We start from the raw sequence: 57,671 nt of genomic DNA on the forward strand, positions 1-57,671 counted from the left end.
GGCGAGGCGCTGCCCGAACCGCTGTGGCGCGAGCTGCGCGACACCCCCGGCGTCACCGCGCACAACCTGTACGGCCCCACCGAGTGCGTGGTGGACGCGCTGTGGGCGGCGTCCGACGCGGCGGAGGACGTGGTCATCGGCCGGCCGGTCGCGCACGGCGCCGCGTACGTCCTGGACGCCCGGCTGCGGCCGGTGGAGGACGGCGAGACCGGCGAACTGTACGTGGCCGGGGCCGGATTGGCGCGCGGCTACCTGGGCCGGCCCGGGGCGACGGCGGCCCGGTTCGTGGCCGACCCGTTCGCGCCCGGCCGCATGTACCGCACGGGCGACCTCGTGCGGCGGGGCCCCGACGGCCTGGTGCGCTACGTGGGCCGGGCCGACGACCAGGTGAAGGTACGGGGCTTCCGGATCGAGCCGGGCGAGGTGGAGGCCGTCCTCCGAGAGCATCCGGCGGTGGCGGCGGCGGCCGTCCGCGCCCACCGGTTCGGGGAGGGCGACCGGCGGCTGGTGGCGTACGTCGTGCCGGTCGGCGAGCTCGACCCGTCCGACGTACGGCGGTTCGCGTCGGACCGGCTGCCGGAGCACCTCGTCCCGGCCTCGGTCACCCCGCTGGCCGCGCTGCCGCTGACCCCCAACGGCAAGCTCGACCGCGCGGCGCTCCCCGCCCCGGGGCCTCTGGTGGCCACGGGCGGCCGGGAGGCGCGTACGGACGCCGAGCGGGTGCTGTGCGCGCACTTCGCGGCGGTGCTGGGCCTGGAGCGGGTGGCGGCCGACGCCTCGTTCTTCGAGCTGGGCGGCGACTCGCTGCTGGCGATGCGGCTGGTCGGCCGGATCGGCGCCGCCCTCGGCGCGCGCCCGTCGGTCCGGGACGTCTTCGACGCCCCGACCCCGGCCGGGCTCGCCGCGCGGCTCGCGGACGCCCCGGAGCGGCCCGGCCCCCCGCTGACGGCCGGCCCCCGCCCGGAGCCCGTCCCGCTGTCGTCCGCGCAGCGGCGGCTGTGGTTCCTCGACCGCCTGGAGGGGCCCAGCCCGACGTACAACGTGCCGCTGGTCTCCCGGCTGTCCGGCCCGCTGGACGCAGGCGCCCTGCGGGCGGCGCTGCGGGACGTGGTGGCGCGCCACGAGAGCCTGCGGACGGTCTTCCCGGAGCGGGACGGGCAGCCGGTCCAGCGGATCCTGCCCCTCGACGAGGCGGTCCCGGCCCTGGAGACCGCCCGGGTGGACGCCGCCGTCCTGGACGCGCGGCTGGAGGAGGACTCCGGGCGGACGTTCGACCTCTCCCGCGACCTTCCGGTGCGGGCGTGGCTGTACGAACTCGGGTCGGATGAACATGTGTTGCTGCTGCTGGTGCACCACATCGCCACGGACGGCTGGTCGCTGGACCCGCTCGTCCGCGACCTGGGCGAGGCGTACGCCGCCCGCGTCCGGGGCGAGGCGCCGCGCCGGGCCCCGCTGCCCGTCCAGTACGCCGACTACACGCTCTGGCAGCGCGGCCTGCTGGGCGACCCCGCCGATCCCGACAGCCCGGCCGCCCGCCAGCAGGCGTTCTGGACCGAGGCGTTGGCGGGCATACCCGACGAGCTGGGCCTGCCCTTCGACCGGCCGCGCCCGGCCGTCGCCTCCTACCGGGGCGGGACGGTCGACTTCCACCTGGACGCGGAGGTGCACGGGCGGCTCACCGAGCTGGCGCGGCGGCGCGGCGTGACGACGTTCATGGTGTTCCAGGCGGGCCTGGCCCTGCTGCTGGCCAAGCTCAGCGGCGGCACGGACATCCCCGTGGGCACGCCCGTCGCCGGCCGCTCCGACGAGGCCCTCGACGACCTGGTCGGCTTCTTCGTCAACACCCTCGTCCTCCGCACCGACCTCGGCGGCGACCCCACCTTCGACGAGTTGCTGACCCGCGTCCGCGACACCGACCTCGCCGCCCTCGCCCACCAGGACATCCCCTTCGAGCAGGTCGTGGAGGCGGTCAACCCGGTGCGCTCGCTCGCCCGCAACCCGCTGTTCCAGGTGTCGCTGACGATGAACGAGCCGGACACCGCGCTGTCCCTGCCGGGGCTCGCGGTGACCGGGCGGCGGCCGGTGCTGGGCGTGGCCCGGTTCGACCTGAACGTCAACTTCCATGAGCGGGACGGCGGCGCGGGGGTCGCCGGGCAGATCGAGTACAACGCCGACCTCTTCGACGCCTCCACCGTGGAGGCGATGGCCGCCCGGCTCGTCCGCATCCTGGCGGCGGTGGCGGCGGAGCCCGGCCGCCCGTGCGGCTCGGTCGACGTCCTCTCCCCCGAGGAGCGCACGCGGATCCTCGACGAGTGGAACGCGACCGCGCTCGACGTACCCGACACCACCCTCCCCGCGCTGCTGGAGGCCCAGACGGCCCGTACGCCCGACGCGCCGGCCGTCCAGTCCTCCACCGGCACCCTGACGTACGCGGAGCTGAACGCCCGGGCCAACCGGCTCGCCCGGCACCTCGTCGGCCTCGGTGTGGGCCCGGAGGCGCTGGTCGCGCTGCGGCTGCCGCGCTCGGCGGACCTGGTGGTCGCCGTCTGGGCGGTCCTCAAGGCGGGCGGCGCCTACCTGCCGATCGACGGGGAGTACCCGGCCGAGCGGAACGCGTTCATGCTGGAGGACGCCCGCCCGACGACGGTCCTCACCGAACTGCCCGACGTGTCCCACCTGCCGTCCGGCGACCTCACGGACGCCGACCGGACCGCCCCGCTGCTGCCCGCGCACCCCTGCTACGTCATCTACACCTCCGGCTCGACCGGCGTGCCGAAGGCCGTGTCGATGCCCGGCGGCGCGCTCGTCAACCTGGTCACCTGGTGGGCGACGGTCGAACCGCCCGCCCGCATCGCCCTGTTCTCGGCGACCAGCTTCGACGTCTCGCCGATGGAACTCCTCATCGCCACCACCACCGGCGGCTGTGTCCTGGTGCCGGACGACGCGATCCGCAAGGACGCGGAGAAGCTGGTCGCCTGGCTCGCCGAACACGAGGTGAGCGACCTGACGGTGGTGCCGAACCTGGTGCTGAACTCGGTCTGCGAGGCGGCCCGCGCCGCCGGCACCCGCCTCCCGGCGCTGCGCCACGTCGGCCAGGGCGGCGAGGCCCTCGTCCTCTCGTCGGCCGTCAAGGAGCTCTTCGCCGACGCGGACGGCCGGCGGCTCGACAACTGCTACGGCCCGACCGAGACGCACATGGCGACCGGCTACCGGATGCCCGCCGACCCGGCGGACTGGCCGGCGGACCCGCCCATCGGCCGGCCCATCGGCAACACGACGGTGTACGTGCTCGACCGGTGGCTCCAGCCCGTCCCCCCGGGCGTGATCGGGGAACTGTACATCGGCGGCGCCCAGTTGGCGCGCGGCTACCTCAACCGGCCGGCGCAGACCGCCGGGCGGTTCGTGGCCGACCCGTTCGGCCCGCCCGGCTCCCGGCTCTACCGCACCGGCGACCTGGTGCGCTGGCGGGCCGACGGCGAGCTGCTGTTCACCGGCCGGGCCGACCACCAGGTGAAGATCCGCGGCTTCCGGATCGAGCTGGGCGAGATCGAGGCGCTGCTGCGGCGCCACCCGGACGTCGCCCAGGTGGCGGTCCTGGCGGTGGCGGACCGGCCGTCGGTGAAACGGCTCGTCGCGTACGTGGTGCCGAACGGCCCGGCCGCCGAGCCGGACGCGCTGCGCCGGTACGTCGCCGCGTCCCTGCCGGACTACATGGTGCCGTCGGCGTTCGTCACCCTGGACCGGATGCCGCTCAGCCCCAACGGCAAGCTGGAGCGCCGGCACCTGCCCGCGCCCGCCGCCGAGCCGTCCCGGCGGTCCCGCACCTGGGTGGAGAAGGTGCTGTGCGAGATCTGGTCCGAGGTGCTGGACGCGCCGGGGGCCGGGATCGACGACGACTTCTTCGCGCTGGGCGGGCACTCGCTGACCGCGACCAAGGTGATGAGCCGGGTACGCGGCAGGCTCCGCGCCGACCTGCCGGTCCGGGCCCTCTTCGAGCGGCCGACGCCGGCCGGGCTCGCCGAGCTCGTCGGCGCGGCCGGCACCGCGGGCCACGCCCTGACGGCGGGGCCGCGCCCGGAGCGGATCCCGCTGTCGTCCGCGCAGCAGCGGCTGTGGTTCCTCGACCGACTGGAGGGCCCCAGCCCGACGTACAACAACCCGCTGGTCTCCCGGCTCACGGGTCCGCTGGACGAGGAGGCGCTGCGGGCGGCGCTGCGGGACGTGGTGGCGCGGCACGAGAGCCTGCGGACGGTCTGCCCGGAGGTCGACGGGCAGCCCGTCCAGCACGTCCTGGCCGTCGACGAGGCGATTCCGGCGCTGGAGGCCGTACGCCTCGACGCCGCCGCCCTCGACGCGCGGCTGCGCGAGGACGCCCGGCGGACCTTCGACCTGACGCGGGAGATCCCGGTCCGGGCGTGGCTGTACGCGCTGGGCCCGGACGAGCACGTGCTGATGGTCGTGGTGCACCACATCGCCTCGGACGGCTGGTCGCTGGACCCGCTCGTCCGGGACCTGGGCGAGGCGTACACCGCGCGCCGCCGGGGCGAGGCGCCGCGCTGGACACCGCTGCCCGTCCAGTACGCCGACTACACGCTCTGGCAGCGCGACCTGCTCGGCGCCCCCGCCGACCCCGGCAGCCGGTCGGCCGCGCAACTCGCCTTTTGGAAGGGTGCGTTGGAGGGCATACCGGACGAGGTGGGCCTCCCCTTCGACCGGCCGCGCCCGGCCGCCGCCTCCTACCGCGGCGGGACCGTGGACCTGTTCGTCGAGCCCAGCGCGCACGCGGGCCTGGCGGAGCTGGCCCGCCGGCGCGGGGTGACGACGTTCATGGTGTTCCAGGCGGCCCTGGCCGTCCTGCTGGGGAAGCTGACCGGCGGTACCGACATCCCCGTCGGCACCCCGGTCGCCGGGCGCTCCGACGAGGCCCTCGACGACCTGGTCGGCTTCTTCGTCAACACCCTCGTCCTCCGCACCGACCTCGGCGGCGACCCCACCTTCGAGGAACTCCTCACCCGCGTCCGCGACACCGGCCTCGCCGCCTTCGCCCACCAGGACGTCCCCTTCGAGCAGTTGGTCAGGGAGCTCAACCCGGCGCGCTCGGCCGGGCGGCACCCGCTGTTCCAGGTGATGATGCCGTTCAACAGCAACCTGGCCGACACCGGCGTCCCGCTGCCCGGCCTGGCCGCAGAGCCCCTGGACGAGCCGCTGGAGGTCGCCAAGTTCGACCTGTCGGTGAACCTGCGCGAGGAGTTCGGTCCGGACGGCGAGCCGCTCGGGGTGCGGGGGAACATCGACTACAGCACCGACCTGTTCGACCACGGGACGGTCGTCGCCGTCGCCGGGCGCCTGCACCGGGTCCTGGCCGCCGTCCTCGCCGACCCCGGCACCCGGCTGTCGGAGATCGACGTCGTCGGGCCGGAGGAGCGGCGGCGGCTGCTGACCGAGGGGAGCGGCGCCCCGGCCCCCGAACCGGACGGTGACAGTGACCTGTTCGCATACCGGATGATCGAGGAGCGGGCCGCCGGGACCCCCGACGCGCCGGCCGTCGTGCACGCCGGCACGTCCGTCACCTACGCCGAGCTGAACCGCCGCGCCAACCGGCTGGCCCGGTACCTGATCGCCCGGGGCGCCGGCCCGGAGGACCGGGTGGCGGTGGTACTCCCCCGCTCGGCCGACCTCGTCGTGGCCCTGCTGGCGGTGGGGAAGGCCGGTGCGGCGTACGTGCCGGTGGACCCGGCGTACCCGGCCGAGCGGATCGCCTACCTGCTCGCCGACGCGGCGCCGCGCGTCGTCCTCGACGGTCCGGTGGACACCGGCGCGTACGCCGACGGGAACGTCACCGATGCCGAGCGGACCGCCGCCCTGGACCCGGCCCACCCGGCGTACGTCATCCACACCTCCGGCTCGACCGGCCGCCCGAAGGGCGTCGTCGTCGAACACCGGGCGCTGGCCGCCTACTTGCGGTACCTCCGCACGGCCTACCCGGGCCTCCCGGGGACGAGCACCGTGCACTCGTCGGTGGCCTTCGACCTGACGGTGACCGCCCTGTACGGCCAGCTCGCCAGCGGCGGTCGCGTGCACCTGGCCGAGCTGGGCGAAGACGACGCGCCGCGGCCCGACTTCCTCAAGGCCACCCCCAGCCACCTGGAGCTGCTGGCGTCGCTGCCCGAGCAGGCGTCCCCGGCCGCCTGCCTGGTGATCGGCGGCGAGGCGCTGCACGGCCGGGCACTCCAGGGGTGGCGCGAACGGCACCCGGACGCCTGGGTGGTGAACGCGTACGGGCCCACCGAGTCCACCGTCAACTGCTGCGACCACCGGCTGCCCCCGGGCGCGCCGGTGCCGGCCGGGCCGGTGCCGATCGGACGGCCGTTCCCCGGCGTCCGGGTGTACGTCCTGGACGGCCGGCTGCGTCCCGCGCCCACGGGGACGGTCGGCGAACTTTACGTCGGCGGCGCCCAGTTGGCGCGCGGCTACTTCGACCGGCCGGCGCTGACCGCCGCCCGCTTCGTGGCCGACCCGTTCGGCTCGCCCGGCTCCCGGCTCTACCGCACCGGCGACCTGGCACGGTGGCGGACCGACGGCGAGCTGGAGTTCGCCGGGCGGGCCGACGGCCAGGTGAAGGTGCGCGGGCACCGGATCGAGCTCGGCGAGATCGAGGGCGTGCTGCGCGAGCGGCCGGGCGTGGCCCGGGCCGCGGCGGCGGTGCACGGGACCGGGGACGGCGACCGGCGGCTGGTCGGCTACGTGGTGCCCGCGCCGGGTGCCGCCGTCGATCCGGAGGAGGTGCGGCGGGAGGCCGCGCGGTTCCTGCCCGGTCCGCTGGTCCCGGCCGCCGTGGTCGTCCTCGGCGCGCTGCCGCTGACGCCCAACGGCAAGCTCGACCGGGCCGCGCTCCCGGCACCCGACTTCGCCGGGGCGGCCCGGGGCGGCGTACCGCGCACCGCGCGCGAGGAGCTGCTGTGCGCGCTGTTCTCCGAGGTGCTGGACGTGGAACGGGTGGGCCCTGACGACTCGTTCTTCGACCTGGGCGGGCACTCGCTGCTCGTCGTCCGCCTCGCCGGCCGGCTGCGGGCGGCGTGCGGCGTGCACGTCACCATCCGCGACCTGCTGGACGCCCCGACACCGGCCGCGCTCGCCCGGCGGACGGCCGCGGGCGAGGCCGGCACGGCGGATCCGCTGGCGCCGCTGCTGCGGCTGCGCGGCGGTACCGGCACCCCGCTGTTCTGCGTCCACCCGGCGGCGGGCACCGGCTGGGTCTACACCGGCCTGCTGCGCTTCCTGGCCCCCGGCCGGCCGGTGTACGCCCTCCAGGCACCCGGCCTGGGCACGCCGGAGCACGCGGCGGGCACGCCGGACGACGTGGCGAAGGACTACCTGGCCCGGATCCGCGAGGTGTGCCCGGACGGGCCGTACGCCCTGCTGGGCTGGTCCGTCGGCGGTCTGATCGCGCACACGCTGGCGGTCCGGCTGCGGGAGGAGGGCGCGGAGGTCCCGCTGCTGGCCCTGCTGGACGCCTACCCCCGCGTCCCGGAGGACGCCGGCGAGGAGCACGACGCCGACGAGGCCGCGGCCCTCCGGGCGCTGGCCGCCTCGCTGGGGCGGGACCTCGCCCCGGACGGCACCCTCGCGGGCCCGGCCGACGTGGACGTGGCGGCGCTGGTCCGGGTCTACCGGGAGATGAGCCGGGTGTACGCCGATCCGGCCCTGGGCCGGTTCGACGGCGACGCGGTGCTGTTCCGGGCGGCGGCGGACAAGCCGGCAGGCTCGCCGTACGTCCCCGGGCTGTGGCGTCCGCACCTGGCCGGCCGGCTCGACGTCCACGCCGTGGACTGCGACCACGGCGGCATGACCCGGCCGGCGGCGCTCGCCGCGATCGGGCCGGAGCTCGACCGGCGACTGGCCGCCCTGGCGCCCCTGTTCAACGCGACCGACGAGAACGACCACCGCGGAGGAATCCGGTGACGACACCCACCGTGCCCACGGCACACCTGCACCACGTCGGGGTCCAGACCTTCGACCTGGACAACTCCCTCGCCTGGTACCGGGACTTCCTCGGCTGCCGGCCGACCTGGACCGCCGAGACCTTCTCCGAGCTGACGCTCAGCCGGCTGCCGGGGGTCTCCCGGATCACCGAGATCGTCGCCGGGGCCGTCCGGCTGCACCTGATCGAGCGGACCACCCGGGTGCGCGAGCGCGGGCCCGAGGACCGCGTCCAGTTCCAGCACGTCTGCCTCGCCGTGGACACGCCGGAGGAGCTGGTCCGCCGCCGGGAGCTGTGGCAGGAGCTGTACGCGTCCGGGCGGTACGACTTCCTGCTGCCCGACCCGCCGTCCGGGATCGTCACCGACGCCGAGGGCGTCCGGAGCTTCTACTGCCTCGACGTCAACGGCCTGGAGATCGAGTTCACCTACGTCCCGGGAAGCACCCGATGAGCCGCAACGCGACCGCGGTCGCCCTCTCCCTGCCCGGCGCGCGGGGCTGGGACTTCGGCGACTACCCCTACGCCCTCGAACCGCTGACCCTGCCGCACCCCGGCGACCCGTGGCCGCTCGCCCCGGCGGCGGGACCCGAACTCCGCGAGGCGTGCCGTGAGTTGCTCGCAGCCGCCGACGAGGGAGCGCTGTGCACCGAGCCGGTGACGGAGGAGGGCCTGGAACGCCTCTTCTGGTTCCGCTGGATCACCGGGCACCACATCTCGTTCGTCCTCTGGCGGCTCGTCGCCGCCGCCCTCGACCGGCTCGGCGCGGGCGAGGAGGAGGACCTGGCGACGGCCCGGGAGATCCACCACCACGTCCGGGCGTACAGCGCCATGATGCTGTACACCGGATCCAGCACCCCCGAGATCTACAACGCGGTCATCCGGCCGAGCATGTACCGGCTGCACAGCACGTTCAGCGGCACCTGGGCGGCCGACTTCCCGGCCGTGCGCAGCCTGTTCCGCGGCCGGAAGGTGCCGCCGGTGCCGGCGGGCGAGGCCGACGCCCTGGTGCGGGAGGTGGCCCTGGGCCACCGGATCCACCTCGGGACCGCCGCCAAGCTGGTCGCCGACGGCCGGTCGCTGCTCCAGCACCTGGTCGACAACCCGCCCGAGCGGCAGCCCCGGATGTGGACGAGCGTCTTCGACTGCTACTTCCTCACCCTGCGCGCCCCGGTCGCCGGCCAGGAGGTGCTGGCCCAACTGCTGCGCCGCTGCAAGGCGGTGGCGATGGACCTGACGACGAACGGCCTCTACCCGTCCGTCGCCCACTACCCGGGGCCCGCCCCCGACGAGCTGTGCACGCCGGACGTCCTGGCCTGCGAGAACGAGCTCACCGACATCGTGCTCCGCACGGCCGCGCTGGCCACCGCCACCAGCGCCGAGCCCACGGGCACCGGACCGACGAGCCCCCGAAGGAACGGCTGAGAACATGGCTGAGACGATGCGACACGGAATCATCATCCTGCCCGAGCAGCGCTGGCAGCAGGCCCGGGACCGCTGGGTGACGGCGGAGCGGCTGGGCTTCGACCACGCCTGGACCTACGACCACCTGATGTGGCGCTGGTTCCGCGAGAAGCCGTGGTTCGCGACCATGCCCACGCTGACGGCCGCCGCCACGGCGACGTCCCGGATCGGCATCGGCACCATGGTGGCCAGCCCCGGCATCCGCCACCCCGTCGCCTTCGCCAAGGAGATCATGACGCTGGACGACATCTCCGGCGGCCGGGCGATCTGCGGGGTCGGCGCGGGGGCGGGCGGGTTCGACGACGAGGCCCTCGGGCTGCGTCGGCTCAACCCGCGCGAACGGGCGGACCGCTTCGCCGAGTTCGTCGACCTCACCGACCAGCTGCTCCGCGAGCCGGAGACCACCTACCGGGGGGACTGGTTCACCACGACCGGCGCCCGGCTGCACCCCGGCTGCGTCCAGCGCCCGCGCGCGCCCCTCGCCGTGGCCGCCACCGGACCGCGGGGCATCCGGCTGGCCGCCTGCCACGCCGACATCTGGGTCACCATCGCCTGGCCCGGCCACGGCGAGCCGGTCCGCTACGACGAGGCGCTGCCCGTGCTGCGCGAGCAGTCGGCGCTGCTGGACAAGGAGTGCGAGGCGATCGGCCGCGACCCGGCCGCCGTCCGCCGGCTGGTGGTCACCGGCGCGATGATCGACGGCGTGCTGGAGTCCGTCGAGACGTACCGCGACGCGTGCGGCCTCCTCGGCGGCATCGGGATCACCGACCTCGTCGTGCACTGGCCGCGCCCCGACTTCCCGTACCAGGGCGACTTCTCCGTGCTGGAGGACGTCGCGAACGAGGTCCTGCTGCCCGGCCGCGCCGCCTGACCGGCCGCCCCCGCCCTCCCTTCCCTCCCGTCCCGAAAGGGTTCTCCTCCTGTGCTGTTCCGTCCCGAGCTCCACGGCACGCAGGGCGCCGTCTCCTCCACCCACTGGCTGGCGTCCGCCGCCGGGCACGCGATGTTCGACCGCGGCGGCAACGCCTTCGACGCCGCGGTGGCCGCCGCGTTCGTGATCCAGGTCGTCGAGCCCCACCTCAACGGCCCGGCCGGCGACGTACCGATCATGGTGCACGACGGCGCGACCGGCGAGGTGACGGTCGTCTGCGGGCAGGGGCCGATGCCCGAGGCCGCCACCGTCGACGCCGTCCGCGCCCTCGGCCTGGACGCCATCCCCGGCTCCGGCCTCGTCGCGGCCTGCGTCCCCGGCGCCTTCGGCGCGTGGATGCGCGTCCTGCGCGACCACGGCCGGCTGCGGGTCGCCGACGTCCTCGAACCGGCCATCGGCTACGCCGAGCACGGCTATCCGCTGCTGCCCCGCGCCGCCCTGATGATCGAGGCGCTGGCGCCGCTGTTCCGCGACCACTGGACCGCGTCCGGGGCCGCCTACCTCCAGGACGGCAAGGTTCCGAAGGCCGGCTCCCGGATGCGCAACCCGGACCTGGCCCGCACCTACCGCCGGCTCGTCGCCGAGGCCGAGGCCGCCGGGTCCGGCCGCGAGGCCCAGGCGGACGGCGCCGTCAAGGCGTTCTACGAGGGGTTCGTCGCCGAGGCGATCGACGCGTTCGTCACCACCACCGAGGTGATCGACTCCACCGGCGTCCCGCACAAGGGCCTGCTCACCGGCGCGGACCTGGCCCGCTGGCGGCCGGGCGTCGAGCGGGCCGCCACCCTGGACTACCGGGGCATGCTGGTACACAAGCCCGGCCCCTGGTCCCAGGGCCCGGTCTTCCTCCAGCAGCTCTCCCTGCTGGCCGGCTACGACCTGGGCGCGATGGGCTTCGGCAGCGCCGACCACCTCCACACCGTCATCGAGTCCGCCAAGCTGGCGTTCGCCGACCGCGAGGCGTGGTACGGCGACCCGGAGCACGCGGACGTCCCCCTCGCCGCGCTCCTCGACCCCGCCTACGCCGACGCCCGCCGGGCGCTCATCGGCCCCGAGGCGTCGGCCGTCCTCCGGCCCGGCTCCCCCGACGGCCGCGAGCCCTGGATCCCGCCCGTCCTCGACGCCACGGACGGCCCGGTCGAGCCCGAGTGGCGGGCCGAACTCCACAACGGCATCCCTACCGTCGTCCGCAAGACCGCCGGCAAGGGCGACACCACCTGCGTCAGCGCCACCGACAAGGACGGCAACATGGTGGTCGCCACCCCGAGCGGCGGCTGGCTGAAGAGCTCGCCCGTGGTGCCGGGGCTGGGCTTCCCGCTCGGCACGCGCGGGCAGATGGCCTGGCTCGCCGAGGGCCACATCAACCAACTGGCGCCCGGCAAGCGGCCGCGCACCACGCTCAGCCCCACCATCGTCCGCACCGACGACGGCCGTCCGCACCTCGCCTTCGGCACGCCCGGGGGCGACCAGCAGGACCAGTGGACGCTCAACTTCTTCGTCAACCACGTGGACTTCGGCATGTCGCCGCAGGAGGCCGTCGAGGCGGCCACCTTCCACACCGAGCACGTGCCCACGTCGTTCCACCCCCGCCAGGCGCGCCCGCTCGGCGTGGTCGTCGAGGAGGGCGGGTTCCCGGAGGCGACCCTCGCCGAACTCGGGCGCCGGGGGCACGAGATCAGGACCGCGCCCGCGCTGAGCCTGGGCAAGGTCTGCGCCACCGGCCCCGACGGCGACGGCGGCGTGCTCGCCGCCGCCAGCCCGCGCGGCGGCCAGGCGTACGGCGTGGTGCGGTGACCGGATGACCACCCGACACTCAGGAGGACCGGCCGTGCCGAGGATCGTGCTGCTCAACGTCGGGACCGCGGCCCCGCGCGCCGTCCACCGCCAGCTGTGGCTGCTCCGCGAGGGCGACGTCGTGGTGAGCCCGTTCGTGCCGGACGAGGACTTCGTCCGCTACGTCTGCGGCGAGACCGGCGTGGACCGGACGGCGATACGCTTCGTGTCCGCCGGGGAGAACCTGGCGGACGAGGCCCTGACCGCGCCCGCGCTGATCCGCGAGGTCCGCGCGCTGCTCGCCGGTCACGACGCCTGGGAGCTGCTGCCCGCCCACCACACCGAGGGCGTCGCCGCCTTCGCGGGCCTCTGCGGCCTGCCGGCCGAGGCCGGGCTGCGGTTCGCGGCCCAGCGCGGCCCGGTGCTGCTCAACCGCAAGTCGCACTTCCGGCAGCTCGCCGTGGGCGCGGACGTCCCGGTGCCGGACGGCACCGTCGTCACCGGGCCCGCCGCCCTGGCCGCCGCCGTCGAGCGGTACCTGCCGCGCACCGGCACGGTGGTGGTGAAGCGGGACGACGACCTGGGCGGCCAGGGGAACGTGGCCCTCACCCTCAAGGAGACCGGGCCCCTCCCCGGCACCCGCGCGACCCTCGCCGCCGACGCGCCCGAGGCCGCCGCTGACGCCCTGTGGGCGGAACTGACGGACCCCCGGAACCCCGTCCTGGCCGTCGAGTCGTACCACCGGTCCACGCACAGCTTCTACGCCGAGTACCTGATCGGCCCGGCCGGGGACGTCACGTTCCTCGACAGCGGGACGATCCGCCGGCGCCCCGACACCGACCCGACGGCGCCGGAACTCGTCTGGGTGGGCCTGGAGTTGCCCGCCGAGCTGCCGGCGGGCGCCGGTGCCCGGGCGCTGACCGCGTCGGCCCGGATGGTCGCGCTCGCGGCGGCGATCGGCTACCGCGGGCACATCAACGTCGACGGCATCGTCACCGACACCGGCGAGGTCCTCTTCAACGAGGCCAACGCCCGGTGGGGCGGCAGCCTCGCCCTGCACGCCGCCGGAGAACGGCTGCTGGGACCGGCCTACCTGGACACGCACGTGCTGTCCGGACTGCGGGACGTCCCCGCGCTGCCGCTGCCGGCCGCGCTGGACACGCTGCGCCGGCACGGGCTCGCGTTCTCGCCGGGGACCGGGGAGGGAGCGGTCGTCCTGGGCTACGACCCGTCCGGGGAGCGGCCGTTGGAGTGCCTGGTCCTCGCCCCCACGCGGGAGCGGGCGCGCGCCGTCGAGGCGGCGGTCCGCGTCGCGGTCGGGGAGGCACGGCCGTGAGCGACGCACAGGGCGTACGGCAGGAGACCGGCGACCGCCCGTACCGCCAGGGACTCGACAAGGCCCTGCTGATGAGCCTGGCCCGGTCGGACCGGCGGCGGGTCGCCGCGCGCACGGCGGTGCTCGCCGTCGTCTACGCCGCGACGGCGACCGTGGCGCTCCGGCCGGGCGTCGGCTGGTGGGGCCTGCTGGGCTCCGCGTTCCTCGGCTTCGTCCTCGCCGGCTTCATCAACGCCGCGCACGACTGCGTGCACGGCACCCACCTGGGATCCAGGAGGGCCAACCGGATCGCGGGCGCGGCCTGGTCCACGCCGATCCTCCTCAACTACACCATCTACCGCCACCAGCACCTCGTCCACCACCGCTACACCGGGGTGGAGGGCGACAGCGAGCCCGCGGAGCACTACGCGACGCTGCGCGCCTACCTCTACAACCTGTCCGGGCTGCCGTTCTGGCCGGGCTTCCCGCGCCGGATCGTGAAGACCTGGCGCGGCGACTTCCCGGCGAGCGTCCGGACGGACGACCGCCGGCGCGACGCGAAGCGGGACAACTGGGCGATCTTCGCCTGGCTCGTGGCGATGGCCGTCCTCACGGTCCTCTTCCCGTTCGCGCTGCTGATCGCCTACTGGGTGCCGCTGGCGCTCTCGCTGCCCGCGAGCGTCTTCCTCAGCCTGCCCGAGCACTACGGGCTGTGGGGCGTGCCGGAGGTGTCGCGCAACACCCGGACGGTCCGGTCCAACGGCTTCGTCCGCTACTTCATGTGGAACGCCAACTACCATGCGGAGCACCACCATTACCCGGCGGTCTCCTCGCTCAACCTGCACCGGCTGCACCGGTCCATGCCCGTTCCGCACCCGATCCAGGAGAAGTCCTACCTCCGCTTCCACGCGGGCCTGGTGGGGGCTCTGCGCAAGGGGAGGCAGGACTACGGGCGGACGGCACGCGGCTGAGCTTCCGCACCCTCTCCACGACGACCAGGAGGTCACCGATGAGCAACCCGTTCGAGGACGAGAGCGGGACGTACCGCGTCCTCGTCAACGACGAGAACCAGCACTCCCTCTGGCCGGACTTCGCCGAGGTGCCCGCCGGGTGGGCCGTGGCGCACGGCCCGGCCCCCCACGGCGAGTGCGTCGACTACGTCGAGCGCCACTGGACGGACATGCGGCCGGCGTCGCTGTCCCGGCGGGCGTCCGCCGCGTGAGCTCCGGCGGCTACGGCGCGCGGGCACACGCCGTGGGGCGGGTGTCCGCCGCGCGCCGGCGGCCGGCCGAGGCGCAGCTCCACGGGCCCGGTGCCCGCGCCGGTGCGCAGTTCCCGCTCGACCTCGCGGACACTGCGGCGCGGGTCGGCCAGCAGCCGGGCCGCCGCGGCCCGCAGCGGACCCGGCCGGTACTCGCAGGTGGAGACCAGCCGGGCGGACGGCTCGGCCTCGTGCCGCAGCCGTTCGTGGCCCACGACCGCGCCCAGCAGCTGGAGCGCGTCCGCCAGGGTGAGGCCGTCCAGGGCGGTCGCCGGCACGCCGTCGAGCGGTCGGCGGCCGACCAGCAGGACCGCGCAGCCGGGTGACACCGGGAGCAGCGGGTCCGGCCGGGCGCCGGGCACCACGTCGTCCAGGACGAGCAGCAGCCGCCTGCCGTCCGTCGTCCGCCGCCACAGAGCGGCGCGTTCCGCGGCCGGGGCGTGGAGTCCGGCGGCCGGGACGCCGAGGGCGGTCAGCAGCTCCGCCAGGACGTCCTCCGGCGGCCTCGGGGTGCCGTCGGGCGCGCCGAGGCGCGCGTAGAGCCGGCCGTCGGGGAAGTGGGACCGCAGGTCGTGGGCCGCGCGGAGGGCCAGGGCGGTCTTGCCGGTCCCGGCGGGACCGGTCAGAGACATGACAACCATGCCGTCAGGAGACGTCAGCCGCTCGGCGAGGGCGGCCAGTTCGGCGGTCCGGCCCACGAAGTCCGCGGGCGGGCGGGGAGGTTCCCCGACGTGGTCCGCCGGCGGCACGGCGGGTGCGGCCGGGGCCGGTGGTTCCAGGGCGAGGATGCCGCGGTGCAGCTCGCGCAGGCCGGGGCCGGGTTCCAGGCCGAGTTCGGTGTGCAGGAGGCGGCGGGCGTCCTGGTACGCCGCGAGGGCGTCGGCCCGGCGGCCCAGACCGGCGAGCGCCCGGATCCGCAGCTCCCACAGCTTTTCCCACAACGGCCGCCCGGCGAGGGCCGTTTCGAGCATGGCCACGGCCTCGGCGTACCGGCCGAGTCCGATCTGGACGGCGGCCAGTTCCTCGGTGGCCGCGGACCGCAGCTGCTCCCAGCGCTCCCGTTCGGCGGTGAAGTAGGGGGTGTCCGCTTCCCCGAAGGGGGTGCCGCGCCACAGCGCGAGGGCGTCCCGGAGGTATCCGAGGGCGGCGCCGCGGTCCGACCGGTCCCGGGCCTCGCGCCCCCGCGCCAGGAGGTCCCGGAAGAGTTCGGTGTCGAGCGTCGCGCCGCCGGCGGTGAGCAGATAACCGCCGCCCTGCTTCCGGATCTCCGGGGCGCCGCCGGCGAGGTCGCCGAGCAGGCGGCGCAGCCGGTATACGTAGGTGCGGACGGTGGTGTCGGCCGACCGCGGGGCGGTGTCGCCCCACAGCGCGCGGACGGCGTGCTCGCACGGGACGGGCTGGTCCCGGCGTAACAGGAGGATCGCGAGCAGGGCGCGTTGCTGCGGGGAGCCGAGGTCGATCTCGGCCGTCCCGGACCACGCGCGGACCGGGCCCAGCAGGGAGAACCGGGGTGCGGGAGCCGCGGTGGCGGCGGGCGCGTCCGGTGCCGGCCAACGTCCTGGGGAGGTGTTCTCGGGCGTCACGCGCACAGAGTCGACGGCTCCGCTTGCAGTTCGTTTGACGACTCGCTTGCGCCACCCCCTCGGCCCGGGAGCCGTGATCTGTCCGGATACCGCCGTCCCGGCGGCGCTTCCTGGTGTTCTCCGCGCTCCTCCGGCGTTTTCCGGCCACCGACGGGACCGTCCACGCCGGAATACCGGCGAAGGAAATCGGGAAATTACCGCACCGGGGCACGCTTTTGATAACCGTCTCCATTGCAGCCTTTGAAATCGCGGAAACAATGCGCTTCACTTTCCCTGCCCAGCCCGGAACGAGGGGGTTTCATGCAGCAGGCGCACCGGCACGCCGGGGACACGAAGGCGGACGGGGAGGGACACCGCCACGATTCCCACGACGGCCACGACCACGATCACGGACATGGCCATGGACACGGCCACGGGCATCACCACGGCCACGGCCACGGCGGGCACAGCCACGGGGTGGCCGCCGACGCGGACCGCCGCTGGCTGAGCATCGCGCTCGGGCTGATCCTCGCCTATATGGCGGTGGAAGTCGTCGTCGCTTTCCTGGCCCATTCCCTGGCCCTGATTTCCGATGCCGCGCACATGCTGTCGGACGCCGGTTCGATCGTGCTGGCGCTGGTCGCGATGCGGCTGGCGGCCCGCCCGGCCAAGGGCGGTTACACCTACGGGCTGAAGCGGGCGGAGATCCTCTCGGCCCAGGGCAACGGGCTGACACTGCTCCTGCTGTCCGCCTGGCTGGCGTACGAGAGCGTGGAGCGGCTGATCGACCCGCCGGAGGTCGGCGGCGGGATGGTGCTGGCCACGGCCGTGTCGGGGGTGGTGGTGAACATCGCCGCCGCGTGGTGCATGTCCAAGGCCAACCGCTCCTCGCTCAACGTGGAGGGCGCCTTCCAGCACATCATCACCGACCTGTACGGCTTCATCGCCACGGCGGTGGCCGGCGCCGTGGTCATGCTGACCGGCTTCACCCGCGCCGACTCCATCGCCACCCTGGTCGTCGTGGCCCTGATGCTGCGGTCCGGGATCTCGCTGGTCCGTGCCTCCGGGCGGATCTTCCTGGAGGCCGCGCCCCCCGGTATGGAGCCGGACGAGGTGGGCGCCCGGATGGCCCGTCAGAACGGTGTGGTGGAAGTCCACGACCTGCACATCTGGGAGATCACCTCGGGCGAGGTGGCGCTCTCGGCACACGTCCTGGTCGAGCCGGGCGGCGACTGCCACACGGTGCGGACCGCCGTCCAAGCGGACCTCCGCGCGGGGTACGGCATCACCCACGCGACGCTGGAGGTCTGTGAGGCCCCCGGCGAGTTGGTGGGCGTCGGCTCCGGCGAGGCGGGCGGGCGGCACTGCGAGGACCCGCACGGCACGGTGCACCGGCGCGCGCCGGAGGCCGGCTGAGCGCACCGGGCCCACCGGCCCACCCATGGACAGGAACCGCCCCCGCCCCCGTAGGGGGCGGTTCCTCATTTCCCGGACGGCGCCCGCGGGACGGGCCGCCGCCCGGATCCCAGCAGCCGGGTCAGCGGCCGCTCCACCCCCGCGTACACCGCCCAGGACACCGCCACCGAGACGGCGAGGAGGGCGGCGGCGCAGAGCGCCCGGAAGCCGTCGCCGCCCGTGCGGTCCTCGTCCACCAGCCGGTATCCGTAGGTGAGGACGAGCATGTGGACCATGTAGAAGGCGAACGAGATGTCGCCCAGCCACACCGCCGTCGGGTGGCGCAGCGGCGAACGGGACGCCCGGACGTCGGCGCCGGCGCCCGCGAGGACCAGCAGCGCCATCGGGATCACCAGGACGGCCGTGATCGCGTACAGGAACGGCACGTACATCGCCAGCGGGTACCCGGCCGCCAGGGCGGGCAGGGCGTGCCGGAACCGGACACGGGTGCCGCCCGCCTCCGCCAGCGCCCGGGCGAGCAGCATGCCGAGGACGAACTCCAGCAGGCGGGCCGGCGGGAAGGTGTAGACGGCCCAGTAGCGGTGGAGCGTCGTGGGCAGTCCGTAGAACGAGGGCTGCGCCGAGGTGACCGCGGTGACCAGCGCGGGCAGCAGGATCACCGCGAGGGCGGCGGCGCCGGCGCAGGCCCACAGCCGGGCGGCGGGGATCCGCCGGACGAGCGGGATGAGCAGCGGGAACGCCAGGTAGAAGAACGCCTCGCAGGACAGCGACCAGGACACGCCGTTGACGCTGTCGTAGACGTCGAAGACCGGCCACCAGGACTGGACGAGGAAGAGGTTGGGCACCGCCTGGCGGGCGGTGGTCCGGCCGCCCGCCCAGTCGATCAGCAGCAGGGCGGCGAGCCAGGTGACGACGTGCGTCGGGTAGATCTTCGCCGCGCGGCGCCGCCAGAAGGCGCCCGCCCGGTCGCCCGGCCGCGCCGACCAGGCCAGGACGAACCCGCTGAGCAGGAAGAAGAAGGCGACGCCCGAGCGGGCGAGGATCAGCGCGAAGGTGGCCGCCGAGTTGCCCTCCCAGACGCCGTCGAACCAGAAGGTGAAGTAGGTGTGCGCGGCGAACACCGCGAAGGCGGCGGTGAACCGCAGCCCGGTGAGCGTGGGGAGCCGCACGGGGAGCGGTCGGGCCGGTACGGGTGCCGCCGGGGCGGTGCCCGTCGAGGCGGGTAGGGGCTGGGCTGCCGGGGCCACGGCGTCTCCTGAGGGAGAAGGGGCGTTTGAGGGAAGAGGGGCGAAAGCGCGCCCGAACGTACCAACGCCAATGGCCGGATGTATGCCAACCGAGGATGGCATTCGGCCCCTGCAACCGGGGTTGCAGGGGCCGAATTCAGCAGGGGCCGGATTCAGCGGGGGCCGGATGAGCAGGGGGCCGGATGAGCAGGAGGCCGGGGTCACCACCCCATGCCGCGGAGCAGGGCCGCCTCCTCCACCGGGGTCAGGCCCGCCGGGGGCCGGCGGCCGGCGGCGCGGCCGAGCCGGTCCGCCAGCACCGCGCGGGCGGTGTCGGCGACCGGCCGGGCGCGCAGCCCGGCGTCGGCGGACGGGCTCGCGGCCCGGGCGAGGGCACCGTACAGCTCCCTCGGCGGCCAGAGCGGCAGCGAGTGCGGCCCGGTCCACGGCCGCACGCCGGCCTCGGCGAGGACGGGCTCGGGGACGGGGACGAGTTCGGGTTCCCGGCCCACGGCGTCGGCGACCTCCGCCAGCAGGTCCGCCAGGGCGGCCGCCGGGCCGACGGCGTCGAACGTCCCGGCCGTCCGCTCCTCCGCCGCGTCGAGGATCCACACGGCCAGGTCGCGGACGTCCAACAGCTGCGCGGGCAGCGGAAGCCCGGCCTCCCCGACGGCGGGCGGTACGGCCGTGGGGCCGCCGCGCGCCATCCGCAGCGGCCAGTAGCCGAACGGGCCGACGTCGTCCCCCGGGCCGGTGAGCAGCCCGGGGCGGACCACGAACGCCCGCTCGCCGGCCGCCTCCCGCACGGCGTCCTCGCAGGCCAGCTTGACGCCGCCGTACCGCGCCTGGGACGGCTCGGGGTCGCGGGCCGGGTCGTAGGCGGCGGTGTCGCCGGGCAGGGCGGGCCGCAGCCGGGCGGTGCGGGCGTCCTGCCCGGGGGTGTGGGTGTCGGCGTACACACTGATGGAGGAGACGAACGTCCAGTGGGCGGCGGTCACCGCGGCCAGCGCCTCCCGCACCCAGGGCAGGGCGAGGGTCGCGGTCTCGACGGCGGCGTCGAACGGGGTGCCGCGCAGGGCGTCGAGGGCGCCGGGCGCGGCCCGGTCCGCGCGCAGCAGGCGGGCCCCGGCGGGCGGTTCACCGCCGGTGCCGCGCGCCACGCAGGTGACGTCGTGGCCGCGGGCCACGGCCTCGCGGGCGATGGCGCCGGAGACGAAGCCGGTGCCGCCCAGGACCAGGAGGCGCAGCGGGGAGGTGCGGCCGGACGAAGGCATGCGGGGACTCCTGGTGCGGGGGAACGGGCTGGGGGCTCAGGCCGGTTCGGGCTCGGCCTTGTCCGGGGTCTTCTCCGGTTCGGGGGCGCCGGTGAGCAGGTCCTTCTTGCGGACGAGGGTCAGCGCGACGGCCGCGGTGCCCACGCAGATGATCGCGGCCCAGGTCATCACGTTGGACGCGCCGTCGGACACGGCCGTCTCCAGCGTGCGGCGGACCTGGCCGGTCACGGCGTCGGGGACGTGCTCCAGGGCGCGGGAGATGTCGCCCTGCGCGGCGGCGGAGACGATCTCGTCGTGGTCGGCGCCGGCGAGCACCGGTTCCCCGCCGGCGCGGTCGGAGATGCGGTCGCGGAAGAGGATGCCGAAGATCGCGGCGCCGGCGCCCGCGCCGAACATGAAGAGGCTGTTGATGGCTCCGGACGCCATGCCGGCGCGCTGCTTGGGCACCACGTTCACGGCGAGGGACATCGACGGGCTGCCGGCCAGTCCGCCGCCCACGCCCCACAGGAGCAGGCCGGGCAGGGCGGCCCAGATGGCGGTGTCGCGGTCGAAGGACCAGGCCATGGCGAGGCCGCCGATCGCGAGGATGCCGAAGCCCGCGGCGATGATGTGCGACGGCGAGTACTTGGCCTGGAGCTTGCCGGCCACCAGGCCCATGCCGAGCTGCGGGGCGAAGATGGCCATCATCAGCAGGCCGTTCTGCAGCGGGCTGAGCCCCCGGGCGCTCTGGAAGTACAGGATGTAGTACACCGAACCGCCGACCGTGGCGAAGCGGGAGAAGAAGGCGATCAGGGTGGCCGCGACGAAGGTGGGCACCCTGAACAGCGACAGGTCCAGCGTGGGCGCCTGCACCCGCCGTTCCAGCACCAGGAATCCGGCGAGCAGCACCACGCCCACCCCGAGCTGGGCGAGGGTCGCGGCGCTCCCCCAGCCCTGGTCCTCGCCGCGGGTCAGGCCGAAGTTGATGACGCCGAGAGTGAGGACGAGCAGTCCCGCGCCGGTCCAGTCGATGCCGGACAGGGAGGTGCGGGGCGGGTCGGCGGGCAGCCGGGTGCGGCAGAGGAAGAGGGCTATCGCGCCGATGGGCACGTTGATCAGGAACAGGTAGCGCCACTGGGTGAGGTCGACCAGCAGGCCGCCGATGACCGGCGCGACCGCGCCGCAGGCGCCGAGGGTGGTGCCCCAGACGGCGATCGCCATGTTGCGGGCCTGGCCCTCGTAGACCTGGGCGATCAGCGGCATCGCGTTGGCGAGGACGAAGGCGGCGCCGACGCCCTGCACCCCGCGGGCCAGGTCGAGCGTCAGCGCGTTGGGGGCGACGCCGCAGGCGAGGGACGAGAGGGTGAACAGGGCGATGCCGCTCATGAACATCGCCCGGCGGCCCAGCCGGTCGGACAGCGAGCCGGCCGCCTGCTGGAAGGCGCCGAACGTGACCGTGTAGCCGATGATGATCCACTGCAGCGCGGCCAGTGAACCGCCGAGGTCCGACTGGATCGAGGGCAGCGCCACGGAAACGATAGTGATATCGATGACCAATAGCGCCGAGGCGACGACGGTGATGATGAGCACGATGCGGGCCTGCCGGCCCACCGCGGTATCCGTGGCGCTCACTAAAGCCTCTCCGTTTGGGTTGCTGCGGCGGCCGGCGGGCCATGGGCGGTGCATTGACAATCGTTTCCGAATTCATTTCCGGCGTACCGCCGCCTCATCGAGTAAGGGTTACCTTACCGCGCATGGTGGCGGCGAGTTTAGCACTCGATTTCCGGTTATTCGGAGGGCGGCCGAGAATTTCGGCCGCCCTCCGTTCCGCAGGAATTCCCGGGCCCGACGGCGGGTCAGCCGGGCGGCACGGGGAGGGCGTTGACGTCGATTTTCCCGGTGACGGTGAGCGGCAGGGAGGCCATCGGGACGAAGACGGAGGGGACCATGTAGGACGGCAGCCGGTCGCCCAGGTGCTTCCGCAGTATGGCGGGGTCCGGTGCGCCGTCGCACTCGACGTACGCGACGAGCCCGGCCGTGTCGGCGCCGCCGCCGCGGGCGACGACGGCGGCCCGGCGGATCTCGGGCCGCTCCAGCAGGACGCCCTCGATCTCCCCCGGCTCGATCCGCAGCCCTCGCACCTTCACCTGCTGGTCCGCCCGGCCCAGGTAGTCGAGTTCGCCCGAGGGCAGCCGCCGGGCCAGGTCGCCCGTCCGGTACATCCGGGCCCCGGGCTCACCGGAGAACGGGTCCGGGAGGAACCGTTCGGCCGTGAGCCCCGGCCGGTGCAGATAGCCGCGGGCCAGACCGGCCCCGGCGAGGAAGAGTTCCCCGGCCTCGCCGTCCGGCACCGGACGGCCGGTGGCGTCCAGGACGTACGCGGCCGTCCCCGTCACCGGCCGGCCGATCAGCGGCTTGGCGCAGCCCCGGGGGACCCGGCTCCAGGTGGAGTACGTGGTGTCCTCGGTCGGGCCGTAGAGGTTGTGCACGCGCTCCACGGTCCCGGTGCCGTACAACTTCTGCGCCAGGGTGGCCGGAAGCGCCTCCCCCGCCAGGTTGACCGTCAGCACCGAGGCGGGCAGCGGTCCGGAGGCCAGCAGGTCGAGGAGGAGGCTGGGGACGGAGTTGACGAGGGTGACGGGACGCCGGGCGGCGGCCACCGGCAGGTGGAAGACCGTCTCCGCCAGGACGACCGTGCCGCCGCAGGCGAGCGGGGTGAACAGCTCGAAGACCGACAGGTCGAAGCAGAGCGAGGTGGACGCCAGGGTGTACCGCAGCTCCCGGGGCGTGAACTCGGTCAGCGCCCAGTCCAGGAAGGCCGCCGCGCTGCGGTGTTCGACGGCCACGCCCTTGGGGCGGCCCGTGGAGCCCGAGGTGTAGAGGACGTAGGCGAGGTTCCCGGCCTCGGGGCCCGCCGCGGGGGCCGGGTCCTCGGCGGCGATACGGGACCAGTCGCGGTCCAGCGACACCACCGTGCCGGGGGCGCCCGCCAGCCGGCCGCGGTACGCGTCCTCGGTGACGACCAGCCGCGCGCCGCTGTCCCGCAGCATGAACTCCATGCGGTCGGCGGGGAACGCCGGGTCCAGCGGCACGTACGCCGCCCCGGCCTTGAGCACCCCGAGCACGGCGACCACCAGCCAGGGGGTGCGGCCCAGGCAGACGCCGACGGGTGTCTCCGGCCCGGCGCCGAGCCGCCGCAGGTGGGCGGCCAGCGCCTCGGCGGACTCCTCCAGCTCCCGGTAGGTCAGCCGTTCCCGGCCGGCCGCCACCGCCTCGGCGTCCGGGGTCGCCGCCGCCTGGCGGGCGACGCGTTCGTGCAACAGCGGGGCCTGATGATCCGTCATGTTCACGCTCCCGCACCGTTCTTGACTGCGGCCCGGCGGGCGGACAGCTCGCGGGCGACCTCCTCCGGGGTCATCCGGGAGACGCGCAGGTGGATCCCGGCGACCGCCTCCGAGCGGCCGGGGACGTCCTCCCCCGCCGTGATCGCCTCGGCGAGCCCGGCGACCGTCGGCGACAGGAACAGCGTCCGCAGCGAGATCCCGTCGGACGTGAACACCTGCCGGAGCCGGGTGACGATGCGGGTGGCGAGCACCGAATCCCCGCCCAGGGCGAAGAAGTTCTCGTGCTCCCCGACCGCCGGGCGGTCCAGCACCTCGGCCCAGACGCCCGCGCAGACCTCGGCCACGGCGGAGCGCGGCGCGCCCGGGGAGCCGGCGGGTTCGGCGGCGGGTTCGGGCAGGGCCGTCCGGTCCACCTTGCCGTTGGCGTTGAGCGGCAGCGCGTCGAGGACGGCGAACGCGGACGGCACCATGTGCCCGGGCAGGACGGAGCGCAAGTGGTCGCGCAGCCGGGTCGGCAGCCCGTCCCGGTCCGCGCCGGCGGCCGGTACGACGTGCCCGGTCAGGCCCCGGTGGCCGGGACCCGCCGCCGCCCGCCGCCCGGTGACCACGGCGGCCGCCACGTCCGGGTGGGCCAGCAGCGCCGCCTCCACCTCGCCGGGCTCGATCCGGTGGCCGCCCACCTGGATCTGGAAGTCGGCGCGGCCCGTGAACTCGATCGTGCCGTCCGGCAGGAAGCGCCCCAAGTCGCCCGTGCGGTACAGGCGTTCACCGGTATCGGGGTGGGTGACGAAGGTGGCGGCGGTGCGCTCGGGGTCGTCCCAGTAGCCGCGCGCGAGGCCGACGCCCGCGACGTACATCTCGCCCGTCGCCCAGACCGGCCGGTCGCGCAGTCGCTTGTCGAGGATCCGGTAGCGGGTGTTGGCGATCGGCGTGCCGTACGGGACGGTCCGCCGGCCCGGTTCCAGCCGGCGGACGCGGTGCCGGATGTTCCAGAGCGTGGTCTCGGTGGGGCCGCCGACGCTCACCACCTCGACGTCCGCCTCCTCGGTGAGCCGGCGGACGGCGGGCACAGACAGCCAGTCGCCGCCCAGGAAGGCCAGCCGCAGCGGCTCCAGGACGCCGAGGTCCGGGCCCAGGTGTTCCAGGAGCATCTCCATCATCGCGGGGACGGAGTTCCAGAGGGTGATCCGGTGGTCGACCAGCAGCCGCGCCCAGTGCGCGGCCTCGCGGCGCCGCTCGGCCTCGGGCATCACCAGCGTCCCGCCCGCGCCGAGCACCCCGAACACATCGAAGACGGACATGTCGTGGTGGAGCGCGGTCAGCGCGAGCACCCGGTCGCCGGGGCCGACGCCGAACTCCTCGACGGTCTCCCGCAGGGCGTTGACGACGCCGCGGTGCTCGGTCATCACCCCCTTCGGGCGGCCGGACGAGCCGGAGGTGAACAGGACGTACGCCAGGTCGGAAGGGGTCGCGGCGGGCGGGGGCGGCTCGGCCGCGTCCGGGACGTCCGCCGGGAGCGGCTCGTCGAGGCAGAGCAGTTCCCGCTCGCCTGCCTTCTCGACCAAGCCGCGCCGGGTGAGGACGAGGGCGGCGCCACACCGGTCGAGCAGGGTGCGGGTGCGCTCGGCCGGGGCGTCCGGGTCCACGGGCAGGTAGGGGGCGCCCGCGTAGAGGACGGCGTAGGCGGCGACGATCTGCGCCCAGCCCTTGTCGAGGACGATCCCGACGGGCCGGCCGGGGGCCGCGCCCCGGGAGCGCAGCCAGTGGGCGACGCGGGCGGCCTCGCGGTGCAGTGCGGCGTAGGTGAGGGTGCGGTCGGCGGCGACGACGGCCGGGGCGTCCGGCCGCAGGGCCGCCTGTTCGACGAAGGCGTCGTGGACGAGGCGGTCGGGCAGCTCGCGGGTGCCGCCGTCGCCCAGGCCGGCCGGGGAGAGCCGAGCGGTCGGCGGGAGGGGGTCCGGCGCGCTCCAGGCGCTGTCGTCGGCGGCGTCGGCCAGCCGCTCCAGCAGCCCGCCGAGCCCGGCGAACACCTCGTCGACCAGCACGGGGTCGAACAGGGCTTCCTGGACGTCCCAGTTGACGACGAGGTCGCCGTCCTGGACCTCGGTCAGCAGGTCCATCCACACCTGCGGGGTCTGGGTGATGCCGCCCACCTGGCGGAGCAGCCCGTCCAGCAGCCCGGCGGTGCCACCGGCCAGCGGTACGGCGCTGGTGAACACCATGGGCATCAGGGCTCCGTCGAACCCGCCGCGCCGCCGCATGAGTTCGCGCAGCAGGTGGACGCCGCTGACGTAGGAGTGGCTGAGGTCGCTCCACAACCGCTCCTGGATCCGGCGGGCGCGCACGGCGAAGCCGTCGCCGCCCCCGGTGTCCACCTCGACGAGCGCGAAGGACGCGAACTCGCCGACGGTTCCGTCCACTTCGGGGTGGACCGGGAGCCGGTTGAGGTTGGTGACGTTGAGGGTGAAGCGGGGCTCCTGGGCCCAGGGCGCCAGAGCCTCGGCGTAGGCGGCGAGCAGCAGCCCGGCGGGGGTCAGGCCGGCCTCGCCGGCGCGCGCGACCAGCAGGTCCCAGCGGGCGGCGGGGACGCGTACCGAGCGGCGGACGAACCGGGGTTCGGTCACCGACTCGGGGCTGCGGAGCAGGGGCAGGCGCGGGGCCGGCGGGAGCGTCCGGAGCCGCTCCTCCCAGTAGGCGGCCGACCGCCGGTGCTGCTCGGTGCGGTCGAGGCCGGCGGTGGCCCGGACGTAGTCGCGGTAGGTCATGGGCGGCGGGGCGAGCTCCGCTCCCGGGTCGGCGTAGGCGCGTGAGAGGTCGTCGAAGAGGACCCGGATGCTGGCGAAGTCGCAGCACAGGGCGTCGACGCTGAAGTGCACCCGGTACCGGTCGGCGGGCAGTTCGGCCACCACCACGTCGAACAGCGGCCAGGTGTCCACCGGCCGGACCTCGTGCGAGTACCGCTCCCGGATCGCGGCGAGCCCGTCCCGTACGCCGTCCGCGTCCGCGGCGCGGAGGTCCACCACCGGCATCGCGTACGGCGGTACGGACTCCAGGACGCGCTGTTCCATGGTGTCGGGCAGCACGACGGCCCGCAGCATGGGGTGGCGGTCGACCACCCGCCGCCAGGCCCGCTCGAACCGCTCGCGGTCCAGGCCCTCGCCCTCGAACTCCAGGTACATGTGGGCGGAGACGTTGCCGGAGGACAAGGCGCCGGTGCGGCCGACGCAGTACGCCTGCTGCTGGTCGGTGAGCCGGAACGGCTCGTGCGCGGCGCCGGGTTCGGGGCGGACGGGCGGAAGCCCGGTGTGACCGGCGCCGCCGCCCCGCTCCCCCTCGACGGCCAGGGCCAGTTCGGCGACCGTGCGGTGGCGGAAGATGCTGTGCGGGTCGGCGTCGACGCCCAGCCGCTCCCGCAGCCGGTTCATCACCCGGATGCCCAGCAGCGAGTTGCCGCCCAGCTCGAAGAAGGTGTCGTGCACGCCGACCCGGTCGACGCCGAGGATCTCCGACCACAAAGCGGCGAGTTGCGCCTCCAGCGGGGTGCGCGGGGCGTCGGCCTCGGTGCCGGCCGGCTTCTCGCCGGGGGCGGGCAGTGCCGTGCGGTCCACCTTGCCGTGGGCCGTCAGCGGCAGCGTGTCCAGGACGGTGAGGTGGGCGGGGCACAGGTAGGACGGCAGCCGTTCCGCCAGGTGGGCGCGGAGGGCGTCGGGCTCGGGGCGTACGGCGCCGGCGGGGGTGACGTATCCGGCGAGCGCCCGGTGGCCGGGCTCGCCGTCGAGCCGGGGCAGCGCGACGACGACGGCCCCGTCGACGGCCGGGTGGGTGCGCAGCGCCGTCTCGATCTCGCCGAGTTCGATGCGGTGCCCGTCCACCTTCACCTGGAAGTCCTCCCGGCCCAGGAACTCGACGTTCCCGTCCGGCAGGAAGCGCCCCAAGTCGCCTGTGCGGTAGAGGCGTTCACCCGTCTCCGGGTGGGTGAGGAAGGCGGCGGCGGTGCGCTCGGGGTCGCGCCAGTAGCCGAGCGCGACGCCGGTGCCGCCGATGTACAGGTCGCCGGGGACGCCGACGGGCCGCGGGCGGAGCGCCGCGTCGAGGACGTGCACGGTCTGGTTGGCGAGCGGCTTGCCGTACGGGATGCTGGTCCAGGCCGGGTCGACGGCCTCCACGTCGTAGGTGGTGGACAGCACGGACGCCTCGGTGTTGCCGCCGAGGCCGACGAAGCGCACGTCGGGGGCGATGTCCCGGGCGCGGGCGGGCAGGGACAGCGGGATCCAGTCGCCGCCGAGGATGAGCAGCCGCAGCGAGTCGGCCCACGGCTCGTCGTCCTGCTCGACCTGTTCGCAGAACAGCTCGAAGAGGGCGGGCGCGCCCATCCAGGTGGTGACGCGCTCCCGGCGGACGAGGTCCAGCCAGTGCGCGGGGTTCCGCTCGGAGCCGGGGTCGGGCAGGACGAGGGCCGCGCCCGCGCAGAGCGCGCCGAACATGTCCCAGACGGACAGGTCGAAGCTCATCGCGGACAGGCCGATGAAGCGGTCCTCGCAGGTGACGCCGTAGCGGGCGTTGACGTCGAGGACGGTGTTGAGCGCGCCGCGGTGCGGGACCACCACCCCCTTGGGGCGGCCGGTCGAGCCGGAGGTGAACAGCACGTACGCCGGGTCGGCGGGGGTCTGCGCGGGCTCCAGCGGGCCGTCGTCGACGCCGGCCCAGGCGGTGTCGTCGTCGACGGCGAGCACGGTGATCCCGGCGGGCCAGTCCCAGCGGCCGGCCACCGACCGCTGGGTGAGGACGATCCGTGCCTCGGTGGTCCCCAGGACGTACTCCCGGCGCTCGGCGGGGAGGGCGGGGTCGAGCGGCACCCAGGCGGCGCCGGACTCCAGGGCGCCGAGGATGCCGACGGGCTGCTCCCAGCCCTTCTCCATGCAGACGGCCACCAACGCGCCGGGCGAGGCGCCGAGTTCGCGGAGGCGGCGGCCGATCCGCCGGGCGCGGGAGGCGAGTTCGGCGTAGGTCAGCCGGCGGTCGCCCGCGACGACGGCGGTGCGGCCGGGGTGGCGGGCGGCGGCGCGGCCCACGGCCTCGTGCAGCAGGCCCTCGGGCACGGGCGCGGCCGTGGCGTTGACCTCGGCGCGGGCGCGCTCCTGGGCGGCGGGCAACCGGACGGGGGAGCCGGGGACCGTCCAGGCGTCCTCGTCCTCCTCCAGCACGGCGAGCAGCGCGGACCAGGAGTGGGCCATGTCCTCCGCCATGCCGGCGGGCAGGGCGCCGGGGGCGGTCTCCCAGACGGCGGTCAGGCCGTCGTCGGCGGCCGGCCGCACCCGCAGGGCGAGGACGGCCGGCTCGGCGGCCGGGGGGTGCGCGGCCGGGCCGGCCGGTTCGTCGGCGAACTCGACGGCGGGGGCGGGCGCTCCGGCGGCAGGCGGCGCCTGGTGGCAGCGCCGGGCCCGGTCGAGGAAGGTGCCGTCGGGGGCGGCGTCGACGGTGACGGTCCGGCGGCCGTCGGCGTCCCGCCACCGCAGGGCGAACCGGGGCTCCTTGGACCAGAGGGCCAGGACCTCCGTGAACGCGGCGGCGAGCAGGGCGGTGAGGGGGAGCCCGTGCGCGTCGGCGCGTTCGGCGAGCCGCCGCGCACGGGGCCCGTCCAGGGTCAGCGGGACCGTCTCGGGGACGCCGGCGGGTCCGCGAGGGTGCCGGAGGTGACGGTGCATTTGGCGGAGCCGTCGAGCTTGGGGTTCTTCAGATCGCGGCGCAGGATGTCGTTGCGGGTGTCGCAGCCGTTACCGGAGCCGGGAGCGTCGGTCCGGTCCGACCACGCCTGGCCGAAGTGCTTCTTCCGGTCGTAACCGGCCTTCGGGGCGGCCTTCTTGACCGGCAGTTCCGCCAGCGCCGCCTTCACCGATCCCGGCTTGCCGTCGGAGGAGCCGCCGGACTTGTCGTCCCGGTCCTTCGAACACGCTGTCAGCAGCACCGGCAGCAGGAGAGTGGCGGCGACGGCGCCTCTTCGTCGGGGGCTGGTCTGGTACGGCACCGGTGTCTCGTTTCGTTCTGTTGATGGTGTTCGGGTGGGGGTCGGCGGTCGGTCAGCGCGCATCCGGCCCTCAGCCCGGCGCCCCCGGTTCTCAGGAGTGGCGGTTGCCGGGCGGGCCGGTCCTGACGCGGCGGCGGAGGACGCGTCTCCGCCGCCCCTTCCCGCCGCCGTCCATGACGAACTTCAGCCACAGTTCGGCGCCGCGGGCCGCCAGGAGCCGCCGGCGCTCCCGGCGCGAGCGCGGGCGTGCGGGGTCCGCGTCCCGCGCGGCCTGCGCCGGGAGCGCGGCGGCGGCGAGGCGGTGGCCCGCCCGTGCGAGGTCGGCCAGGACGCGTTCCCGGTGCCGCTCGCCGCGACCGCCGTGCAACTCCGTGTACAAACCCTCGATTTCCGCCACGGCGGCACTGATGAGCAGGTCGCCGCCGCCCGTCGATGCCGTCCTGTCCCGCGCCATCCGCAGCCCCCTTCGGACGAGTGGTCGCGACGCGTGGTGGCGACGCGTGGTCGCCGGGTCGCGCACATGACTTGCCCAACTGCGCAACCGGGCAACCACGTGGGCCGGAGATCGTCCTGCCGCACGGGCGGCCGGGAGGGGAGGTGTGAGGGGACGCGAGGGGACGCGAGGAGAGGGGGCTACGGGCTGGCCGGGTCGAAGCCGTAGCGGAGCGGCTCGTCGTCCACGCGCAGGTCGCGCCGGTAGATGTACAGCGCGTCCACCCGCACGTCATCGGCGGGGACTTCGGCGCCACACGGACGGGTGACCTGCAGCACCGACGGCCGGTCGGTCACCTTGATCCTCACGCCGTCGGCCGGCCCTCCGGCCAGCACCGCCGTCTCCCGCTTCCGCACGCCGTATCCCGCCATGGGGACACTTTAAGCATTGCGCAAGTGAGGAACAAACAGTGCCGGCCCGAGGATGGCGGAAGGGCCGTCAGTCCTCGTAGTAGTTGTTGACGATCACGTCCGGCTCGTCGTCGTCGAACGCCTCGTTCAGCAGCGCGCCGCCGACGAGACCGGCGGCACCGGCGCCGATGAGCGCACCCGCGCCGAAGCGGCGCCCGCCCTGCTGTCCGCCGCCCTGCTGCGGGTCGGCGTGCGGGGCCGGGTAGCCCTGCTGGGGCTGCGGGTACCCCTGCTGCGGCTGGGGGTAGCCGGCCTGCGGGTAACCCTGCTGCTGGGGCTGCGGATACCCCTGCTGCTGCGGGGTGTAGTACGGGGGCGGGGTGGTCTGCACACGGTGCGCGCAGCCGCCGCACGCCTGGACCGGCCGGGGCACGCCCCACTGCGGCGACCAGGACACCGTCGTCATGCCGGGGCCGTGGCTGGGGTCGAAGAAGCAGGTCACGGAAGGACTCCCTGTGGGTTGCTGAGGTGCCGCCGCGATCGTCGGCGCGGTGTGGGGCGTCGAGGGGACGACGACCGTCGGTGTCGGCGTAGAGGGCGGGGCCGGTGTGGAGGGCGGGGTCGGCGCCGGGGCGGGGGCGCCGTCGGCGGCCTTCAGGATCCGCGCGGACGCGGCGGGTCCGGTGGACGAGGCCGGTGTCACGGACGCGGCGGGTCCGGCCGACGAGGCCTGTGTCACGGACGCGGCCGGCGGCACGGACGCGGCCGGCGCCGTCGGGGCCGGCGCCGCGTCGCGCAGCACGTCCACCCCGTAGTCCGCGGCGATCCCCGCGAGCCCCGAGGCGTACCCCTGCCCCACCGCCCGGAACTTCCACTCGGCGCCGTGGCGGTACAACTCGCCGAAGACCATGGCGGTCTCGTCACCGGCGTCCCCGGCCGCGAGTTCGTAGCGGGCCAGTTCGGCCCCGCCCTCCCGGTCGGTGACCCGGATGTGCGCTCCGCGGACCTGCCGGAAGTCCTGGCCGCGCGTCTCGGGCTCGTAGAGGGACACCGGGAAGACGATCTTCGCCACCTCCGCGGGGACCCGCCCGAGATCGACGTGGATCCGCTGGGCGTCGCCCGCCGGGCCGGCGCCGCCGGCGTCCCCGGCGTGCCGGACGGAACCGTCCGGGCTGGTCAGGTTGTTGAAGAAGACGAAGTGCCCGTCGGAGAGCACCTTCCCGGACCCGCCGCACAGCAGCGCGCTGGCGTCCAGGTCGCATCCCGGGGCCGCCTGCCAGCCCAGCCCGACCGTCACCGCGGTCAGCCCGGGGGCCTGCCTGCTCAGCGAGACGTTGCCGCCCTTGGTCAGGGCCACACCCGCCACACCGCTCTCCCTTCCCTCACAACCACTCCGGCCCCGCGCGGCACACCGCACGGGATGCGCTCGGAGCCCGTCGTCCGATTTCCCTGCCGGTGTCATGATTCCGCCCGGGAACGTCATGCCGTCCCGGCTCGTCATCACCATGTCACCGTCTGATGCGCATACTTTAGCGCTTGCGCAACAAGGGAACCGTAGGGGTGGTTCCGACCGTTCTCACCACCGACGGCGAACGACGGGGCCGCGCCGGGCACCCCGGAAAGGGCGGAGGAACACACATGGGCATCATCGGCTGGATCGTCCTGGGCCTGCTGGCCGGAGCGATAGCGAAGATCCTGCTCCCGGGCCGGGATCCGGGCGGCCTCATCGGCACCACCCTCATCGGCATCGCGGGCTCGTTCATCGGCGGCTGGCTGTCGGCGAAGTTCCTGCACCGGTCGGTCACCCACCACTTCTTCGACGCGGCCACCTGGGCCGCCGCCATCGGGGGCTCGCTCGTCCTGCTGATCGGGTACCGCATTCTGTTCGGCAACTCGCGCGACTGAGCCGTCAACCGGCCCGGCCGCCCTCACATGACCGGGCCGCCGCGCCCCGGCGTCACCCCACGACGACGGTCCACGGCCGCACGGACCACCGCGTGACCAGCCCGTGCCGCACGTACGGGTCCCGTTCCGCGAACTCCTCGACGACCGAGGGATCGTCCACCCGCCATATCAGCAACGCCCGGTCCACGGGCCCGTCCAGGGCCCCGGCCAGGACCAGCGCGCCCTGCTCGTGCGCCTCCCGGGCGAGCCCCAGGTGCTCCTCGCGCAGGGGCGCCCGGCGCTCGACGTAGTCGTCGACGAGCGCGTACTCCAGCACGTAGTAGGCCATGTCCGTCCTCCGTCGCCCGGTGCCCGCCGTCGGCCGGTCACCGCTCCTCGGTCGGTTCTCCGCCACCGCACCCTACTGCCGCCGTCCGGCCGGTGTCCGCCGCTCCTCCCCGGGGCCCGGAGGGGCACCTGACGCACGCGTACGATCACTGGCGCCGTCCCGGCTCGACCCCGAGGAGTGACCCGCCAGTGGCCGCCGCCATACCTCCAGCCGCCGTCCCACCGGCCGTCGCCGCTCCCGCCACCGTCCCCCCGCCGGGCACGGGCGCCGGTCTGCTGGACGTGTGCCGTCTGACGCGTACCGAGGACGGCCGGTCACTGCACGCACTGCTGTGGCACGCGGGTCCCGGCTGGCGGATGGTCAGCAGCGCCGTCCTCGGCGGGGGCATCGCGGAACGGGCCTGGGTCCTCAACGCCCAGGTGGCGCATGGCTACCGGCGTACGGACCCGGCCGCGCACCTGGCCGGCATCGCGCGCGCCGCCGGGGCGGACGGTGCCGGGGTCGGCCTGATGACGGCGGCCGACGTCTCCGCCTTCGGCGCGGCGCACGACGGCGGCGTGGAGGCCGTGGCGACGGCGGGGATCACCGTGCGGGGCTGGGCGGCCTCGCCGGAGGAGGGCACCGCCGGGTTCGCGGAGCCCGGCACGATCAACGTCATCGTCGCCGTCCCGGCGGCCCTGACCGACGCCGCTCTGGTCAACGCCGTTGCCACCGCCACCGAGGCGAAGGTCCAGGCGCTGCTGGACGCCGGTCACGACTGTTCCGGCACCCCGACGGACGCGGTCTGCGTGGCGGCTCGCGTCCCTCGGCCCGGCGCGGCGGCGCACGCCTTCGCCGGACCGCGTTCCCTGTGGGGCGCGCGGCTGGCGAGGGCCGTCCACCACGCCGTGCACACGGCCCTGCCCGTGACCGCCTGACGCGCCGACGGCTCGAAGGCCCTGGTCTACCGGCCGTCGGACACGTCCAGCCGGACGAAGGCCGGCATGAAGACCGTGCGCACCCACCGCCACCGCTGCGCCAGATACAGGGGCCGGGCAGCCGCGCCCGTCCCCAACGTGTACGGGCCGATGCGGCGTTCGGCCACCCGCCCGGGACAGGCCGAGCGGCGGGTGGCGTGCAGCGGAGGGAACCGGAACGTGCCGCCCCACGTGAGGAAGCGGCGGACCGGGCAGCGGACCACCCAGCCGGGAAGGGTGTCGAACAGCAGCACGCCGCGCCGGAAGCGGCCGGCGCACAGACGGACGGGGGCGGCGGCCTCGGCCGGGGTCAGGTACATGAACAGGCCCTGGGCGGAGATCAGCACCGGGGTGTCGATGTCCGTGCCGGTGCGTTCCGCCCACCGCGGGTCGGTCGCGGAACACCCGACGGCCCGCTGCCGCCCGCCGTGCGGCAGCACCGCCCGGCGGAGGGCGAGCATGTCCGGGAGATCGACCGAGAGCCAGCGCACCGTGCCGTTGTCGACCCGCCAGAACTGGGTCTCCAGGCCCTCCCCCAGCGCGATGACGGTCTCCTCGGGATGGGCCCGCAGGAACTCCGCCGTCGCCGCGTCGTAGAGCCGGGCGCGGCGGGCCAGATACTGCTCGGGGAGCGAGCGCGGCCGGCCGAACCACGTCTCCAGGGGCCAGGCACACCGGTCGACCAGTTCGACGGCGACGGGATCGTCGAGGAGCGGCGGCTTCCGGCGGGCGGCCGACGCCCGGTGGTGCAGCGTCCACAGCGACGTCAGGGCGACGGGCGGCAGGTCGACGGGCGGATCGACGGGCGGTGGGTGGACAGGCGGATCGGCGGGCGGTGGTGCCGGCGCACCGCGGCCCTCCGGGCGCCCGCCTGCCTCACCGGACACCCGGTCGCCGCCGGACACCCAGTCGTCCTCGGAAGTCCCCATGGGCTGCGTCTACCCGCCGGCCGTGCCGGGCAGGGCAGGCAGCGGGACCGCCACGCCCGGGGGAGGCGGGGCACAACCGTGCGAGCCCGCGCCGAGTCCCCGGCCCGCCCCCCGGCCGGAATCCGCCGCGTAGCCGGACGGCACCGGCGGATCCCCCGCAGTCACACACCACCGGCGGATCGGCGCGCCCAAGCGCCCAGCGGCCCGCCGGCCTCGGTGCCCGGCGCCTCCCGGCCGCTACGATGGGGCACCGCATCCAAACCATGCGTCATGACTGTCCACGGTGGCCGAGCCGGACGTACCGGCCGATCCCACCGACCGAGTCCACCGGCCGAGTTCGCCGGCCGGGGCGGAAAGGACCGAGCGCGTATGACGGTCGAGCGCGACGACCGCGGCGAGAGCAGGGACCTCGAGGTCAATCCGGTCTTCAGCCGGGAGCCCGTCCGGGTGCCGCGGTACGCGATGCCGGACGGGGAGATGCATCCGGAAACCGCCTACCAGGTGGTGCACGACGAGCTGATGCTCGACGGCAACGCCCGGCAGAACCTGGCGACGTTCGTCTCCACCTGGGCCGAACCCCAGGCCCGGCGCCTGATGGCGGAGTGCGCCGAGAAGAACATAATCGACAAGGACGAGTACCCGCAGACCGCGGAACTGGAGAACCGGTGCGTGCACATGCTCGCCGGGCTCTGGCACGCCGAGGACCCCCGCCACGCGGTCGGCTGCTCGACCACCGGGTCGAGCGAGGCCGCGATGCTCGGCGGCCTGGCGCTCAAGCGGCGCTGGCAGCACAAGCGCCGCGCCCGGAGCGAGCCCACCGACCGGCCCAACCTCGTCATGGGCGTCAACGTACAGATCTGCTGGGAGAAGTTCGCCGACTACTTCGAGGTCGAGCCCCGCTACGTGCCCATGGAAGGCGACCGCTACCACCTGACCCCCGACACGGCGGTGGAGCTGTGCGACGAGAACACGATCGGCGTGGTCGCCGTCCTCGGCTCCACCTTCGACGGCAGCTACGAGCCCGTCGCCGGCATCGCGGCGGCGCTGGACGACCTCCAGTCCCGGACCGGACTGGACATCCCCCTCCACGTCGACGCGGCCTCCGGCGGAATGATCGCGCCGTTCCTCGACCCCGACCTGGAGTGGGACTTCCGGCTGCCGCGGGTCGCCTCGATCAACACCTCCGGACACAAGTACGGCCTGGTCATGCCCGGGGTCGGCTGGGCGCTGTGGCGTGACCGGGACGCCCTCCCCGACGACCTGGTCTTCCACGTCAACTACCTCGGCGGGGACATGCCGACGTTCGCGCTGAACTTCTCCCGGCCGGGCGCCCAAGTCGTCGCGCAGTACTACAACTTCCTCCGCCTCGGCTTCGACGGCTACCGGCGGGTCCAGCAGACCTGCCGCGACGTCGCCACCCGCCTGGCCGCCGAGATCGCGGAACTCGGGCCGTTCGAACTCATCACCGACGGCGGGGACATCCCCGTCTTCGCCTTCCGGGTCCGGGACGGCATCGACCACTTCGGCGTCTTCGACGTCTCCGCCGGGCTGCGCGAGCGCGGCTGGCAGGTGCCCGCCTACACCTTCCCCAAGAACCGCACGGACCTCGCCGTCCTGCGCGTCGTGGTCCGCAACGGCTTCAGCCACGACCTGGCCGACCTGCTCCTGGAGGACCTGGTCCGGGTCCTGGCCCGGCTGGACAAGCAGCACGCGCCGCAGCGCGACGCCGACGACGCCGGCGGTTTCGCCCACGGCGCGGAGACCAAGAACCCCCGCCGCCCCGGCCGTCACTGACCACCCGTCACCACCGGACGGCCGGCTCTCGCGGGCGCGGGGGCCGGCCGCCTGGCGACCAAGGAGAAGAACCATGTGCCGCCTGTTCGGCCTCAGCAGTGCCCCGCGGCGCACCACCGCGACGTTCTGGCTGCTGGACGCCCCCGACAGCCTCAGCCGGCAGAGCCACGCGGACCCCGACGGCACCGGCCTGGGCCACTTCGCGGCGGACGGCACCCCGCACGTCGACAAGGCGCCCATCGCCGCCTACCGGGACCGCGCCTTCGCCGAGGAGGCCCGACGGGTGGAGTCGGCCACCTTCGTCGCGCACGTGCGCTACGCCTCCACCGGCAGCCTGGACACCCGCAACACCCACCCCTTCGAACAGGACGGGCGGCTGTTCGCCCACAACGGCGTCATCGAGGGCCTCGACGCGCTCGACGACCACCTGGGCGAGGACCGCTCCCTCGTCCGGGGCGACACCGACTCCGAGCGGTTCTTCGCCCTGATCACCCGTGAGACGCGGCGGAGGGGCGGCGACGTCGCCGCCGGCGTCGAGCACGCCGCCCGGTGGATCGCCGGGCACCTGCCCGTCTACGCCCTCAACCTCGTCCTCGTCACGTCCGGGCACCTCTGGGCGCTGCGCTACCCGGACACCCACGAGCTGTATGTCCTGGAGCGCCGGGCGGGCGGCCCGCACGGCGGGCGGCACCTCGACCACAGCGGCAGCCGGGGGCGCATGCGCGTCCACTCCGCGCACCTGGCCGACCACCCGGCCGTCGTCGTCGCCAGCGAACGCATGGACGACAACCCCCATTGGCGCCTGATGGAACCGGGCGAACTCCTCCACGTCGCCCCCGGCCCCCACACCACCCGCCGCGTGGTCCTTCCGGAGGCGCCGGCCCACCGCCTGAGCCTCGACGACCTGAACCCGGACGCCGCCGCCTCCCAGAAGGCCGCCTAGCGCGGGGCCGGGACACGCGGGCGGGTGCGGACGAGCCCCGGCGGCACGACCGCGCCCGCCGCCGGGACGGGCTCCGCCGTCAGCCCGCCAGGGCCGCCCCGAGGAACGCGAGGATCTCCGCCCGGGCGGCCCCGGCCTGTGGCTCCACGCCGGGCAGGGTGAGGAACGCGTGCCGCGCTCCCGGGTATTCGGTGAGCCGCACGGGGGTCCCCGCCGCGCGCAGCCGCTCGGCGTAGCGGCGGCCGTGGTCGGCGAGCGCGTCCCGGGTGGGGACCACCACGAGCGCCGGGGCGAGTCCGCCCAGGTCGTCCGCGTACAGCGGCGAGAGGGCGCGGGCGTCGGCCCCCGGAGGGACGGCGAGCCGCCGGATGAGTCGCAGTTGCGGCAGGGCGCGGGTCGGGGTGTGGGCGTACTCGGTGATCGACGGGTGGTCGAACATCGTCCCGGTCACGTCGGCGACGGGGTTCACCAGTACCTGGGCCTTGAGTTCCAGGCCGGCGTCCCTGGCCCGGACGGCCGTCAGCGCGCTGATCAGCGCGCCGCAGCTCTCGCCGAAGACGGCCGCGCGCGCCGGGTCGGCGCCCCACCGCGCCGCGTGCCGCACCACGTGCCGGAGCACGTCCCAGCCGTCGTCGACGGCGTGTGCGAGGGGGCTGCCGGGGGCGAGGAGGCGGTGTTCCACCGAGACGACGAGGGCGGGCAGTTCGGCGGCCAGGCGGCTGTTGGTCCAGTCGCACTGCGCCGCCGTGCCCACGAAGCCGCCTCCGTGGACGTGGACGACGAGGGGCAGGCCGGTCCGGGCCGCGGCCCCGCCGCCGCCCGTCGGGGCCGGCCGGTGGACCCGGACCGGCAGGTCGCGGCCGGGCAGCGCGATCTCCTGCCAGGTGACGGCGGCGCGGGCGTCCGGTTCGCCGAGGAGCGCCCGCGCCGCGTCGGAGGCCCGGTAGCGGTTCTCCGCGTCGCGGTAGGCGTGCAGTTCGTCGGTCGTGATCGCCGAGAAGTCCGGCTCCGGCGGGCGGGTCGCGACGGTGCTCTGATGCATGTACTCCCCCTGTGTCTGCGGTTGCCGCAATTATGCACGCGGTGCGTGCAACGGCAAGTGCATGGGTTAGGGTGAGTCCGGACGAGAGGGGCGTGATGACGGGCCGCAGGCGCTGGTCGACCGAGGAGATCCTGGACACGGCGGCGAGGCTGCTGCGCACCGGCGACGCGGAGTCGTTCAGCGTGCGCCGGCTGGCCGCCGCGCTCGAGACCGATTCCTCCAGTCTCTACCGGCACTTCCGCAACAAGACCGAGCTGCTGCGGGCGGTCGCCGACCGGATCCTGCTGACGGCCATGGACGGCTACCGCCCCGAGGGCGACTGGAAGCAGCGCATCACCGCCCTGGCCCTGCGCCTGCGCGAGGCGTTCGGCGAGCAGATCCAGATCGCCGCGGTGTGGGGACGCCACGGCTCCGGCGGCGCCGGGTCCCGGCTGGTCATGGAGGAGCTGCTGCAGGCCCTGCGCGCGTCCGGCCTGCCCGACGAGGAGATCCCGGCGCGCTACCACCGGATCGTGATCCTCCTCTCCGCGCTGATCACCTCCGAGGCGGGCATCGGCTCCGTCTCCGCCAAGGAGCACGAGGAGGGCATGGAGCAGTTCCGCGTCGCGGTGCTCGGCGCCGACCCCGAACGCTTCCCCGCCCTGGCCCACTTCGCCCGCGACATCCGTCCCCTGGGAGCGGACCGCCGCGCCGCGTTCGAGGAACTCCTCGCCGCCCACCTCGACGGGATCGAGGCCCGGCTCCCCTGACGCCCCGGACCGGTGCCGCACCCCCCTCAACTGCCGGTGGCCTCCCGCCACTCCGCGACGTAGGAGGCGAGGTTCCTGTCGATGTCGGCCCAGTCGGGGCGGAAGACCTCCACGCCCTTCATGACACGGGCGAGGGCGGCGGCGTTCGCGTCGGTCGCCTTGACGTCCGTACGGGCGGCGAAGCCGCCGCCGACGGCCGAGACGTCGCGCTGCACCCGCTCGCTGAGCAGGTGGTCCAGGAACTTCTTGGCGTTCTCGGTGTGCGGGGCGTTCCGCACCAGCCCGGCCGCGTACGGGAGGGCGAAGGTGGTGGGCTTTCCGTTGTCGCCGGCGGGGAAGAAGATGCCCTGGTTCGGCATGGTCCTCATGTTGGCGAAGTTCATCTGGACGTCCCCGTTGGCGACGAGGAGTTCGCCCTTGTCGACCTTCGGGGCGAGCTGCCCGGTGGACTTGGAGGGGCCGACGTTGTTCTTCTGCAGCTCCTTGAGGTAGGCCATGGCGGGCCGCCGGCCGCCGAGGTCGTGCACGGCCTTGATGAGGACGGCGGTGCCGTCGCCCGCGACCCCGGGGGTGGAGTACTGGAGCTTGCCCTTGAACCTGCCGTCCAGCAGGTCCCGCCAGGTCTTCGGCGGGCCGTCCTTCAGCTCCTCGGAGTTGTGGATGAAGCAGAAGTAGTTCTTGACGACCGCCGTCCACGCGCCGGCCGGGTCCTTGTCGCCGTCCGCGACCTTGTCCGAACCCGCGGGCCGGTAGGCGGCCAACAGGCCCTTGCCGTCGGCTTGCTGGACGAAGGGCGGCAGGGTGACGACGACGTCGGCCTTGGTGTTGGACTTCTCCCGGGCCAGCCGCTGCACGATCTCGCCGGAGCCGCCCTCGACGTAGCGGACCCTGATGCCGGTCTTCTCCGTGAAGTCCTTGAAGACCTTGTCGTAGAAGCCGGAGCCGTCCTCGGCCTTGAGGCCGTCGGCGCTGTAGACGGTGATCTCCTTCGCGCCGGCGTCGGCCGTGCCGCCGCAGGCGGTGAGCGGGAGGAGGAGCAGGGGGACGAGCGGGAGCAGCGTACGGGGGCGGGGCACGGGCGGAACTCCTTCGGGAAGGGGGGAGTCAGCGGTAGGAGGCTCGGGTGCGGACGCGGGAGACCGCGAGGAGCACGAGGAGCGTGGTGCCGATGAGGACGACGGCGAGCGCGGCACCGGGGAAGAGCGCGCCGCGGTCGGTGGCGGCGAAGACCCTGACCGGCAGCGGCAGCCAGTCGGGCGGGTAGAGCATCATCGTGGCGCTGAGTTCGCCCATCGACAGGGCGAAGCAGAGGCCCGCGGCGGCGGAGAGGGACGGCAGGAGGAGCGGCAGCCTCACTCGCAGCAGGACGCGCAGGGGGCCGGCGCCGAGGCTCGCGGCGGCCTGCTCGTAGGCGGGGTCGAGCCGGTCGAGGGCCGCCGCCACGGACTGCTGGGCGAAGGCCGTGACCAGGATCGTATGGGCCAGCACGACGATCGCGGGCGTCCCGTTGAGCAGGAACGGCGGTGTGGAGAAGGCGACGAGCAGCGCCAGCCCGACGACCACGGACGGTACGGCCACCGGCAGCATGAAGAGCAGGCCGATCACGCGGCGGGCGCGCGGGCCCCGGGCGGCGAGGGCCGCCCAGGTGCCGGTGGCGAGGGCGAGCGCCGAGGCCCCGAGCGCGGTGAGCAGGCTGGTGGTGAGGGCGTCGAGCGCCTCTCCGTGCGCGACCGCCCGGTAGTGGTCGAGCGTCGCTCCGGAGGGGAGCGCGCCGCTCCATCGGGTGGCCAGGGAAGCGGCCACGACGACGAGGAACGGCAGCGCGAAGACGGGGAGGAACAGGGCGAGGAAGACGGCCTGGACCACCAGACGGGCGCGGCGGCTATGCACGAGCACGGCGGGCTCCCTCCAGGCGGGCGGTGAGCGTCCGGTAGAGCCCGTACAGCGCCAGGGACTGGACGATGTTGACGACGGCGACCACGCAGGCGCCGGTCCAGTCCCCTTCGAGGATGGCCTTGCCGTAGACGAGGACGGGCAGGGTCGTCACGCCCTTGGCCCCGGTGAAGAGGACGATGCCGAACTCGTTGAGGCACATCACCAGGACCAGCGAGCCGCCGGCCGCGAGCGCGGGCAGGGCCTCGGGCAGGATCACCTGCCGGACGATCCGCGGCGCGCGGGCGCCGAGCGAGGCGGCGACGTCGAGCTGCGCGGTGTCGAGCTGGGAGAAGGCGGCGAGCAGCGGACGCATCACGAACGGCGTGAAGTACGTGATTTCCGCGAGCAGGACGCCCCAGGGCGTGTGCAGGAAGTCGAACGGACCGGACGCGGCCCCGGTCGCCCCGGTCCAGAGGCCGTTGGCCAGGCCGGCGTTGCCGTAGACGAACAGCAGCGCGAGGGTGATGAGGAAGGAGGGGAAGGACAGGAAGACGTCGACGAACCGGCCGATCGCCTTGCCGCCGGGCATCGGCACGAAGGCGATGACCAGGGCGAGGGCGAAGCCGAGGAGCAGGGCGCCGGCGGTCGCGCCGACGGCGATCAGCACCGTGGTGCGGAGGGCGTCGCGGAACGCGGTCTGGGCGAACACCTCGGTGTAGGCGGAGAGCCCGGGTCCGTCGCCGTCCGGGGAGAAGGACTGCCACACGACGAGGGCGAGCGGGTGGAGGAAGAAGACGCCGAGGGCGGCGACGGGCGGGAGCGCCAGGGTCCAGGCCGGGATCCGCCGCCGCGAGGGGGCGGGGCCGGCCGTCGGCGCGAGCGGCAGCCGGACGCTAGCCATGGGCGGCACCTCCGGCCTCGCCCGCCGGCAGCAGCACCGCGTCGTCCGCGGCGAAGTGCAGGGTGATCCCGCTGCCGGGCGCCGGCGTCTCGCGGAGTTCCCGTACGTCGGCGGTGACGCGGTGCCCGGCGACGTCCACCCCCAGGCGGTGGGTGACGCCGCGCCACTGCACCTCCGCGACGGTCCCGCGCAGGGCGTTGGGGCCCTCCCCCAGCCCGACCAGGTGCGGGCGGAGGCACAGCGTGGCCGGGGCGCCCGCGGCGGCGTCGCCGGTCGGCACGTCCAGGTCCGTGTCGCCGAGGCGTACGCCGCGGCCGGTGACCGTCACCGGCAGGAGGTTGGCGTCGCCGACGAAGGAGGCCGTGAACGCGGTGCGCGGCCGGCGGTAGAGGTCGCGCGGGGTGCCGCAGTCCCGCAGCCGGGCCCGGTCCAGGACGGCGACGCGGTCGGCGAGGGTGAGCGCCTCGGTCTGGTCGTGGGTGACGTAGAGCATGGTGACGTCCGGCAGGTCGCGGTGGAGGCGGGCGAGTTCGGCGAGCATGCCGGAGCGCAGCCGGGCGTCGAGGGCCGACAGCGGCTCGTCGAAGAGGAGCACGCCGGGCCGGATGGCCAGGGCCCGGGCGATGGCGACGCGCTGCTGCTGTCCGCCGGAGAGTTCGCGCGGGTACCGCTTGGCGTAGCCGGCCATGCCGGTCGCCTCCAGCGCCTCGGCGACGCGCGCGGCGGTCTCGTCCCGCGGTGTCCCGCGCGCCTTGAGGCCGAACGCGACGTTGGCGTCGACCCGCAGGTGGGGGAAGAGCGCGTACTGCTGGACGACCATGCCGATGCCCCGCCGGTGCGGTGGTACGTCGGTGACGTCGGCGCCCCCGATGAGGACGCGCCCGGCGGCGGGCCGGACGAAGCCGGCGACCGCGCGGAGGGCGGTGGTCTTGCCGGAGCCGGACGGCCCGAGCAGCGCCATGACCTCGCCGGGCTCGACGGTGAGGTCGAACGCGTCGAGGACGGCGTTCCCGCCGTAGGCGACCGTCACGCCGTCGAAGCGGATGCCGGTGCTCAACGGCCGTCCTCCACCCGTGCGAGCAGGGCGGGGAGTTCCGCCACGGAGGCGAGGACGTGGGTCGCCCCGGCCTCGCGGAGCGCGGTCTCGTCGTGCGCCCCGGTCAGCACGCCGGCGACGACGGCGGCCCCGGCCCGGGTGCCGGAGAGCATGTCGGAGGCGGTGTCGCCGGCGACCGCGACCCGCCGTACGTCGTCGGCGGCGCGGGTGCGCAGCAGGGCGGTGAGCACCAGGTCCGGGTACGGGCGGCCGCGCCCGCCGGCGTCGGCCGGGCAGAGGGTGAGGTCGGCGAGGTCCGTCCAGCCGAGGGCGGCCAGGATGGCGTCCTGGGTGACGCGGGCGAAGCCGGTGGTGAGGACGACGGTGCGGCCGTCGGCGCGCAGCCGTTCGATCGCCTCGCGGGCCCCGGGCACGGGCGCGCAGTGCCCCTCGGCGACCAGCCGCCCGTAGGCGGACTCGAACGCCGCGTTGGCGCGCCGGGCCCGTTCCTCGTCGCCGTCGGCGAGCCGGCGGAAGACGGAGATCTTCGATTCGCCCATCGTCGCGCGGACGTGGGCGAGTTGCCCGTCGTGGCAGGCGCTGCCCGGCTCGGCGCCGAGGGTCCGCGCGGCGGCCGCGAAGGCCCGCTCGACCAGGCCGTCGTCGGCGACGGTGGTGCCGGCCATGTCCAGCACGACCAGGTTCGTACGCTCGGTCAACTTCCTCACCAGCCCAGTTCGTTCGCGGTGCTCTCGGCGATCGCCGGGGAGCACGTCATGCCGCGTCCGCCGGGTCCCGTCACCAGCCAGGCGTCGGCGCGCAGGCGCTCGCGGTGCACCACGCGGGCGGTGTCCGCGCACTGCGCGTAGACGCCGGCCCAGCGGCGCCGGACGGGCGGCAGGGGGCGGCCGAGCAGCGCCTCGGCGACGGAGGCGAGGTGCTCGTACGGGGCCTCGTCGACGTCGAAGCCGAACGGCTCGGTGTACTCGTGGGTGTCGCCGATGGTCAGCCCGCCGTCCGCGCGCTGCACCATGAGGAGCTGCATCCGGTGCTCGGCGGCGGTCGGGGGCTGGGGCTGCGCGGCGGCCAGCGCGTCGAGGGCGGGGCCGGCGTAGGCCGGGTAGTAGCGGAAGCTGTCGGCGTCGGCGACGGAGGTGGTGAGCGGCTCGCCCAGCGGCGCGGTCTGCATCATCTGCAGCCGTACGCGGCGGACGGGCAGCTCGGGGGCGAGCCCGCGGACGAGCCCGCCCAGCCAGGCGCCGGTGCAGAGGACGATCGTGTCGCCGCCGTGCACCGTGCCGCGGTCGTCGCGGACGGCGGATCCGCCGGCGGTGTCCACGAGGTCGCGGACCTCGCGACCGCCGAGGAAGGTGTAGCGGCCGGAGCGGAGCAGGGCCTCCTTCAGGGCGCGCTGGGCCGTGCGGGGTTCCACGACGGCGTCGCGGTCGCAGGCGAGGGCGCCGAGGAGGGTGCCGCGCAGGGCAGGGTTGGCGGCCCGTACCTCGTCGGGGGCGAGGAGGCGCAGCCCGCGGGCGACGGCGTCGGGCCGGGCCAGGGTGGCGCGGGCGACGGCCAGTTCGGCCTCGGTGGTGACGGCCGTCAGCGAACCGTTGGCCCGGAAGCCGAGGCCGGGGACGGCGGCGCCGATCTCCTCCCACAGCTCCCGGGCCCGCAGGGCGGTGGCCAGTTCCTCCCCCGCGGCCCGGCCCCCGACCCAGACCAGGCCGAAGTTGCGGACGGAGGCGCCCCGGGCCTCCGCCTCGCGCTCGATGTGCACGACCTCGTGGCCGCGCTGGACTGCCTGCCAGGCGTGCATGGTTCCCAGCACGCCGGCTCCGACGACTATGACTCGCATGCCCCGAACGGTCGTCAGGGCGGATGACGCGAGGGCGACCGTCCGGCGAACCGGCGGGAAACCGGGCGTCAAACTTGGCCTAGACCCGTTATCTTTTCGTGATAGAAGCAGGGGAGGCGGCGCTCCCCCGCCCCCCTCCTTGTCCTCAACTCCCGTCCCCCCGCAGCCGGGCGGTGAAGGAGAACCGGTCCCCCCGGTAGAGCGAGCGCACCCGCTCCAGCGGCCGGCCCTCCGTGTCCCGGGACACCCGGTGGATCAGCAGCATGGGCAGCGCGGGCGGCGTACCGATCAGCAGGGCCTCGCGCGGCGTGGCCAGGACGGTCTCCAGCCGCTCGTCCGCGTCCCCGAAGCCGATGCCGAGCCGCTCGCGGAGATAGCCGTAGAAGGAGGAGTCCGGCTCGAAGTCCGTGTCCAGCCGGGGCGCCCGCTCCACCGCCACGTACGTGCTCTCCAGCCCCACCCGTTCGTCGTCGGCGAGCAGGACGCGCTCCAGGTGCCAGACGGGGGCGAGGGGTTCCACCCCGAGGTCGGGGGCGAGGGCGGCCGGGCAGGCGAGCCGGTCCAGGCCGACGAGGGAACGTCCGGGGCGGCGGCCCTGGCGGCGGACGCCCTCCGTGTAGCTGGCGAGGGCGAGTGGCTGCTCCAGCTTCGGCCCGGCGACGACCGTACCGCGCCCCATCCGGCGCAGCCGCCCCTCCAGCAGCAGCTCACGCAGGGCCTGCCGGACGGTCTCCCGGGACACCTCGAAGCGTGCGGCCAGCTCCCGTTCGGTGGGCAGGAGGCCGCCCTCCCCCAGGTCGTCGAGCAGCCCGGCGAGATGCGTCTTGACCGCGTAGTACTTGGGAATCCGCCCGTGCTCGGGAATGCCGGCCCGGACCGGGGCACCGGGCGGCCGGCCGGGCTCGTCGCGCGTATGCGTGTTCACGCCGCGATCTTCGCACCCGGGCAGCCGAGCGCGGCGGCCCGGACGGTCCGGCCCGTCCGGGCACCGCCCACGCGCTCGCCGACCGGGCCGGCCCCGCCATATCAGTCCCGCAGGTCGGGAAGGCCGGCGGAGGGATTTTGACGCTTTCCTGACGCCCCTCTCCCGAGGAGACCGAAAATCCATGCTTACCCTGGCTCGGCCGTCCGCACGTTGGCCGGTTTCCCCCTTCACGGCAGAGCACACAGGAGTACCCCATGGCCACCCCGACCCACACGCACACGAGTCGTGTGCGGGCCTGGATGCTGGAAGGGCTCTCCGACATGGGCAAGAGCCGTCCCTCGCAGGCCACGCCGGCACCCGAGCACAAGGGCCAGCCCTGGTACCGGGTGATGTGCCTGACCGGTGTCGACTATTTCTCGACGCTCGGCTACCAGCCGGGCATCGCCGCCCTGGCCGCCGGTCTGCTCTCGCCCGTCGCGACGATCGTGCTGGTGATCGTGACCCTGGCCGGTGCCCTGCCCGTCTACCGGCGCGTGGCCGAGGAGAGCCCGCACGGCGAGGGTTCGATCGCGATGCTGTCGCGGCTGCTGTCCTTCTGGAAGGGCAAGCTCTTCGTCCTGACGCTGCTCGGCTTCGCCGCGACCGACTTCCTGATCACGATCACGCTGTCGGCCGCGGACGCCTCCACCCACCTGGTGGAGAACCCCAACCTGCAAGGGGCGCTGCACGACAAGCAGGTGCTGATCACCCTGATCCTCGTCGCGCTGCTCGGCGCCGTGTTCCTCAAGGGCTTCCTGGAGGCGATCGGCGTCGCCGTCGTCCTGGTCTCGGTCTACCTCGCGCTCAACGCGGTGATCGTGATCACGGGCCTGTGGCACGTCCTCACCGAAGGCCACGTCGTCACCGACTGGACCTCCGCCCTCACCGCCGAGCACGGCAACGTCTTCGTGATGATCGGCGTCGCGCTGGTCGTCTTCCCGAAGCTGGCCCTCGGCCTGTCCGGCTTCGAGACCGGTGTGGCCGTGATGCCGCACGTCAAGGGCGCCCCGGACGACACGGAGGGCAGGCCGGCCGGGCGGATCCGCGGCACCAAGAAGCTGCTCACGACGGCCGCGCTCGTCATGAGCGTCTTCCTGATCACGACCAGCTTCATCACCACCGTGCTCATCCCGCACAAGGAGTTCGAGTCCGGCGGCAACGCCAACGGCCGCGCGCTCGCCTACCTGGCGCACGAGTACCTGGGCAACGCCTTCGGCACGGTGTACGACGTCTCGACCATCCTCATCCTGTGGTTCGCGGGCGCCTCCGCCATGGCCGGTCTGCTCAACCTGATGCCGCGCTACCTGCCCAAGTACGGCATGGCCCCGCACTGGGCCCGCGCCGTGCGCCCCATGGTGATCGTCTTCACGCTCGTCGCCTTCCTCGTCACCTGGGTCTTCGACGCCGACGTCGAGGCCCAGGGCGGCGCGTACGCCACCGGCGTCCTCATCCTCATCTGCTCGGCCGCCATCGCCGTGACCATCGCCGCCCACAAGGCCCGCCAGCGCGGCTGGGCCATCGGCTTCGGCGTCATCTCCGCCGTCTTCCTCTACACCACCGTCGTCAACGTGATCGAGCGCCCGGACGGCGTGAAGATCGGCGCCTGCTTCATCGCCGGCATCCTCCTCGTCTCCTTCCTCTCCCGCCTCGGCCGCGCCTTCGAACTCCGCGTCACGCACGTGGAACTCGACGAGATGGCGGAACGGTTCATCCGCGACATATCCCAGCGGACGCCGCGCTTCATCGCCAACGAGCCCGACGAGCGCGACATCACCGAGTACCGCGAGAAGGTCGAGCAGATCCGCGCCGACAACGACATGCCCGCCACCGAGGACTTCGTCTTCGTCGAGGTCACGGTCACCGACCCCTCCGAGTTCGAGGCCGGTCTGACCGTACGCGGCGAGATCCTGCACGGCCGCTACCGCGTCCTCACGATGGAGAGCTCCTCCGTCCCCAACGCCCTGGCGGCCTTCCTCCTCCACGCCCGCGACCTCACCGGCACCCGCCCCCACGTCTTCTTCGAATGGACCGAGGGCAACCCCTTCACCAACTTCGTCCGCTTCCTCCTCTTCGGCCAGGGCGAGGTCGCCCCGGTCACCCGCGAGATCCTGCGCGAGGCCGAACCGGACCGCGACCGCCGCCCCCGCGTCCACGTCGGCTGACCGGGGGCCGCGGCGGCCCGGGTTCAGCGGAACTCCGCGAGCCGCGGCCGGGGCCCGACGAGCGTCAGCGGGGGCGGACGGTTGCCCACCGCCCGCCCTCGACAGCCGCGGCTCGGGGCTCAGTTGCAGGCCCTGCTGCCGTGGTTGGCGCTCTTCTTGCGACGGGCTCGCTTCTTACGGGCGCGCTTGGACATCGGTGTCGTTCCTCCTCTCAGGGGACGAATGCCGTGGTGGGAAGCGGGCGTCAGGCCGTCCGGGCGACCAGCTGGTCGGCGAGCCGGCACAGACGGCGCACCGTGCGCTCTTCCATGGCGACGGGCGCGGCCGGGGAGAGGGCGGTGCGGTCGTAGTAGGCGCCGGGGACGAGTTCGACGGCCGGGTCGCACAGCCGCACGACGCGCTCGGCGCCCTCGACGGCGGAGTCGCCCTCGTGGGCGTAGAGCGGCAGCAGGGCGGTGTCGCACACGCCCGGGTGCACGCTGACCGACGTCCACGGCGCCTGCTCACGGGCGAAGATCGTCAGGGCGAGCTGGGACTGGGCGTAGGCGGCCAGGCGGGAGTAACGCTTGGCGCGTTGCGGGTCGTTCCAGGCGATCGACGCCGTGCGGTGCATGGACGACGACACGTTGACCACACGGCTGCCGGGGCGGGCACTCAGCGGGCCCCGCAACTCGTGGGTGAGGAGGTAGGCGGCCAGGAAGTTGACCTGGAACGAGAGTTCGTTGCCGTCGGCGGTCACGGTGCGCCGCTCGGGCGCGGCGACGGCGGCGTTGTTGACGAGGACGTCGAGGGCGGGGTGCTCGTCGGCCACGCGGGCGGCCATCGCCCGTACCTCGTCCAGCCGGGAGAAGTCGGCGACGAGCAGCCGCAGTCGGAGGCGGTCGGCGCCGGCCGCCGCCAGGCGGGCGACGGCGTCGTCACCCGTGGCCCGGTCCGGCGCGTGAAGGATCACCGTGTCCCCCCGGCCGGCGAGCAGCCGGGCGGTCTCCCAGCCGATGCCGGAGGTGGCACCGGTGACCAGAACGGTCCGGGGAGCGGGCGAGACGGCAGAAGACATGAGAATCCACTCCGGGAATGCGAGCAAAGCGGCAGGAGGATCCGCCCCGTTGGCGGGCTGCCGCTCGAATGGGAGGGGCGCGCCGGCGGCACACACGCGTGTGCACGCCGACGAGCCGGACCACGTACGCGGACACCACGACGGAGCACCTGGCGGCGCCGTGGTCCGGGTACGGGGAAGTGCGCTCAGCGCACGGGACGTGAGCAGTGCGCGGCGCCGGTCGTCGCCCTATGAGGCGGCCGGTCGTCGTGGCGCAGACGGCTGTTCACGAAGACCATCGAAGGCCACCGGGCGGCCCGGGGCAAGCGGTGCGCCGTTTCCCTGACGCCGCCCTGACGTGGCCGTCCGCCCGTTCCCGGGACCGTGCGCCGGCCGGGCGAGGGCCCGGATCGAAGGGGTGCCGATCAGGAGATCAGGGGCGGGTGCCGGTTCCGAACCCGGTCCACCGCAGTTCGGCCGGGAGGTGGCCCATGTCGTTGTACAGCAGAACCGTCGGTGCCGTGCCGTCGCGGTACTCGATCACGGTGAGTGCCGCGTTCCCGCAGTTCAGGCCGAGCCATCGCACCGGCGGCGCGTCCAGGGCGTCCCGGACCAGCCAGGCCACCTGGTAGGCGTGCGTGACCAGGACCTCATGCGTCTCGGTCGCGGCGGGGCACGCGAACCCGGCGGTCAGGGCGTCGGCACGGCGGCGCCCGTCCTCGGCTTCCTCGGCGCCGTAGCCGTCGAAGAACGCCGCCCACGACGGCGGTATGTCGACCGGGACGTACGGGATGTGATCGACCAGCTCCGGTGCCTCCCGCACGACGGCGCCCGGCAGGGCGGCGCCCACGATCCGCGCGGAGTGCGCGGCCCTGGGCAGCGGCGAGTGCCAGACCGAGTCGACCGGAAGGCCGGCCAGGCGCTCGCCGACCAGCTGCGACTGCCTCTCCCCGACGTCGGTCAGGGTGCCGAAGGGGTCGGCCGCCCCGTGGCGTACGAGGTACACATGCCGGGTCGCCATGGTGGTTCTCCTGTCGGGAGGGGGTGGGTTCAGAGAGCGCGCAGGGCCTGGTGGGCCGCTTCGAGGCGTTGGGCCTCTTCGCGGGCGGAGCGGTCGCCCGAGACGTCGTCGGCCCAGGCGAGCAGTCGGCGGACGTGTTCGTCGGCGGCGTCGGTGACGACGCGGGGGCTGCCGAGGGCCAGGTCGCCGCTGGTTCCGTCGATGGTGACGAGCGTGCCCTCCGGGAGGGTGCGGCCGGCGGCCGTCACGGAGGCGCCGCCGGCGTCGACGGTGAGGCCGCGTACGCCCACGACGGTGGGCTTGCCCATGGCCCGCGCGACGACGGCGGCATGGCTGGCGGGCCCGCCGCGCGCGGTGACGATTCCGGTGGCGGCGGCGAGGCCGTGCATGTCGTTCGGGGAGGTCTCCGGGCGTACCAGGACGACCGGACCGGTTCGGGCCATGCGGACCGCGCCGTCCGCCGTGGTCGCGATCCTGCCGGTGGCGACGCCGGGGCAGGCCCCGATGCCCCGGGCGAGGACGTCGGCCTCCTCGACGGACGCGATGCGCGGTGTGCGCGCGTGCCGGAGATGGAGGGGGGAGACCCTGAGGAGGGCCTCCTCCCGCCCGATGAGTCGCTCGGCGACGAGTTCGGTGGCCACGCGGACCGCGGCGCTCCCCACGAACCGGCCGGGCCGGACCTGCAGCAGCCACAGCTCGCCGGACTGGAAGGTGAACTCGACGTAGCAGGGGCCGCGGTAGTGCTCCTCGATCCGGTGCAAGGCGTCGAGCAGCCCCGCCCACACGTCCGGCTCCCGCTCGGCGAGTTGGCGCAGGGGCCGGGTCGTCGCCCTCCCGGAGACGACCTCTTCCCCCTGGTGTCCGAAGAGGACTTCGCCGAACGGGACGTTCTCGCCGGTGTTGGGGTCGCGGCTGAACGCGACTCCGGTGCCGCTGCGGGCGTCGCGGTTGCCGAACACCATCCGCTGGACGATCACAGCCGTGCCCAGGTCGTGCGGGATGGCGTTCACCTCGCGGTAGGTGCGCGCGCGGGGTGCGTCCCAGGAGGAGAAGACGGCTTCGACCGCCTGGTCGAGCTGGTGGGCGGCGTCGTCCGGAACCGGTCGGCCACCGCGTCGCCGGACGAGGTCCTGGACCGCCTCGATCGACCGGGTGAGGTGTGCTTCCTCGTTCCCGGTCCGCCGGCCGGGATGTTCCGCGGGGGCGGCCGATGCGGCGTCCGCGGTGGTGGTCGTGCCCGGGTAGGTGATCGCGTCCGCGGGGGCGGTCGCGTCCGCGGTGGCGATCACGTCCGCGGTGGCGGTCACGTCCGCGGTGGCGGTCGGGCCCGCGTGGGTGATCGCGTCCGCGATGGTGATCGGGCCCGCGTTGGCGACCGCGCCCGCGTTGGCGATCGCGTCCGAGTCGGCAGTCGCGGAGGCGAAGCTCGTCAGGAAGGCCAGCCGTGAGGCCAGCGCGAACGGCCGGTCGGCGGTCTCGGCGGCCAGGCCCTCGGTGGCTTCGGCCGTGAGGCCGAGGTTGAGGATCGTGTTCATCATGCCGGGCATGGACACGCTGGCCCCGGACCGGACGGACACCGCCAGCGGCTTGTGCGGTCCCCCGAAGGTCCGCCCGGTGGAGCGTTCGAGCTCCGCCACGGCCGTCGCGAGCTCGTCGCGGAGTCCTTCGGGAAGGCGCCCGTCCCGCAGGAAGGCGCGGCAGCCTTCCGTGGTGACGACGAACCCGGCCGGCACCGGCAGGCCGAGACGGTGCAGGAGGACCAGGCCGAGCGCCTTGCCTCCCAGTGTCTCCGCCGATTCCTCGGTGTGGGCGGAGATCGCGCGGATCCACCTCATCGCCGCAACCCGAGGGTGGCCAGCAGGTCTTCGTGCAGCTCCGCCCACACGATGTGGTACGACGCGGTGCCGTCGGCCACGTACTCCGACCGGCCGGCGGCCGCACGTTCGAGGGCCTCGGTGAGGCGGATCCGGTAGCGGCCGAACCGGGGCAGGGCAGCGGACAGTTCGGCGCAGACGGCGTCGGCGCGGCGGTCCAGGTCGACGAACCGGGCGAGTACCCGGGAGTCGTAACCGGGATCGCCGTGGTCGTTGAGGGCCATGTCACCGTCCACGGGCCGGAGTTGCCAGGCCGTGCAGAGGTCGAGCAGTTCGGGGTTGAGGACGAGGAACCGCTCGTACGCCGCCGTCACACGCTCGCGGGCCCCGGCCGTCTCCAGTTCGCGGGTGATCCGCTCGGCGTCCACCGCGCGGCCGGCGTCCGTGAGGCCCCACCCCGGTATCCCGCCGGAGAGGCGCGTGACCAGGCCGCCGGCCCCCAGATCGATGAGTTCGGACTCGGCGTCGGCTTCGTCCAGCCCCGTGATCGCGTGGAGCCGGGCGAGGGTGACGGTGCCGGCGCAGCGCAGGGCGTGCAGCACGAGCAGGCCGGTGTCCGTCGCGGGGGCTTCGGGCCAGGTCATGGGTGGTCCTTCCGAGCGTCTGATGGTGCGTTGGGTGGGGGAAAGTGCGGAGGTTTTCGCCGCCTCGCGGGCGCACCACCCCGCTCCCACCCACCACAAACTCCGATGTTCGCACCTTTCGGATACCGTCATCATCTGGATGCTGGTTGTATCATGGCACACCAGGAGCCGAAGGGGGCACGATGGCGAGACTGACCCGCGCACAGCAGCAGGAGCGGACCCGTGCCGCGGTGCTGGTCGCGGCCCGGCGGGAGTTCGCCGAGTTCGGATTCGCCGAGGCCAAGATCGACCGGATCGCCGAGCGGGCCGAACTGACCAGGGGTGCCGTCTACTCCAACTTCACCGGCAAGCGCGCGCTCTACTTCGCGGTGCTGGTCGACGCCGCGGAACGGGCCCGGGACGCCGCCGAGCCTCCGGCCGAATCCCCCGGCTCCGTCGGACAGGCGCTCGGCTCGTTCGCCCGGGTATGGCTCGAAAGGCTGCCCTTCCTCGGTGACACCCCGGGAAGCGGCCACCTGCGGTCGCGCTCGCTGTCCGGAGCGCTGGGCACCGAGTCGGCTCGGACCGCGCTCGCGGAACTCGTCCGGTTCGAGGCGCTGTTGCTCGCACTGGCACTCGAACCGCGGTCGGCCGCGCGCGCCTTGCGGCCCGCCGGGCTGGCCCTGACCCTGCTCCACGGCGCGGCCGCCCTCGCGGAGAACGCCCCCGGCGTCGGCGACCCCTTCGACCTGGCGCGCGCGGCCGAGCATCTCGCCGGCATCGACCTCGGCGACGCCCCGGAGCCGCCGCACCTGCCCTTCGTCGCTCCCGCGCGCCCGACCGAGGATCCATGGGTGCCGCCGCGCGGCCTGCGCGACGAGATCACCGGCGGGCCGGTCGGTCTCGGCGCCGACGGAGTGGTCTCCGTGCTGGGTGTGGGGCGCCTGTCCGCGGCCGAGGACGTACTGCGCTCGGCGCGGCCGGACGACGAGGTGACGATCGCCGTCGTCACGAGCGACCCCGCCGAGACCGGCCGACTGGCCCGGCTCCGGATCGTGGACCTCGTCGGCTGCCTCCGCCGGGTGTTCACGGCCGACCGGCTGCCGCGAGTCCGCGTGGTGTTCGACGACACCGGCACGGTCCCGGCAGCCCTCGGCCACCCCCCGGCCGACGACCTCACCGAGATCGCGGTCCGGGTCCGCAACGGACTGATCACCGGCCACGCGACCGGCCGCGGCGCGGGCCACGCCGCGTCCCACCACCGCTCCCCCGCCCCGGGGCCGAGCCGGACGGTGTGACTCCGGGCACGCCCGGGGCCGGGAGACGGTTCGCGAAGGGGAGCGAAAACGGTCCCGCGGCAGCGCGGGCAAGCGGTCGCGGCAGCCGACGGAGAATGAGATCGTCCAGCGCCTGAGACCTCAAGCCCCTGCCGTGGTCACACGCCACTGGGAGGGTCGGCCGCACCACTGGCACATCGCGGGAAATGCCGCAGGGCTGGAAGCTGTCAACGAGGCGGATCAAGCGGCACGGGCGGGCGGTCTCACCTGTTCCACGGCAGCAACGGCGGCAGTCCCGGTGCGGGTGGGACAGCCCCGAACGGCATGTACGGCTGCGGTGGCGGCGGCGGGCAGGGCGGGCCTGGTGGCAACGGCGGCAGCGGCGGTCGGCCGAACGGCAGCGTAGGCCGCGAGGGCAGCGCCGGAAAGACCGGCACCAAGGGGGTCGACGGCAAGCAGGCCTGCAACGGCGCCGTGGTGATCAAATGGTGACAGCAGCTTTCCTTTCTGTGATTCGCTGACCTCCCGATGCGCCCACCCGGCGGGCCGGGGTGTCGGCGACGGCGAGTGGGCGCGCCGCACGGGGAATCCTGACCGGCACTCGGCCAGGTGACGTTGTCGCGCTTCGGTCCGGCGATGGGGGGGCTCCTCGCACTCCATCGCCGGAAACGGCTCGCGTACCCGCAGGGCGATCTCGACGGGGGCGAACGCGGACCACGCGCCGATGCGCAGGCCGGCTCCGGGCAATACGGCGGCGTGCGCGCGGTAGACGGCGGTGACAACGGCCGTGGTGAAGCGGACCGTGCGTCCATTACGCTCGGCGGCGAGCCGGGCAAGCTGACCACGCGTCAGCAAAGGCCGGATCAGGCCGGCGTCAGTGCCGCCACAGGGCGTCGGCAACCGCCGGAGCCCGCCAAGGCCGATCACTCCCTTCACTGAGCCTGACCTGCGGAATTCCAGGTCAGCGACTTAACCGTCCGTCACCGAAGGAGCCCCCCGTGAAGATGCTGATCAACGTCCCCGAGTCCGTCGTGCCCGACGCCCTGCGGGGTATGGCCGCCGTTCATCCCGAGCTGGTGGTGGATGTGGAGGGGCGGGTCGTGCGGCGGCGGGACGCGCCGGTGGCGGGGAAGGTGGGGCTGGTATCGGGGGGTGGGTCGGGGCATGAGCCGTTGCACGGGGGGTTCGTGGGGCCGGGGATGCTGGACGCCGCGTGCCCCGGGGAGATTTTCACGAGTCCCGTGCCCGACCAGATGGTGCGGGCCGCGGCTGCCGTGGACAGTGGGGCGGGCGTGCTGTTCGTCGTGAAGAACTACACCGGTGACGTCCTCAACTTCAACATGGCCGCCGAACTCGCCGAGGACGAGGGAATCCAGGTCGCCAGTGTGCTCGTCAACGACGACGTGGCGGTGACCGACAGTACGCACACGGCCGGGCGGCGGGGCACAGGGGCCACCCTGTTCGTCGAGAAGATCGCCGGGGCGGTGGCCGAGGCGGGGGCGCCGCTGGCGCGGGTCGAGACGGTCGCCCGGCGGGTGAACGAGGCGTCGCGGAGCTTCGGCGTCGCGCTGTCGGCCTGTTCGACGCCGAGCAAGGGCGGCCCCACCTTCGACCTGCCGGCCGGTGAACTGGAGCTCGGCGTCGGCATCCACGGGGAGCCGGGCCGGGAGCGCCGGCCGATGATGACGTCCGGGGAGATCGCGGACTACGCCGTGCACGCGGTGCTGGACGACCTCCACCCCACCGGACCGGTGCTGGTCCTGGTCAACGGGGCGGGCGGGACGCCGCTGCTGGAGCTGTACGGCTTCGCGGCGGAGGTGCACCGCGTGCTGCGCGAGCGCGGGGTGCCCGTCGCCCGGACCCTCGTCGGCAACTACGTCACGTCCCTCGACATGGCCGGTGCCTCCGTGACGCTGTGCCAGGTGGACGACGAGATGCTGCGGTGGTGGGACGCGCCGGTGCGGACGCCCGCCCTGCGCTGGGGGTGCTGATCAGGCGTCGGCGCCCGGCTCCGCTCCGTACCACACCGTGGTGACGTTGCAGAACTCGCGGATGCCCTGGCCCGACAGTTCGCGGCCGTAGCCCGAGCGCTTGACGCCGCCGAAGGGGAAGGCCGGGTGGGAGGCCGTCATGCCGTTGAAGAAGACGCCGCCCGCCTCCAGGTCCCGGACGAAGCGCCGCTGTTCGTCCTCGTCCCGGGTCCAGACGTTGGAACTCAGGCCGAACGGGGAGTCGTTGGCGACCGACACCGCCTCGTCGAGGTCCGCGACGCGGTAGACCGTGGCGACTGGGCCGAACGCCTCCTCGCGGTGGATCCGCATCTCCGGGGTGATGTCGCTGAGCACGGTCGGCTCGTAGAACCAGCCGCCGGCCAGCTTCCCCGGCAGGGCGGGCCGGCCGCCGCCGCAGCGGGGCACCGCGCCCAGCCGCACCGCGTCGTCGACCAGTTCCTCGACGTCGGCGCGGCCCTGCTCGGTGGCGAGCGGGCCGACGTCGGTGGCCTCGTCGAGCGGGTCGCCGACGGTCAGCCCGTCCATGCGGGCGGTGAAGCGCTCCAGGAACGTCTCGTAGACGTCCGTGTGCACGATAAAGCGTTTCGCGGCGATGCAGGACTGGCCGTTGTTCTGGACCCGGGCCGTCACCGCCGTGCGGACGGCGCGGGCCAGGTCGGCGGAGGGCATCACCACGTACGGGTCGCTGCCGCCCAGCTCCAGGACCGTCTTCTTGATCTCGTCCCCGGCGACGGACGCGACGGAGCGGCCCGCCGGTTCGCTGCCGGTGAGGGTGGCGGCGGCCACCCGGGGGTCGCGCAGCACGGACTCGACGGCGCCGGAGCCGATGAGCAGCGTCTGGAAGCAGCCCTCGGGGTAGCCGGCCCGGCGGAAGAGGTCCTCCAGGTACAGGGCGGTCTGCGGCACGTTGGAGGCGTGCTTGAGCAGTCCGACGTTGCCCGCCATCAGCGCGGGGGCGGCGAACCGGACGACCTGCCACAGCGGGAAGTTCCACGGCATGACCGCCAGGACGGGCCCGAGCGGGCGGTGGTGGACGCGCACGGCCGACGCGCCCGAGTCGGCGACCGCGTCGGCCGGCGGGTGCTCGTCGGCGAGCAGGGCCTCGGCGTGCTCGGCGTACCAGCGCATGGCCTTCACGCACTTGGCCGCCTCCGCGCGGGCGGCGGCGAGCGGCTTGCCCATCTCCAGGGTCATGGTGCGGGCGATGTCGTCCCCGTCCTCCTCCAGGAGGTCGGCGGTACGACGGAGGAGCCGGGCCCGCTCGGCGAAGTCCCGGGTCCGGTGGTGCCGGAACGCGGCCGCCGCGGCGGCCACCCGGCGCTCGATCTCGTCCGGGGCCAGGGCCTCGAACGTCTTGAGGGTCTCGCCGGTCGCGGGGTTCACCGTGGCGATGGGCATGGGCGTCCTTCCTCAGCGGCGGCTCGGCCGACCCGGCCCCCGCCGCTCGGGGGCCGGGGCCGGCGTCTCCACGTCTCGACCTTGCGGCGCTCCGCCTGCCCGCGCAAGACGACCGTACGCGCCGAGCCGCGCGGGCCTGGTGCCCGGGACGGGAAGCTCTGGCGCCCGGGGCGGGCGGCCCTGACGCCCGGGACGGGAAGCCCCGACGCCCGGGACGGGAAGCTCCGGAGTCCGGGACGGGAAGCTCCGGAGTCCGGGACGGGCGGCCCTGACGCCCGGGACGGGTACGGCCGCCCGTCCCCCGCCCGTCCCGACGGCCCCCGGACGCGGGAACGGCCGCTCCGTCCGCGCCGCGCGAGGCGGGCGGCAAAGCGGCCGTTCCGGTACGGACCGGGGCCACTCGGCCCGGACAAGGGCCGCCGGCCGGCGACTCGGCAGGTCCGGCCGGCCCCGGCGGCCACCTCGTCACCGTCGCGGCGGCCAAGCAGGCGCGACCCGGAGCCGGCGCACCGTCCAGACCAACGCGGCGCCCGAGCGCCGCCGAGCGCGCCGCTCAACGCGGCGGCTTCTCCCGGGCCTCGTCCGTCGCGCGGCCCGGGGACGGCAGGCGGGTGCGGCCGAGGAGGCCCGCTTCCCAGCGGCCGACGCTGCCCGCCGTCGGGC

At 74.6% G+C, this 57,671-nt stretch carries 43 protein-coding genes and 1 pseudogene (2 of these 44 running past the window's edge); 18 read left to right on the plus strand and 26 right to left on the minus strand.

Features of this window, described 5'->3' with window-relative positions; all coding sequences use genetic code 11:
- The 8 genes in view from J7W19_RS03330 to J7W19_RS03365 are tightly spaced (at most 51 nt apart) and all read left to right on the plus strand, a layout consistent with a single transcriptional unit that may run on beyond the window.
- Window positions 1-7,962, plus strand: partial view of a non-ribosomal peptide synthetase gene (locus J7W19_RS03330; protein ID WP_004940948.1) — the 3' portion only. 816 nt of this gene lie to the left of the window's left edge; only the last 7,962 of its 8,778 coding nucleotides appear in the window; its start codon lies beyond the left edge, outside the window; its stop codon occupies window positions 7,960-7,962.
- Complete coding sequence (locus J7W19_RS03335) at window positions 7,959-8,432, plus strand: VOC family protein (RefSeq protein WP_004940944.1); 474 nt, start codon at window positions 7,959-7,961, stop codon at window positions 8,430-8,432. The genes J7W19_RS03330 and J7W19_RS03335 overlap by 4 nt, the downstream gene beginning before the upstream one ends.
- Complete coding sequence (locus J7W19_RS03340) at window positions 8,429-9,403, plus strand: hypothetical protein (protein WP_004940943.1); 975 nt, start codon at window positions 8,429-8,431, stop codon at window positions 9,401-9,403. Before J7W19_RS03335 ends, J7W19_RS03340 begins: the two co-directional genes overlap by 4 nt.
- 4 nt (window positions 9,404-9,407) lie before the next feature.
- Window positions 9,408-10,313, plus strand: a complete 906-nt coding sequence (locus J7W19_RS03345; protein WP_004940940.1) for an LLM class flavin-dependent oxidoreductase — start codon at window positions 9,408-9,410, stop codon at window positions 10,311-10,313.
- Window positions 10,314-10,364: 51 nt separating this feature from the next.
- Window positions 10,365-12,164 (plus strand): gamma-glutamyltransferase family protein, encoded by a 1,800-nt coding sequence (locus J7W19_RS03350; RefSeq protein WP_004940935.1) that lies wholly within the window; start codon window positions 10,365-10,367, stop codon window positions 12,162-12,164.
- 34 nt (window positions 12,165-12,198) lie between these two features.
- Complete coding sequence (locus J7W19_RS03355) at window positions 12,199-13,479, plus strand: preATP grasp domain-containing protein (protein WP_004940932.1); 1,281 nt, start codon at window positions 12,199-12,201, stop codon at window positions 13,477-13,479.
- Window positions 13,476-14,429: a fatty acid desaturase family protein gene (locus tag J7W19_RS03360; RefSeq protein WP_004940930.1), complete on the plus strand. Its 954-nt coding sequence runs from the start codon at window positions 13,476-13,478 to the stop codon at window positions 14,427-14,429. The genes J7W19_RS03355 and J7W19_RS03360 overlap by 4 nt, the downstream gene beginning before the upstream one ends.
- A 38-nt stretch (window positions 14,430-14,467) precedes the next feature.
- On the plus strand, window positions 14,468-14,680 hold the full coding sequence (locus J7W19_RS03365) for an MbtH family protein (RefSeq protein WP_004940927.1): 213 nt from the start codon (window positions 14,468-14,470) through the stop codon (window positions 14,678-14,680).
- Here J7W19_RS03365 and J7W19_RS03370 read toward each other — a convergent pair.
- On the minus strand, window positions 14,614-16,302 hold the full coding sequence (locus J7W19_RS03370; protein ID WP_004940925.1) for an AfsR/SARP family transcriptional regulator: 1,689 nt from the start codon (window positions 16,300-16,302) through the stop codon (window positions 14,614-14,616). The two genes, J7W19_RS03365 and J7W19_RS03370, sit on opposite strands and share 67 nt — an antisense overlap.
- Before the next feature lie 300 nt (window positions 16,303-16,602).
- Here J7W19_RS03370 and J7W19_RS03375 point away from each other — a divergent pair, with 300 nt between their 5' ends.
- On the plus strand, window positions 16,603-17,697 hold the full coding sequence (locus tag J7W19_RS03375) for a cation diffusion facilitator family transporter (protein WP_051072510.1): 1,095 nt from the start codon (window positions 16,603-16,605) through the stop codon (window positions 17,695-17,697).
- A gap of 65 nt (window positions 17,698-17,762) precedes the next feature.
- On the opposite strand, the gene J7W19_RS03380 is transcribed toward J7W19_RS03375, so the two are convergent.
- The 9 genes and pseudogenes from J7W19_RS03380 to J7W19_RS32690 form a co-directional block, all read right to left on the minus strand.
- Window positions 17,763-18,944 carry an acyltransferase family protein gene (locus tag J7W19_RS03380; RefSeq protein ID WP_233478061.1) on the minus strand — a complete coding sequence of 394 codons (1,182 nt, stop codon included), beginning with the start codon at window positions 18,942-18,944 and terminating at the stop codon, window positions 17,763-17,765.
- Between the two features lie 200 nt (window positions 18,945-19,144).
- A complete protein-coding gene (locus J7W19_RS03385) occupies window positions 19,145-20,197 on the minus strand; it encodes an NAD-dependent epimerase/dehydratase family protein (RefSeq protein ID WP_004940914.1) in 1,053 nt (350 codons plus the stop codon).
- Window positions 20,198-20,233: 36 nt separating this feature from the next.
- Window positions 20,234-21,808 (minus strand): MFS transporter, encoded by a 1,575-nt coding sequence (locus J7W19_RS03390; protein ID WP_004940910.1) that lies wholly within the window; start codon window positions 21,806-21,808, stop codon window positions 20,234-20,236.
- A gap of 224 nt (window positions 21,809-22,032) precedes the next feature.
- Entirely contained in the window at window positions 22,033-23,520 is a 1,488-nt protein-coding gene (locus J7W19_RS03395) for an amino acid adenylation domain-containing protein (protein WP_233478062.1), read from the minus strand.
- Between the two features lie 2 nt (window positions 23,521-23,522).
- Entirely contained in the window at window positions 23,523-29,225 is a 5,703-nt protein-coding gene (locus J7W19_RS03400) for a non-ribosomal peptide synthetase (protein WP_004940905.1), read from the minus strand.
- Window positions 29,165-29,545 carry a hypothetical protein gene (locus J7W19_RS03405; protein WP_004940900.1) on the minus strand — a complete coding sequence of 127 codons (381 nt, stop codon included), beginning with the start codon at window positions 29,543-29,545 and terminating at the stop codon, window positions 29,165-29,167. The genes J7W19_RS03400 and J7W19_RS03405 overlap by 61 nt, the downstream gene beginning before the upstream one ends.
- A gap of 91 nt (window positions 29,546-29,636) precedes the next feature.
- Window positions 29,637-29,999 (minus strand): hypothetical protein, encoded by a 363-nt coding sequence (locus J7W19_RS03410; protein WP_004940898.1) that lies wholly within the window; start codon window positions 29,997-29,999, stop codon window positions 29,637-29,639.
- 179 nt (window positions 30,000-30,178) lie between these two features.
- Complete coding sequence (locus J7W19_RS03415) at window positions 30,179-30,409, minus strand: hypothetical protein (protein ID WP_004940895.1); 231 nt, start codon at window positions 30,407-30,409, stop codon at window positions 30,179-30,181.
- A 778-nt stretch (window positions 30,410-31,187) separates the two neighbouring features.
- Window positions 31,188-31,754 (minus strand): annotated as a pseudogene (locus J7W19_RS32690) (TerD family protein); the annotation flags it as partial.
- A gap of 272 nt (window positions 31,755-32,026) precedes the next feature.
- Here J7W19_RS32690 and J7W19_RS03425 point away from each other — a divergent pair.
- The gene (locus J7W19_RS03425; protein WP_004940892.1) at window positions 32,027-32,293 is read left to right on the plus strand and encodes a GlsB/YeaQ/YmgE family stress response membrane protein; all 267 of its coding nucleotides are present in this window, start codon (window positions 32,027-32,029) and stop codon (window positions 32,291-32,293) included.
- A gap of 52 nt (window positions 32,294-32,345) precedes the next feature.
- On the opposite strand, the gene J7W19_RS03430 is transcribed toward J7W19_RS03425, so the two are convergent.
- Window positions 32,346-32,621 (minus strand): YciI-like protein, encoded by a 276-nt coding sequence (locus tag J7W19_RS03430; RefSeq protein WP_004940891.1) that lies wholly within the window; start codon window positions 32,619-32,621, stop codon window positions 32,346-32,348.
- A 188-nt stretch (window positions 32,622-32,809) separates the two neighbouring features.
- On the opposite strand from J7W19_RS03430, the gene J7W19_RS03435 reads away from it, so the two are divergent.
- Complete coding sequence (locus J7W19_RS03435; RefSeq protein ID WP_004940889.1) at window positions 32,810-33,538, plus strand: adenosylcobinamide amidohydrolase; 729 nt, start codon at window positions 32,810-32,812, stop codon at window positions 33,536-33,538.
- 26 nt (window positions 33,539-33,564) lie between these two features.
- Here the strand turns inward: J7W19_RS03435 and J7W19_RS03440 are convergent, their stop codons facing one another.
- Window positions 33,565-34,506, minus strand: coding sequence for a class I SAM-dependent methyltransferase (locus tag J7W19_RS03440; protein WP_004940887.1), 942 nt, complete (start codon window positions 34,504-34,506; stop codon window positions 33,565-33,567).
- 369 nt (window positions 34,507-34,875) lie between these two features.
- Between J7W19_RS03440 and J7W19_RS03445 the strand changes: the two genes are divergently transcribed.
- Window positions 34,876-36,300 (plus strand): glutamate decarboxylase, encoded by a 1,425-nt coding sequence (locus J7W19_RS03445; RefSeq protein WP_004940885.1) that lies wholly within the window; start codon window positions 34,876-34,878, stop codon window positions 36,298-36,300.
- Between the two features lie 73 nt (window positions 36,301-36,373).
- Entirely contained in the window at window positions 36,374-37,243 is an 870-nt protein-coding gene (locus J7W19_RS03450; protein ID WP_004940884.1) for a class II glutamine amidotransferase, read from the plus strand.
- Window positions 37,244-37,322: 79 nt separating this feature from the next.
- On the opposite strand, the gene J7W19_RS03455 is transcribed toward J7W19_RS03450, so the two are convergent.
- Window positions 37,323-38,285 carry an alpha/beta hydrolase gene (locus tag J7W19_RS03455; protein WP_004940881.1) on the minus strand — a complete coding sequence of 321 codons (963 nt, stop codon included), beginning with the start codon at window positions 38,283-38,285 and terminating at the stop codon, window positions 37,323-37,325.
- A 95-nt stretch (window positions 38,286-38,380) separates the two neighbouring features.
- On the opposite strand from J7W19_RS03455, the gene J7W19_RS03460 reads away from it, so the two are divergent.
- Window positions 38,381-39,034, plus strand: a complete 654-nt coding sequence (locus J7W19_RS03460) for a TetR/AcrR family transcriptional regulator (RefSeq protein ID WP_004940880.1) — start codon at window positions 38,381-38,383, stop codon at window positions 39,032-39,034.
- 26 nt (window positions 39,035-39,060) lie between these two features.
- On the opposite strand, the gene J7W19_RS03465 is transcribed toward J7W19_RS03460, so the two are convergent.
- From J7W19_RS03465 to J7W19_RS03495, 7 genes are all read right to left on the minus strand, one after another.
- The gene (locus J7W19_RS03465; RefSeq protein WP_004940879.1) at window positions 39,061-40,110 is read right to left on the minus strand and encodes a 2-aminoethylphosphonate ABC transporter substrate-binding protein; all 1,050 of its coding nucleotides are present in this window, start codon (window positions 40,108-40,110) and stop codon (window positions 39,061-39,063) included.
- A gap of 28 nt (window positions 40,111-40,138) precedes the next feature.
- A complete protein-coding gene (locus tag J7W19_RS03470) occupies window positions 40,139-40,930 on the minus strand; it encodes an ABC transporter permease (RefSeq protein WP_004940878.1) in 792 nt (263 codons plus the stop codon).
- Window positions 40,917-41,810 carry a 2-aminoethylphosphonate ABC transporter permease subunit gene (locus J7W19_RS03475; RefSeq protein WP_004940877.1) on the minus strand — a complete coding sequence of 298 codons (894 nt, stop codon included), beginning with the start codon at window positions 41,808-41,810 and terminating at the stop codon, window positions 40,917-40,919. Before J7W19_RS03475 ends, J7W19_RS03470 begins: the two co-directional genes overlap by 14 nt.
- Window positions 41,803-42,867, minus strand: a complete 1,065-nt coding sequence (locus J7W19_RS03480; RefSeq protein WP_004940876.1) for an ABC transporter ATP-binding protein — start codon at window positions 42,865-42,867, stop codon at window positions 41,803-41,805. Before J7W19_RS03480 ends, J7W19_RS03475 begins: the two co-directional genes overlap by 8 nt.
- Entirely contained in the window at window positions 42,864-43,565 is a 702-nt protein-coding gene (locus J7W19_RS03485) for a phosphonatase-like hydrolase (protein ID WP_004940875.1), read from the minus strand. The genes J7W19_RS03480 and J7W19_RS03485 overlap by 4 nt, the downstream gene beginning before the upstream one ends.
- A gap of 5 nt (window positions 43,566-43,570) precedes the next feature.
- Window positions 43,571-44,701, minus strand: coding sequence for a TIGR03364 family FAD-dependent oxidoreductase (locus J7W19_RS03490; RefSeq protein ID WP_004940874.1), 1,131 nt, complete (start codon window positions 44,699-44,701; stop codon window positions 43,571-43,573).
- Window positions 44,702-44,846: 145 nt separating this feature from the next.
- Window positions 44,847-45,626: a GntR family transcriptional regulator gene (locus J7W19_RS03495; RefSeq protein ID WP_004940873.1), complete on the minus strand. Its 780-nt coding sequence runs from the start codon at window positions 45,624-45,626 to the stop codon at window positions 44,847-44,849.
- 254 nt (window positions 45,627-45,880) lie between these two features.
- Between J7W19_RS03495 and J7W19_RS03500 the strand changes: the two genes are divergently transcribed.
- Window positions 45,881-47,827 carry an APC family permease gene (locus tag J7W19_RS03500; RefSeq protein WP_004940871.1) on the plus strand — a complete coding sequence of 649 codons (1,947 nt, stop codon included), beginning with the start codon at window positions 45,881-45,883 and terminating at the stop codon, window positions 47,825-47,827.
- Between the two features lie 244 nt (window positions 47,828-48,071).
- On the opposite strand, the gene J7W19_RS03505 is transcribed toward J7W19_RS03500, so the two are convergent.
- From J7W19_RS03505 to J7W19_RS03520, 4 genes are all read right to left on the minus strand, one after another.
- Window positions 48,072-48,884, minus strand: a complete 813-nt coding sequence (locus tag J7W19_RS03505) for an SDR family NAD(P)-dependent oxidoreductase (RefSeq protein ID WP_004940870.1) — start codon at window positions 48,882-48,884, stop codon at window positions 48,072-48,074.
- Between the two features lie 412 nt (window positions 48,885-49,296).
- Window positions 49,297-49,884, minus strand: coding sequence for a histidine phosphatase family protein (locus tag J7W19_RS03510; protein ID WP_004940868.1), 588 nt, complete (start codon window positions 49,882-49,884; stop codon window positions 49,297-49,299).
- A 29-nt stretch (window positions 49,885-49,913) separates the two neighbouring features.
- Window positions 49,914-51,719: a pyruvate, phosphate dikinase gene (locus J7W19_RS03515; RefSeq protein WP_004940867.1), complete on the minus strand. Its 1,806-nt coding sequence runs from the start codon at window positions 51,717-51,719 to the stop codon at window positions 49,914-49,916.
- Window positions 51,716-52,342, minus strand: coding sequence for a hypothetical protein (locus J7W19_RS03520; protein WP_004940865.1), 627 nt, complete (start codon window positions 52,340-52,342; stop codon window positions 51,716-51,718). The genes J7W19_RS03515 and J7W19_RS03520 overlap by 4 nt, the downstream gene beginning before the upstream one ends.
- Window positions 52,343-52,524: 182 nt before the next feature.
- On the opposite strand from J7W19_RS03520, the gene J7W19_RS03525 reads away from it, so the two are divergent.
- From J7W19_RS03525 to dhaK, 3 genes are all read left to right on the plus strand, one after another.
- Window positions 52,525-53,619: a TetR/AcrR family transcriptional regulator gene (locus J7W19_RS03525; RefSeq protein ID WP_004940863.1), complete on the plus strand. Its 1,095-nt coding sequence runs from the start codon at window positions 52,525-52,527 to the stop codon at window positions 53,617-53,619.
- Between the two features lie 588 nt (window positions 53,620-54,207).
- Window positions 54,208-54,537 carry a hypothetical protein gene (locus J7W19_RS03530; RefSeq protein ID WP_158688740.1) on the plus strand — a complete coding sequence of 110 codons (330 nt, stop codon included), beginning with the start codon at window positions 54,208-54,210 and terminating at the stop codon, window positions 54,535-54,537.
- 59 nt (window positions 54,538-54,596) lie between these two features.
- A complete protein-coding gene (dhaK, locus tag J7W19_RS03535) occupies window positions 54,597-55,589 on the plus strand; it encodes a dihydroxyacetone kinase subunit DhaK (RefSeq protein WP_004940861.1) in 993 nt (330 codons plus the stop codon).
- On the opposite strand, the gene J7W19_RS03540 is transcribed toward dhaK, so the two are convergent.
- Together J7W19_RS03540 and J7W19_RS03545 are read right to left on the minus strand one after the other, a co-directional pair.
- The gene (locus tag J7W19_RS03540) at window positions 55,590-57,008 is read right to left on the minus strand and encodes an NADP-dependent succinic semialdehyde dehydrogenase (protein ID WP_004940859.1); all 1,419 of its coding nucleotides are present in this window, start codon (window positions 57,006-57,008) and stop codon (window positions 55,590-55,592) included.
- Window positions 57,009-57,561: 553 nt separating this feature from the next.
- Window positions 57,562-57,671, minus strand: partial view of an MFS transporter gene (locus tag J7W19_RS03545; RefSeq protein WP_325176053.1) — the final stretch only. It continues 1,384 nt past the right edge of the window; 110 of the gene's 1,494 nt are visible here — the last part of the coding sequence; its start codon lies beyond the right edge, outside the window; it ends in the stop codon at window positions 57,562-57,564.

This window comes from Streptomyces mobaraensis NBRC 13819 = DSM 40847, assembly GCF_017916255.1.
Lineage (GTDB): Bacteria > Actinomycetota > Actinomycetes > Streptomycetales > Streptomycetaceae > Streptomyces > Streptomyces mobaraensis.

What these genes read in the sequence shown, in the direction of transcription:
- J7W19_RS03340 (WP_004940943.1), top strand. Translation starts at nt 8,429, where the DNA reads ATGAGCCGCAACGCGACCGCGGTCGCCCTCTCCCTGCCCGGCGCGCGG.
- J7W19_RS03345 (WP_004940940.1), top strand. Translation starts at nt 9,408, where the DNA reads ATGGCTGAGACGATGCGACACGGAATCATCATCCTGCCCGAGCAGCGC.
- J7W19_RS03365 (WP_004940927.1), top strand. Translation starts at nt 14,468, where the DNA reads ATGAGCAACCCGTTCGAGGACGAGAGCGGGACGTACCGCGTCCTCGTC.
- J7W19_RS03375 (WP_051072510.1), top strand. Translation starts at nt 16,603, where the DNA reads ATGCAGCAGGCGCACCGGCACGCCGGGGACACGAAGGCGGACGGGGAG.
- J7W19_RS03385 (WP_004940914.1), bottom strand. Translation starts at nt 20,197, where the DNA reads ATGCCTTCGTCCGGCCGCACCTCCCCGCTGCGCCTCCTGGTCCTGGGC.
- J7W19_RS03395 (WP_233478062.1), bottom strand. Translation starts at nt 23,520, where the DNA reads ATGACGGATCATCAGGCCCCGCTGTTGCACGAACGCGTCGCCCGCCAG.
- J7W19_RS03400 (WP_004940905.1), bottom strand. Translation starts at nt 29,225, where the DNA reads ATGCACCGTCACCTCCGGCACCCTCGCGGACCCGCCGGCGTCCCCGAG.
- J7W19_RS03410 (WP_004940898.1), bottom strand. Translation starts at nt 29,999, where the DNA reads ATGGCGCGGGACAGGACGGCATCGACGGGCGGCGGCGACCTGCTCATC.
- J7W19_RS03415 (WP_004940895.1), bottom strand. Translation starts at nt 30,409, where the DNA reads ATGGCGGGATACGGCGTGCGGAAGCGGGAGACGGCGGTGCTGGCCGGA.
- J7W19_RS03425 (WP_004940892.1), top strand. Translation starts at nt 32,027, where the DNA reads ATGGGCATCATCGGCTGGATCGTCCTGGGCCTGCTGGCCGGAGCGATA.
- J7W19_RS03430 (WP_004940891.1), bottom strand. Translation starts at nt 32,621, where the DNA reads ATGGCCTACTACGTGCTGGAGTACGCGCTCGTCGACGACTACGTCGAG.
- J7W19_RS03440 (WP_004940887.1), bottom strand. Translation starts at nt 34,506, where the DNA reads ATGGGGACTTCCGAGGACGACTGGGTGTCCGGCGGCGACCGGGTGTCC.
- J7W19_RS03445 (WP_004940885.1), top strand. Translation starts at nt 34,876, where the DNA reads ATGACGGTCGAGCGCGACGACCGCGGCGAGAGCAGGGACCTCGAGGTC.
- J7W19_RS03450 (WP_004940884.1), top strand. Translation starts at nt 36,374, where the DNA reads ATGTGCCGCCTGTTCGGCCTCAGCAGTGCCCCGCGGCGCACCACCGCG.
- J7W19_RS03455 (WP_004940881.1), bottom strand. Translation starts at nt 38,285, where the DNA reads ATGCATCAGAGCACCGTCGCGACCCGCCCGCCGGAGCCGGACTTCTCG.
- J7W19_RS03460 (WP_004940880.1), top strand. Translation starts at nt 38,381, where the DNA reads ATGACGGGCCGCAGGCGCTGGTCGACCGAGGAGATCCTGGACACGGCG.
- J7W19_RS03475 (WP_004940877.1), bottom strand. Translation starts at nt 41,810, where the DNA reads ATGGCTAGCGTCCGGCTGCCGCTCGCGCCGACGGCCGGCCCCGCCCCC.
- J7W19_RS03490 (WP_004940874.1), bottom strand. Translation starts at nt 44,701, where the DNA reads ATGCGAGTCATAGTCGTCGGAGCCGGCGTGCTGGGAACCATGCACGCC.
- J7W19_RS03500 (WP_004940871.1), top strand. Translation starts at nt 45,881, where the DNA reads ATGGCCACCCCGACCCACACGCACACGAGTCGTGTGCGGGCCTGGATG.
- J7W19_RS03505 (WP_004940870.1), bottom strand. Translation starts at nt 48,884, where the DNA reads ATGTCTTCTGCCGTCTCGCCCGCTCCCCGGACCGTTCTGGTCACCGGT.
- J7W19_RS03510 (WP_004940868.1), bottom strand. Translation starts at nt 49,884, where the DNA reads ATGGCGACCCGGCATGTGTACCTCGTACGCCACGGGGCGGCCGACCCC.
- J7W19_RS03515 (WP_004940867.1), bottom strand. Translation starts at nt 51,719, where the DNA reads ATGAGGTGGATCCGCGCGATCTCCGCCCACACCGAGGAATCGGCGGAG.
- J7W19_RS03520 (WP_004940865.1), bottom strand. Translation starts at nt 52,342, where the DNA reads ATGACCTGGCCCGAAGCCCCCGCGACGGACACCGGCCTGCTCGTGCTG.
- J7W19_RS03525 (WP_004940863.1), top strand. Translation starts at nt 52,525, where the DNA reads ATGGCGAGACTGACCCGCGCACAGCAGCAGGAGCGGACCCGTGCCGCG.
- J7W19_RS03540 (WP_004940859.1), bottom strand. Translation starts at nt 57,008, where the DNA reads ATGCCCATCGCCACGGTGAACCCCGCGACCGGCGAGACCCTCAAGACG.